Genomic DNA, 57,671 nt, shown 5'->3' on the forward strand with positions numbered 1-57,671 from the left:
CGGTCTGTTTCGCGATCTGCCGGGTCACCAGCATGAAAAGCGCAAAGCTGAGCGCGACGCTAAGCGGCAATAGCGCGGGCCAGCCGACCTCGGCAAAGCTGGGCTGGATGACCAGCAGCGTTCCCGCAAAGCCCACGGCGCAGGCGGCCAAGCGTCGCCAGCCGACCTCCTCATCCATGAACCACCAGCCAAGCAACAGCAGGATAAAGGGCATGACGAAGGCGATGGCGACGGTTTCCGCAAGCGGCAGGAACCTGAGCGACAGGAACATCGTCGCGACACCGACGATGTGCAGCACGGTTCTAAGGAAGACGAAAAAGGTGACCCGGCGGCTCATCCGGAAAGGCCGTGCCAACACCAGCGCAAGCGGGATCAGAAAAACGGCCTGCATCGCGAAACGCAAAACCACGACCTGAAACACCGATTGCGCCAGCGCCGCGTCGCCCAAGAGTTTGGCCGTCGCATCGCCTAGCGGCGCGACAAAGCAAAATCCCAGCATCAGGGTGATGCCCATTAGCGGGCGGTCTTGGGTCATAGGGCAGGCCTTCTTCGTCCTGCACATGATCATAGGCGTGGGGGATAGGTCCAGCGACGATCAGCCGGAATGGCTGCAAGACTGCCTGTGCGGCGCAGGTCGATGGCGCGCGGCGACGATACGGGCGTGACGTCGAAGTGACGGTGACGCGCTGCTCAACAGTTCGGCACGTTCACCGCAAGCCCGCCGAGCGACGTCTCTTTATACTTCTCGTGCATATCGCGCCCGGTCTGGCGCATCGTCTCAATCGCCGCGTCCAGCGGGACGAAGTGCTGACCATCGCCACGCAGCGCCAGGGACGCCGCGCTGACGGCTTTGATCGCGCCAAGGGAATTGCGTTCGATGCACGGCACCTGCACCAGACCCGCGACCGGATCGCAGGTCATGCCCAGATGATGCTCCAACGCGATTTCGGCGGCGTTCTCGATCTGCTCGGGCGTGCCGCCCTGCACGGCGCAGAACCCGGCGGCGGCCATAGCGGCGGCAGATCCGACCTCGGCCTGGCAGCCCGCTTCGGCACCGCTGATGCTGGCGTTGAATTTGACCAGACCGGCTATGGCCGCAGCGGTTAGCAAGAATTCCGGCACGCGCGTTTCTGACGCGCCGGGAACATGATCCAGATAATAGCGGATCACGGCTGGCATGACGCCAGCCGCCCCGTTCGTCGGGGCCGTCACAACCTGACCTCCGGCGGCGTTTTCTTCGTTCACGGCCATGGCGTAGGTGCCGATCCAATCGTTCACCACATGCGGCGCGGTCAGGTTCTGCCCGCGCTCTTCCATCAGCTTGGCATAGATCCCCGGCGCACGGCGGCGCACGTTCAGCCCGCCCGGCAGTACGCCTTCGCTGGCCAGCCCGCGGTCCATGCAATCCTTCATCACCTGCCAGATGCGGTAAGTGCCCTGCCGCAATGGTCCGGTTTTCCGGGCGGCTTCGTTCTTTTCCTTCATCTGCGCGATGGTCAGGCCGGAGGTCTTGGCCATCTCAAGCATCTCGGCGGCGGACTTGAACGGAAACGGCACCTCTGGCCCTTCGTCCTGCGCCTTGCCCGCGCTCAGTTCATCGGCGGTCAGAACAAAACCGCCACCGATGGAATAGTATGTTTCAGACAGGATGACGTCGCCTTGCACGTCCAGCGCGTCGATGACCATGCCGTTCGCGTGGCCGGGCAGGGCGGTGTCATAATCGAACCGCAGATCCTTCTGCGGATCGAACGTCAGTTGGGGCAGCGCGGGCGGAGAGATCTTTTTTGACCCGGCGATCGACAGCAGGGTCGCCTCGGCCGCATCCGCATCGAAAGTATCGGGCAGGAAACCCGCCAGCCCAAGGATCACCGCACGATCGGTTGCATGGCCTTTGCCGGTGAAGGCCAGCGATCCATGCAGTGTCGCGCGCACCCCACTGGCCGTGAACGGTGCCGCGCGCAGGCGATCAAGGAACCGGCCAGCCGCCACCATCGGCCCCATGGTGTGGGACGATGACGGGCCAACGCCGATCTTGAAGACATCGAAAACTGATAGAAACATTGGGGAAGTCCTGCGCCTGAGGTTATACCGATCCTGACGGATTCTAAAGCGATCACGCGGCTCAAAGCGACAGAACGGCGCTGATTTCCGCCGCGCGCCGTTCACATCCTTGGAATATCGGCGAAAATCCGGGCGCAATGGCGGGGCGCGGGCGCTGTGATCAATTCTGCCTCGCCCTATTCGACGGGTCCGCGTATAAGCGACGCAAAGTTTTCAGGGGATTTGGGATGAGTGGAGAGCTGTCACCCATCGACAAGGCGAAATTCGTCGCGGCCAAACGGTCGGTTGATTATGTCGAAGACGGGATGCGCGTTGGGTTGGGGACGGGATCGACCGCCGCCTGGATGGTCCGCTGTCTGGGAGAGCTGGTCCGCGAAGACGGGCTGAAGATCAAGGGCGTCCCGACCTCGACCCGCACGGCGCAACTGGCGCGCGAGGTGGGCATCGACGTGATTTCGCTGGACGAGGCGAAGTGGCTGGACCTGACCATCGACGGCGCGGATGAATTTGACGGCGGCCTGAACCTGATCAAGGGCGGCGGCGGTGCGCTGTTGCAGGAAAAGATCGTGGCGACGGCCAGTGACCAGATGATCGTGATCGCGGATATTGGCAAACAGGTCGATACGCTTGGCGCCTTCCCCCTGCCGATCGAGGTGATCCCCTTTGGCTGGCAGACGACGCAGGCGCTGGTCGAAGAAACGCTGATCTCGATGGACGTGCTGGGGCGCAATTCGACCCTGCGCATGAACGGCTCTACCCCGTTTGTGACGGATGAAGGCAACTACATCCTTGATCTGCACCTGAACCGTATCGGTGAATCCCGGCAACTGGCCATGGTGTTGAACCAGATGCCGGGCGTTGTGGAAAATGGCCTGTTCATCGACATCTGCGACAGCGTGATCGTAGGCTATGGCGATGGCCGGGTTGAGGTTCGCGACATCAATGCGGGCACGGTCGAAGAAAGCCGTCTGGATTTCCTGGAAGACGACAACCTGTTTTCCGACCTCAGCGACTAAGCCTTAGTCGCAGGCCTGAAACCCGATGTAGCCCGTCTGTGGCCCGTCCTGCATCTGAAACGTCAGGGCGGTTTCGCCGCGCCAGTCAGGGCCGGTGCTGTCCATCAACGCCATGCTGATCCCGTCACCGCTGTCAAAGCTCTGTCCATTGCCGGACACCGGCACCAGCACGTTGTTCAGCTTGATCACACCTGCACCGGTATCTGTCCAATAAAGGATCGGATCGGCCTCTTTCGTCCGAGAGAAGGTGCAGAACGATCCGTCCCCCAGCACCAGTCTTGCATCATCGGTACTGACGGGGGCAGGGTCCAACGCGGCCTTGGCGACACTGGCCAGAACCGCGTCCAGTCCACCCACCTCTGCCTGCGGGTCTTCATAGACGGACTGCACGGTATCGCCGGCCGCGACCTCTTGGATCAGCCAGCGCATCTCGGCGATTTCCTTCTGCTGCGCGCCGATGATTTCATCCGCCAGCTTTCGGACGCGGGCGTCTTGGATATTCGCCCGACCCGAGGTCATCACGGCAATCGAATGGTGCGGGATCATCGCCCGCATGTAGCTGGCCCCCGACACGGTGACCTGAGAGCGGACGAAATATAGGCAAAGCGCGAAGACAACCAAGGCGCCGCCCATGATGGCGAAATTCACCGACCGCTTGGGATACATGCCGAACATCAGCCCCATCATGACAAAGGCCATCGCCGCCCCCATCACGCCCGCCATCCAGGCCCGGGTTTCGCTGTAGAACACGTGTTCAAACGCGTAGGTGTTCAGATACATCAACCCGTACATGACAAGGGTCGACACGGCGATCATCAGGGCAAAGCGGGGATAGGTCATGGCTGTCCTTCGGATAAGTTTCTGCACACTCAACGAATTTGATGTGCTGTCTGGTTCCCCAAGGCGCTATACCTTCGGGTTGCGCTGGCCATCACGCGCCCCATGTGGGATAGGGAACACAGAACCGACGGAGACCCTGAGATGAGCGATTTTGACTATGATCTGTTTGTGATCGGGGGCGGGTCCGGTGGGGTCCGCGCGGCACGCGTCGCCGCCGGAGAAGCCGACGCCAAAGTCGCGCTTGCCGAAGAAAGCCGATATGGCGGCACCTGTGTGATCCGCGGCTGTGTGCCGAAAAAGCTGATGGTCTTTGCAAGCCTCTATGGCGAAATGGTCGACGACGCCCGCGCCTATGGCTGGGATCACGCCGACGCGTCGTTCAACTGGAAAACGTTCCAGACCAAACTGCAGGCAGAGTTGGAGCGTCTGGAAGGCGTCTATCAAAAGCTGCTGGATAATTCGGGCGTCGACCGGTTCGACCAACGGGCGACCATTGCCGATGCGCATACGGTCGAACTGGCCGATGGGACGCGCAAGACGGCCAAGCACATTCTGGTCGCCACTGGTGGCTGGCCCGTGCGCCCCGATCTAGAGAACGCCGATCTGGGTATCGTCAGCAACGATATCTTTGATCTGCCGGAACTGCCCAAGAACATCCTGATCATCGGGGGCGGTTACATCGCCTGTGAATTCGCCGGGGTTCTGAACGGCATGGGTGTCGAGGTGACACAATACTATCGCGGCGCGCAGATCCTGCGTGGCTTCGATGACGAGGCGCGTGGCCTAATCGCAGAAGAGATGAAGAACCGCGGGGTCGATCTGCATTGCGGCACCGATATTCTTGAACTGTCCAAGGATGGCGACGGCATCAAGATCAAGGCGACCAACGGCACCGAAAAGGTGTTCGATCAGGTGCTTTTTGCCACGGGTCGGTCCCCGAACACCGACGGCATGGGGCTGGAAGAGGTCGGCGTCGAACTGGGCCGTAAGGGAGAGATCGTCGTCGATGAATATTCCCAGACCGCAGTGCCTTCGATCTACGCTATCGGAGATGTGACCGACCGTGTGAACCTGACCCCCGTCGCCATTCGCGAAGGTATGGCCTTTGTCGAAACGGTGTTCAAAGGCAACCCGACCAAGCCTGATCACGATCTGATCCCAACTGCGATTTTCACCCAGCCGGAAATGGGCACCATCGGCATGACCGAAGAAGAAGCCCGCGATCAGGAACCGGTGCACGTCTACGTTTCGTCGTTCAAACCAATGCAGCAGAACTTTGCAGGCCGCAGTGACCGGGTGCTGATGAAGCTGATCGTCAGCCAAGAAACCGACCGCATTCTGGGCTGTCACATTGTCGCGCCGCAGGCGGGTGAAATGATCCAGATGGCGGGCATCGCAGTAAAGATGGGTGCGACGAAGAAGGATTTTGACAATACGGTTGCGGTTCACCCGACCATGTCGGAAGAGATTGTGACAATGCGGGAACCAACCCGTTCGACTTGAAATCCGCCTGCAAATGCACAGTTTGAAGCGGAACAACAATACGTAGGTAAGTGAGAAGGAAAGCTATGGCTGGTAATTCGGGCGGCCCTTGGGGCGGCGGCGGAAATTCCGGCGGCGGGGGGCAGCAGCCTCCGTCCGGCGGTAACAACGGTGGCGGTCGACGCCCCGAGGGGGACGGACCGCAGATCCCGGATATCGATGATCTGATGCGCAAAGGTCAGGACCAGTTGCGCGTGTTGATGGGCGGTCGCGGAAACGGCGGCGGCTCCAATGGCACGGGCGGCGGGTCTGGTGGACCCAAGCTGACGCGCGGATCGGTTATCATCGGCCTTGGTATTGCTGTGGCCCTGTGGCTGACGGCCAGTTTCTACACCGTCCGCCCGGAAGAACAGTCGGTTGAACTGTTCTTTGGTGACTATTCGTCGACCGGGACGCCCGGTCTGAACTTTGCCCCGTGGCCCTTCGTGACCTACGAAGTCATCCCGGTAACCCGCGAACAGACCGAAGATATCGGTGTGGGCGGCGGTCGTTCCGGCGATGCTGGTCTGATGCTGACGGGCGACGAAAACATCGTCGACATCGATTTCCAGGTGGTTTGGAACATCAACGACCCGGCGAAATTCCTGTTCAACCTGCGCGACCCGCGCATGACGATCCGTGCAGTATCGGAATCGGCCATGCGTGAAATTATCGCCCAGTCTGAACTGGCACCCATCCTTAACCGTGACCGTGGCGCGATTGCCGGCCGTCTACAGGACCTGATCCAGTCGACGCTCGACAGCTACGACTCGGGGATGAACGTGGTGCGTGTGAACTTTGACAAGGCCGACCCGCCGTCTCAGGTGATCGACGCCTTCCGCGAAGTGCAGGCCGCCGAACAGGAACGCGAACGTCTGACCAACCAGGCCGATGCCTATGCCAACCGCGTCCTTGCTGGCGCACGAGGTGAGGCCGCGCAGGTTCTGGAAGAATCCGAAGGCTACCGCGCCCGCGTGGTGAACGAAGCCGAAGGTGAAGCCAGCCGTTTCAGCGCCGTTCTTGAGGAATATCTCAAGGCACCCGAAGTGACCCGTAAGCGTCTTTATCTGGAAACGATGGAAGAAGTGCTGGGCCGCGTCGACAAGATCATTCTGGACGAGCAATCCGGTCAGGGCGTCGTGCCCTACCTCCCGCTGAACGAATTGCAGCGGAACCGTCAGTCCGGCCAGCAGGGAGGCAACTGAGATGAATAAGACAGGTTTCTCTCTGATCGCCCTCGCGATCGTCGTGATGATCGCCCTCAGCTCGATCTTTATCGTGGATGAACGGGAAAAGGCGCTGGTGCTGCAGTTTGGCCGTGTGGTCGATGTGAAGGAAGACCCCGGTCTGGCCTTTAAACTGCCGCTGATCCAAGAAGTGGTCCGCTACGACGACCGTATCCTTAGCCGCGACACGGAACCGTTGGAGGTCACGCCTCTGGATGATCGTCGTCTGGTCGTGGACGCCTTCGCGCGCTACCGCATCTTCGACGTGAACCAGTTCCGTCAGGCTGTTGGTGTCGGCGGTATCTCGGCTGCGGAAAGCCGGTTGGATTCGATCCTTCGTTCGCAAATCCGTGAAATCCTCGGGTCTGTGTCGTCGAACGATATTCTGTCGACCGACCGGGCTGCACTGATGCAGTTGATCCGGAACGGGGCGCGCGGCGAAGCGGCGAATCTCGGGATCGAAATCATCGACGTTCGCCTGAAGCGTACCGACCTGCCGCGCGAAAACCTTGACGCGACCTTTGCCCGGATGCGGGCAGAACGTGAACGGGAAGCGGCAGACGAAGTCGCCCGTGGTAACGAAGCCGCACAGCGCATCCGGGCGCAAGCCGACCGGACGCAGGTTGAGATCGTATCGGACGCCACGCGTCAGGCCGATATCATTCGTGGTCAGGCCGATGCCCGCCGGAACGCCATCTTTGCCGAAGCTTTCGGTGCGGACCCGGAGTTCTTTGACTTCTACCGGTCGCTGACCGCGTACCAGCGCGCGCTTCAGGACGGCAATTCGACCATGGTGATCAACCCGGATAGCGAGTTCTTCACCTACCTGAAGTCCACCGGTCAGGGTTCGGTTGCGAACGTCGCCCCGACAGCGACACCCGCAGCGGCAGAGCCCGCGTCGGAAGCTCCGGCCCAAGATGCCCCGGCACAGGACGCGCCCGCCGCGTCCGATGCGGACGCCGCAGCAGGGTCGGAAACGGCCCCGGCGACCGAATGATCGAAACGGCATTTCTGGCCCTTGGGCTGGTGCTAATAGTTGAGGGGCTGGCCTATGCGCTGGCCCCTTCGCTTTTGGAACGCATGTTAGAGGCGCTACGATCCCTGACCGAAGATCAGCGCCGCGTTATGGGGCTGGGGGCTATCGCCTTGGGATTGCTGCTGGTCTGGACCGCCAAGGGTTTGGGCGCATGAGACAGTCACAGCCAGTTCACGTCCGTTTGTGCATACGCGATTGGCTTTGAGTTGCGGACATGCGACCCTACATAGCAAATACAGCCATCAGGTGCGCGGATCGCCGCGCCGCAACAAGAACCCAATAAAGGAGATACGGGAGTGACGTTTCAGGTAACATCCCGCGCCCCGCAGGCCCAAGCGCTTCGTCGCCCGGCCCCGGGCAGAGATTTCAAAGCAAAGGCTCTGGTGACCTTGGTGCTGGCTTCGCTGCTGGTGCTGGCCCAGGCCATTCAGGCGATGGCCCGCCCCGAAAGTTTCGCGGACCTCGCTGACAAGTTCAGCCCCGCGGTGGTGAACATCACCACCTCGACCATGGTCGCAGGCCGCGAACAGGGCTCGCCCATCGTACCCGAAGGTTCGCCCTTCGAAGATTTCTTCCGCGAATTCCAAGATCGGAACCGCGGTGAAGGCACCCCGCGCCGGTCGTCGGCTCTGGGCTCTGGCTTCGTGATTTCCGAAGACGGTTTCATCGTCACCAACAACCACGTCATTCAGGGCGCGGATGAGGTTACGATCGAATTCTTCAACGGAGACGAACTGGAAGCAGAAGTCGTCGGCACCGACGAAAAGACCGACATTGCACTGCTGAAAGTCACCACGGACGAGGCGCTGCCCTACGTCAGCTTTGGTGACAGCGATCTGGCCCGCGTCGGTGACTGGGTCATCGCAATGGGCAACCCGCTGGGTCAGGGCTTTTCGGTTTCGGCCGGGATCGTGTCCGCCCGCAACCGTGCCCTGTCCGGCACCTACGACGACTATATCCAGACCGACGCCGCCATTAACCGCGGCAACTCTGGTGGTCCGCTGTTCAACCTTGATGGCGAAGTCATCGGCGTGAACACCGCGATCCTGTCGCCCAACGGTGGCTCGATCGGCATCGGCTTCTCCATGGCGTCCAACGTCGTTACCGGTGTGGTGGATCAGCTGAAGGAATTCGGCGAAACCCGTCGTGGTTGGCTAGGTGTGCGCATTCAGGACGTGACCGAAGACATGGCGGATGCAATGGGTCTGGAAACCGCCGCTGGTGCGCTGGTGTCTGACGTGCCCGAAGGCCCGGCTATGGACGCTGGCATGCAGGCTGGTGACGTCATCATGTCCTTCGACGGCGTCGAAGTCGAAGATACCCGTGCGCTGGTTCGTCAGGTTGGCGCCACGCAGGTTGGCAAAACCGTTCGTGTCACCGTGTGGCGTGACGGTGCCGAGGAAACGCTGCGCGTTACTCTTGGTCGCCGCGAAGAAGCCGAAGCACAGGCGGTTCCTGCCGCCCAGCCCGGCGCGGATGAACCCGTCGAAAAAGAGCTGATGGGCATGACCCTGTCGTCGATGACGCCGGAACTGGCCGAACAGCTGGGTCTGGACGCGGACACCGAAGGTCTGGTTGTCCGTGACGTGGATCAGGCGTCTGAGGCCTATGAGAAAGGTCTGCGCGCCGGTGATCTGATCACCGAAGCCGGTCAGCAAGCGGTCGAAGCGGTCTCGGACCTCGAAGAGCGTGTGGCCGAGGCGAAGGACGCAGGGCGCAAGTCGATCCTGCTGCTGATCCGCCGCGAAGGCGAGCCGCGCTTTGTCGCGCTGCCCATCGCGGACGAGTAATCCTCAGCCTCATAAAATGCGAAAAGGCCGTCCTTCGGGGCGGCCTTTTTCATGTCCGACACCCCGAGAATCGGGTCGGCCCAAGCGTTTCCAGTTCTGCAACGAAACTGGGATTTCCAGAGGAAAACTCAGGATAAGCGAAACTTTGCCACAGTTTTGTCCCATTTTGTTAATAATTGAATACCGGGCAGAAGTGTAAAGCAGGCAGAAAAAATGCTTACAGATTCAACGGGTAGCAATACAGGCGTCTGGGGCGGTCTCAGCGCATCAGTGAAAACCATGGCGATGGGCACAGCAGGTGTCGCACTATGGGGATCGCTGGCATTTTATTTCGTTTCCGGACCGGGTGACACCACCGACATCGACACCGTGCAGGCGTCTGAGCGGTTGTTCCTGCGGATGGAACTTCCGGAAACCGCCTTGCTGGACGGGTGTGCCGAAAACTCGGGCGCGACCTGTGGCGACAAGGCGTGGGTGATTATCTCGGAAAACCGCGAACGGGCGCGTCAAACCGTTCTTCCGGTGGCCTTGGTGGGCAAGGTGCCCCCGCCGCTGTGGACCGAAGTCGTGGCACGTCATTCCATGAACGAACCCAAGTGCCGGGACCTGCTGGAAGAGGAATTGCCGAAATGGCTGTCCTCCGGATCGCGCGCCAAGGATGGCCTTCACGCGACGCTGGTCCCGGATCGTTTCACCACCTGCAAAGGGCAGGCGGCGGACATCGACCCCAATCTGGCGGTTCAGGCCTACTGGATCATGGATGGCCCGCAGGTCGTGGCGGAAATGCGCTGCACCATGCCGGGTGGCAGCCGGGCGTCCGAATGTCAGCTGACGGCCTATCCTGAACATGGCGATTTCGTCGTGTCCTATTCCCGACTGCCCGCAAAGAACGCGGGACAGATCGTCGATCAATCCGCGCGGATGCTGGGTGTGTTGGAAGCCAACCTGCCGGAAAGCGCGCAGGGCAGCGTTGATCTGGCGTTCCTTGACGGTCAGATCGCGTTTGACGACGCATCGGCCCATGCGGTGGCATCGCTGCAGAATATGGCTCGCTAATATTAGGTGGGGCAGGGTGACCTGCCCCTATTTCGTCCCAAGCGTTTAGTTTTGGGCGACCGCTGCGACCTCTTCGGGGACGTCGCGCATATTCACCACCGATAGTCCCAGTTTGCGGGCCCCGGCCAACGACAGGATCCCGCTGTCCAGTCCCAGTGGCGCCTGATACCTGCGCACGGCCTGCCGTGTCGCGCGATCCATGAACCCGCTTTCCTGCCCGCGATACAGCCCGCGCGCTTTCAACGCCCGCTGCAACGAACTGACAAATTCGAACGTCAGTTGGTCAGGGCAGGGGGTGCGGAACCACAGTTCTTGCCGCTCCTTGACGATGCGCTGCTGCGTTTCCGTCTTGTAGACCGCAGGCACTTCGACTGTCCCGTCGGATCGCACCTGCGCCGGTTGGAGCAGGATCTGATCGGTGACCGTTTCGATCACGGCGGGGCTGGCCTCTTGCCCCCAGCAGGCGTCGGCGGGCGATCCCGGCGGCGGGTTCGAATGGATTTGGATGACGTCAGGTTCGCCGATCCCGGGAACAGGCAGCGGCATCGCGCAGGCCGACAGCAGGGCAATCAATGCCACGGCCCCAACCGGGGCGGACCATCTGCTTGCGATCATGGGATGACCTTTGCTGCTCGGGAGGGTCTTTGCCCTTTCGCGCTAGTCTACCCTGTTTTAGCCCCTCAAGGAAGAGCCGCAGGTCCGCTGCGCGGCATCCGGTCGCCCGGCCCGCCGGGGCGCAGCAATTCGTCCAGCATGTGAGAGATATCTTCAATCTGCTCGGCAATGATATGCGTCACTTCGTTTTCGCGCTGCAGCCGCCCGGTGACCCGCAACATTCGGCCCGAGATGACGGCCCGGCGAAACGCCTCGTATAGCTTGCGCCAGACGATGACGTTGACCACGCCTGTCTCATCCTCGAGCGTCAGAAAGATCACGCCCTTGGCTGTGCCGGGGCGCTGCCGCAGGATCACCAGCCCCGCCACGGCCACCCGCGCGCCCTGCGGTGGCACATCCAGCATGGAGGCGGGCAGGCAGGATGGCGGCCGCGGCCAGGGATAGGGGTCGGGCTGGCGCGGGTCCGGAAAGGCTGGGGGACGTGGGGCAGAGGCAGGGTGAGGCATGCGGAACAAATAAAGAACATTTGGGTTTTCCGCAAGGTCGCAGTGAAACTTGATCAACATGGGGCTGGAACGCAGCCTGACGCGCGGTTAGATACGACGGAACTTGCAAGATCGAGGACAGCGCAAATGGCGAAAATCACCTATATCGAGCACAACGGAACCGAACATGTCGTGGACGTGTCCAACGGCATGACCGTGATGGAAGGGGCCCGTGACAACGGCATTCCGGGCATCGAAGCCGATTGCGGCGGCGCCTGTGCCTGCTCTACCTGCCATGTCTATGTCGCGCCTGAATGGGTCGACAAACTGCCCGGCCGGGAAGACATGGAAGAGGACATGCTGGACTTTGCCTATGAACCCGATCTCACCCGGTCGCGCCTGACCTGCCAGATCAAGGTCACCGATGAACTGGACGGTCTGGTCGTCCAGATGCCCGAAAAGCAAATCTGATCCCGATGCCGCGCAGCCGACAGCCGGAGGCGCGGCGCAATCTGCGTCGCATGTGGCAAAGGCTCGCCCGCCGCGCGGGCCTGACGCTGTGCCTGTGGTTTGGCGCTCTGGCAGGGGCTGCCAACGCACAGGACGACACGCCCCTGATCACCGGGGCCAGCTATGACGGCCCGACAGATCGTTATGCCCACGGTGTGCTGGGCGATGCGATCGAACACACCACCCTAGTGCTAAGCCTTGATGGCGGGATCGAACGTCGGTTCACCCTGCCCGAAGACATGGTGTTTGAGGACACCGCCCCGCGTCTGGCCGATGTGACCGGCGATGGCCGCGCTGAAGTGATCGTTGTGGAAACCAGCCTGACCCAAGGCGCGCGGCTGACCGTCTACACCGCGGAGGGTCGGCTTGCCTCTACCCCCTATATCGGACAGCCCAACCGCTGGCTGGCCCCCTTGGGGGCTGCGGATATCGACGGCGACGGCGCGGTCGAAATTGCCTATGTCGACCGCCCCCATCTGATTAAAACCCTTCGTCTGGTGCGGCTGGACGGGCGGGACCTGATCGAAACGGCCTCGTTGAAGGGCGTCACGAACCACCGCATCGGCTGGGATTACATCGTCGGTGGTATCCGCACCTGCACGGGCCGGCCCGAGATCATCCTCTCTACTGGGGATTTCCTTGTGAACCTGTCGGTCTTTTGGGCCGCCGACGACCGTTTGGACACCCGCGCCGAAGGTCGTTTCACCGGGCGCGAAAGTGTTGAGCGTCTGCTGGCCTGCGAATGATCCAATAAGGGCCAGCGGTTCGACCGCAAGTCCTTAGCCCAGCACCCGCCAGCCGATATCCTTGCGGTAGAACCCTTCAGGCCAGTCGATCGCATCAGCCATCGCGTAGGCCCGATCCCGCGCCTCTGCCACCGTTTTGCCGCGTGCAGTCGCGTTCAGGACACGCCCGCCTGTCGCCACGACCTGACCGTCCTTGGTCGTTGTGCCTGCGTGGAAACACACTTCCCACGAATTTTCGGGCAGATCATTCAACCTACCGATCACAGTGCCCTTGTCGTAGCTGCCGGGATAACCCTTGGCAGCCAGAACGACCGTCATCGCGTGATCGTCGGCCCATGTCACCTTGGCACGGTCCAGCGTGCCTTCAGCCGCGGCGATCATCAGGTCCAGCGCCTGCGCGCCCAGACGCAGCATCAGCACCTGACATTCCGGATCGCCAAAGCGGCAATTGTATTCCACCAGACGCGCCTGACCGTCCTTGATCATCAGCCCGACATACAGAACCCCGGCATAAGGCGTGCCGCGCGCGGCCATTTCGCGCAAGGTAGGATAGACGATCTGATCCATCACTTGGGTTTGCATCGCTTCGTCTAGGATCGGCGCGGGAGAGTAGGCCCCCATCCCGCCGGTGTTGGGGCCTTCGTCGCCGTCATAGGCGCGCTTGTGGTCCTGTGCGGTGCCAACGGGCAGGGCGTTCTTTCCGTCGCACAGCACGAAGAACGACGCCTCTTCGCCTTCCATAAACTCTTCGATCACCACTTCGGCCCCAGCGGACCCGAATTCGCCGCCGAACATGTCGTCGATCGCGTCCAGCGCGGTCGCCTCGTCCATTGCGACGATCACACCCTTGCCCGCGGCCAGACCGTCGGCTTTGACGACAATCGGCGCACCTTCGGCGCGGATGTAATCCTTCGCGGCATCGGCCTGATCGAACCGGGCGTAGCCAGCGGTGGGGGCACCGGCAGCATCGCAAATCTCTTTGGTAAAGCCTTTTGAGGCCTCAAGCCTGGCCGCTTCTTTCGAGGGGCCAAATACCAGAAATCCAGCATTTCGCAGGTCATCCGCCACGCCCGCCGCCAGAGGAGCTTCGGGTCCGACGATAATGAAGTCGATGGAATTTTCTTCGCAGAACTGGGCCACGGCCCCACCGTTGAGGATATCCAAATCCGCACATTCGGCGATCTGCGCGATCCCGGCGTTTCCGGGGGCGACGATCAGCTTGTCGCACTTGGGATTTTGCAGAACGGCCCAGGCAAGGCTGTGTTCGCGACCGCCGCCGCCAAGGATCAGGATGTTCATCAAAGCCCCCAGTATGACCGTGTTTCCGCGGTTCTAGGCAGGGTCGGCCCCGATGGCAACGCGGTAAATCAGTGCAGTCGCTTGCGCACGGCCCGAAGCGCGGCCCATGTGCCCAACACGACCAGCGGTGTGATGCCCGCGGCCATCCATGCCTTGGTGATCCCCAGTTCCTTGCCGAAGGGTTCCGCCACATAAAGCGCCAGCGATGTGGCGTAGTAGGATATCGCCACGACCGACAGGCCTTCGACGGTGTGCTGTAGCCTGAGTGCCTCGTCCGACCGTTTGTCCATGCTGATCAGCAATTCGCGGTTCTGGCGGGACAATTCGACCTCGACCCGCGTGCGCAGCAACTCTGCCGCGCGGCGGGCGCGTTCGGTTAGGCGGTTCAGGCGATGTTCCGTCGCCTCGACCGTGCGCATGGCCGGATCGAAGCGACGCAGCATGAATTCGCCAAAGGTCTGACGGCCTTCGAACCGGGCTTCCTTCATCACATCGATGCGGCTAGTAACGATGCGTTCATAGGCGGCTGTGGCAGACATGCGGAAATTGGCCCGGGCATAAAGCCGTTCCAGCCGCGCGGACAGGTCCAGCAGTTCATGCAGGGCTGTGTCCGAGTCGCCCTTGGTTTCACCCAGTTTGGCGACCTCGTTCGACAGGCGCGTGGCCAGATCGGCCATCTCTGGCCCCATCTCGCGGGCGCGTGTCAGGCCCAGCATGGCCATGGCGCGATAGGTCTCCATCTCCAGCAGGCGCTGGATGATCCGACCCACGCGACCGGGGCCGACACCTTCGCGCACCAGAACAGAAAACCGCATGTCGCCGGACGGGTCGGGGCGAAAATCGCCTGCCACGACGACCTGATCTTCCATCACCCGCGACGCGGCAAGGCTGTCCGTCGCGTGATCGGCATCGATGATCCGAACCGCTTCGTCATCACTGGCAATGCGCTGAATGCGGAACCGGGCCGAGGCCATGCGCATCCCCGCCGCGCCTTCCAGCACCTTGCGCGACAGGGCGATAACGTCCGATTCCTCGCCGCCCCAGATCAGGAAGGTCACAAACTCCGTATGGCTTTCCCATTTCAGCATCAGGGGGCCAAGACGGCCTGACCAATGCGTTGCCTCTGGCGCGGGCGGCACAAGGCAGGCCCCCGCGATCAGGGCGTCCAATTGCGCCCGTTCCGCAGCGCGATCCCGAGAGGTCCGGTGTTCAGGACGCAACGCCACGAACCACGCGGTCCCCGGCACCTGCACCGACGGAAAGGGGCGGGCGTGCAATTCGTCCACCGTGGCGGCACGGTTGGGATGGTCCACGATTGGTCTGTCTTGGGTCATCTTGGGTCTGATCTGTCGCGCGGTAGCGCCCAGTATAGCCGATCTTTCACCCTGAAAGCCGCCCGAGGTGCCGCAGGGACAGGATGCCGCATCGGGCAAAGGATGGCCCAGTCAAATAAGGGGAAATCTGGTAAGTGCTTAAGATCGTGCACAAAAGTATGCGGTTTGAGGGTGGTCAGACCCCTGTCGGATTGGAAGCGCGGTTACCCTTTTGGCAGGGCAACCTGACAGCTGTCTTGCAGCGGCCAGTCCGCGCGATTGCGCGTCCCGCCTGACCGGCGGATTGCCTGAAGCGCGTCCAGATCCAGATCTCCGATCGTCCAGCCCGGCGCGTCTAGCGTGCCACAGGCCACGATGCCGTCTTGCGGCAGGCCCACATCCGGGGGGCAGAAGATCCCGCCCGCACCATGGCTGACATCGACCGCTTCGATCGGATAGGTGCCGATAATCGACGACATGACAGTATAGCACTGCCCTTCTAGCGCGCGGGCCATTGCCCCAATGCGGACGCGGCTGTAACCGCCGACAGTTTCGGTTGCTGACGGGATCAGGATCACGTCGACCCCTTCCATCACCAGCTGCCGCGCCAAGATCGGGAATTCGCAATCATAACAGATCAGGATGCCCAGACGGCCCAGTTCCGTGTCGAAAACCTGCAAGGGGCCGTGACCTTGGACGCCCCATGGGGACACCTCCCAAGGGGTCATGATCTGTTTGTCCTGATAGCCGATCCGCCCGTCTGGCCAAAGGAAATGGGCGCGGTTGATCAGGGCGTTGTCCACACGAACGGGGCCTGAGGGCGCGACGATGTGGACGCCGTGCGCCTGCGCCAGTTCTGACAGGATGCCGATGGCGCGGTCCATGTGGGACGCGACAGCCTCGGTCGTGGCATTCAGATCGGCGGCATCCACATCTGCCAGCGACGCCAGCTCCATCGCGCCGTATTCGGGAAAGACCAGCACATGCCCGCCCTGATCCGCCGCGTCCGTGACCCATTGCGACAGCTTCTTCTGATAATCATCCCACCCGTTAAACCAATCCAGCGGATAGGCGGCGGCGGCGACGCGCATCATGCGTTGTCGTCCTTGGCATTTTCGTCCTTGGCGTCGTCATCCGGCAGGGCGTGATCGCGGAACAGACGCCCCTGCAGCATGAAGAAAGCGAACAGCGCAATCGTCAGGCCGAAGGTCTTGAAATAGACCCAGGTTTCGGTGGATTGCGTGCGCCAGATCACCTCGTTCGCGATGGCGAGGCCGAAGAAGAACAGGCACAGCCGTCGCGTCAGCTTCATCCAGCCGTCGTGATCCAGCGGCATCAGTTCTTCCATGACCATGCGCAGCCAGCTTTGTCCGCGCAGCAGGCCGATGCCCAGAAGCCCACCAAAGATCAGATAGATCAGCGTCGGCTTCATCTTGAAGAACCGATCATCATTCAGCCAGACCGACAGGCCGCCAAAGACGGTGACCAGAACGGCGGTCATGATCTGCATCTTGGACAGGTGGCCGGTCAGTTTCCACAGGATCGCGGTCGACAGCAGGATCACGGGGATGAAGGCCGCGGTGACAAGGATGAAGCCCTCGTAGTCTGTGCCGCCTATCGTGAAAATCTGATCCTTCAGCCGCAGGTAGGCGATGAAGAACAGGACGATGGGTCCCAGTTCCAGCCCGGTTTTCAAGATCGGATTGATTGTACGTTTCTCGTCCATCTGCGTCCTCTGGGTTTAGCCGCCAAGTTCCACGATCACGGCGCCGACCGCAATAAGCGACATCAGCGCAATCCGTCGCGGCCCGACGGTTTCACGTAGCACAAGCCAGCCGATCAGCGCGGCGAAAACGGTCGAGGTTTCGCGCAGCACCGCGGCCTCGCCGACCTTGTCCAGACGGGTGGCCAGCATGACCGACCCGAAAGACCCGAAGGCGATGATCGCCCCCGTCACGCCCAGCCGGACCAGCCTGGCCAAAGGCGGTCGGTCGGTCATCCGGCGCCAGCGCAGCGCAGCGACAATGGGCATGTCGACCGACGCGACCACGAAGAACCACGCCAGAAAGGTGAAAGGGTTCGGCGTGCCGCGGATCGCAAAGGCGTCGTAGGTTGTGTAGACCGCAACCAGCCCACCCGTGCCCGCCGCCAGCCAAAGCGCAGGCACCAGCGTGTCGCGGTCGACCTTGATCGTTTTCAGGTTATAGACGGCGAGCCCGAAGATGCCGGTCATCAGCGCCAGAACCCCCAGCCATTGGGTCAGCGAAAAGGTCTCTCCGAACACGAGGTAGGCGCCAATGACGGTGAACACCGGCCCCATGCCGCGCACGATGGGATAGACGACCGTGAAGGCCCCGCGGGAATAGGCCAGCGCCATGCCGACTTTGTAGCAAAAGTGGATGGGCAGAGCGCCCAGCACCAACAGCCATTCGTGCCCCTCCGGCCACGGCACCAGAAACAGCGCCAGCGGCAGGGCGAGCAATACCTGAGCACTGTCTATGGCCCCGCGCGACAGCCATGGATCGATCCGACCCTTTTGCAAAGAGCCGAAGATCGCGTGCAATAGCGCCGCGGTAAGGGCAAGGATCATCGCTGCGGTATGACCGGCAGGCGTCCCTTCGATGGAGAGGATCCAGTCGCTCATCTGGCCAGCCTATGAGGCGGTTGGCGGAACAGGTGGGGGCTCTGCCCCCTTGGCCTGCGGCCAATTCCCCCGAGGGTATTTTTCAACCAGAAGAAGGGGACAAAGCGAAGCGGCAGGCCGCGACGACGGACGAAGGTCAGCTGTCTGCTCCGGTCAGGGCACGGGCGAAGTCTTCGGGGTCGAAGGGCGCCAGATCATCGATCTGTTCCCCGACGCCGATGGCATGGATCGGCAGGCCGAATTTATCCGCCAGTGCAACCAGCACGCCGCCTTTGGCCGTGCCATCGAGCTTGGTCATCACCAAGCCTGTAACATCGGCCATTTTGCGGAAGGTTTCCACTTGGCTCAGCGCGTTCTGGCCGGTCGTGGCATCCAGCACCAGCAGGGTGTTATGCGGGGCGGAGGGATCTTTTTTGCGCAGGACGCGGATGATCTTGGCCAGTTCTTCCATCAGGTCGGCGCGGTTTTGCAGCCGCCCTGCGGTGTCGATCATCAACAGATCGGCCTCGTCTGCTTCGGCCTTTTGCAATGCGTCAAACGCCAATGCCGCAGGGTCAGAGCCTTCGGCCGCTTTCAGTACCGGCACGCCAGCGCGCTGTCCCCAGACCTCTAGCTGTTCGACGGCCGCAGCGCGGAAGGTGTCGCCTGCAGCGATCACCACGGATTTGCCGGCCTCTTTGAACTGTGACGCCAGTTTGCCGATGGTGGTTGTCTTGCCAGACCCATTGACGCCGACCACCAGAACGACCTGCGGCTTTTTCGGGAACAGTGGCAGAGGTTTCGCCACCGGCTCCATGATCCGGGTGATTTCTGCCGCCAGCAGCGCCTTGATCTCGGCCGTGGACACGCGACGGCCCATCCGCCCTTCGGCCATGTTCGACGCGACGCGCAGCGCGGTATCGACGCCCATGTCCGAGGCGATCAGCAGCTCTTCCAATTGCTCCAGCATGTCGTCGTCCAGCACACGGCGTACGACGGGGGCAGAACTGCCGCCACGGTTGAACAACCGGCCCAGCAACCCGCTGTCGCGATCCGGTGCGGCCTCACGCGCCGCGGCGGCGATGTCCGGAGAGGCGGCGGGTACGGCTTCGCCCCCCGGAGAGGGCAGGCGGGAGGCGGGCATGTCGCCTTCGGACGCAGGGGCGTGGGATGCGGAGGAATGAGACGCGGGGATTTCGTCAGGCGTGTCGGGGATCGGCGCTTCGTCCGGTGCGGGCGGCGGGGTTTCATCGACGCGTTCGGCGACGCGTTCACTGGGCGGTGCGGGAACCTCTTCGGGGGTGGCGTCCGGGATCGACGCACCCTCATCCGCGGCACCGCCGTCTTCGACAATCGCGTCCAGCCCGTCTTCCAGTTTGGAGGAGGACTTGAACAACCGATCCTTTAGCTTGGTAAAAAACGCCATCCGCGCCCCGTGAACCTGTTTCGCATATCACCTAATGCTTTGGCTGGCCGAGGGAAAGGGGCGGCGGCGCAACGCTGATCTGGCACAAAAACGCATCGCATGATTTTCCGCTATGCGATCAAGGCGCAGATTTGCTAGATAACCGTCAATAAAGCGGTCCTAAGGACCTGGGCATCAAGATGTAGAGGTAGAGCTGACATGTTCGGATTTCTGATCGCCACGCTGGTGCCCATCCCGCTGCTGATCCTTGCCACGGCACAGGGTGGCGCGGTTGCCTGGGGCGTTCTGGCCTATCTGACCATCTTCACGGCCCTTCTGGATCACATCATTCCGCGCAACTGGCGCAACCTTGATGCGGCGCGCGAATTCCGCACCGGGCACGGGTTGTCGATCGCACTGGGCGTGGCGCATCTGTTCCTGCTGGTCATTGCCGTGCGTTACTTGGGTGGTCCCGGCGGGGCCGAAGGCTGGGACGTGCTGCCCGCCATTCTGGCCTTTGGCATCTATTTTGGCCAAGTCAGCCATCCCAACGCGCACGAGCTGATCCACCGGTCTGGCAAAGAGGCGGTGCAATTGGGCAAGATCGTCTACACCTCGATGCTGTTTGGCCATCACGCGTCGTCTCATCCCAAGGTGCACCACGTTTATGTGGCAACGCCTTATGATCCCAATTCGGCGCTGCTGGACGAAAGCTTTTACCGGTTCTTCCTGCGGGCCTGGGTTGGATCGTTCCGCGAAGGGATGCGCATCGAAACCCACGATCTGCGTCGTGCCGGGCGTCCGATCACCAGCCATCCCTACATCACCTATGTCCTTGGTGCGATTGCCTTTCTGCTGCTCGCTTGGCTGCTGGCCGGTCCTGAAGGCGTGGGTGTATTGCTGGCCGTGTCGGGGTTTGCGCAGCTGCAGATCCTTTTGTCCGATTATGTCCAACACTACGGGTTGGAGCGTGGCGAACGCCCTGATGGCAAGCTGGAGCCGGTGCGCGCCGTTCACAGCTGGAACAGCCCGCACAGCGTGACCTCGGCGATGATGCTGAACGCCTCGCGCCATTCCGACCACCATATGCATCCGGGCCGGATTTACCCGGGCCTGCAGATCGATGCGGACACCATGCCGATGCTGCCCCGGTCGCTGCCCGTGATGGCGGTGATCGCGCTGGTGCCGCCGTGGTGGCGCAAGAAGATGAACCCGCGCATCCTGAAATGGCAAAGCCAGCTCTAACGGCGGATTATCCCCCCTCACAAGGTTGTCGGTGGCGCAGGTGTCGCGGCTTTGGCAAGGTGCGCCCATGACACGATTGATCCTGATCCTATTGGCTTTTGCCGTGCCCGCATCGGCCCAGACCCCGATGACAGGGGCAGAGTTTGACGCCTATTCCAAGGGCAAGACTTTCTATTACGGCTCTGCCGGACAGGCCTACGGGGTCGAGCAATATTTCGATGATCGCCGCGTCCGCTGGTCCTTTCTGGATGGCCAGTGCGCGGACGGCTACTGGTACGAACAGAACCAGATGATCTGCTTCGAATACGAAGGCGAATATGACATCGGCCCCCAGTGTTGGACCTTCTTCGACGGGCCCGGCGGGTTGATTGCACAGTTCAACGGTGACCCCGCCCAGACCACGCTGTACCAGGTGCAGGATGCGTCCGAACCGATGGTCTGCCTTGGCCCCGAGGTCGGGGTTTAGAACAGGCTGCCCTGTTCCGGCGGCGGCTTGGCAGATTTCGTTTTGGTGGGTTTGCTGGGTTTGGCGTGTGTCGAAGACGCGGCCCCGCTGCCGACCTCCAAGGTGCCATCAGCGAATTCGATGGCCAGCGCGTCTGATGCCTCGGCCTGCGCCTTGCGTGTCATCACCGCGCCGGTCCCATCGCGCACAACCGCGTAACCGCGCGCCAGCGTTTCGCGATAGCCAAGCGTTTCGCGCAGTCGGTCCAAAGCCTCCAGCCGGTCGCGACGCTGATCGACGCCACGCTGCGCGACTTCGGCGAACCGGGCGCTAAGCTGTTCCAGATCGCGCCGTTTGCGGGCCACATCACGGTGCAGCGTGTCAGGGCGCATACGGGCCGCCCATTGCGCAAGGCTCCGGCGGCGATCCGCGACGCCGCGCGTCAGACCTTTGGGCAATTGCGCGGCACGGTCGTTCAAGCGCGATCGTTCCTGCGCAATCCTTGCCCGCAGCGCGGCTGGGCGCAGCGACCCGCTCGCTTCCGACAGCGCGATGCGCCGCCGCGACACACCATTGCGCAAAGCATTTGGCAGGCGTTCGCCCCAGGTGTCCAACCGTTGACGCGCACTTTCCGTCAGGCGTTCCGGTCGCGGCAGGGCGCGGGCCAGGTCGGCCAGCCGTTGCCGTCGTGACAGAATCGCCTGCCCCTGCGCGCGCACCAGCCGCGCCTGCATATCCGCGCCCCATGCCAGCAATTCCGCGCGGACCGGCACGGCCATCTCTGCCGCCGCCGTCGGTGTAGGTGCCCGCCTGTCCGAGACGAAATCAATCAGCGTCGTATCCGTTTCGTGACCCACGGCCGAGATCAGCGGGATCTCCGACGCTGCCGCGGCCCGCGCCACGACCTCTTCGTTGAACCCCCACAGGTCTTCGATGGACCCGCCCCCGCGCGCGACGATTAAGACGTCGGGGCGCGGCACCGGCCCGCCGGGCGTCAGACGATTGAACCCCGCGATCGCTGCGGCCACCTGTGGCGCACAGGCCTGCCCCTGAACCGCGACCGGCCAGATCAGCACATGTACCGGAAAGCGATCCCGCAATCGGTGCAGGATATCGCGGATCACTGCCCCCGAGGGCGAGGTCACGACCCCGATGACTTTCGGCAGATAGGGCAGGGGGCGCTTGCGCTCGGCTGCGAAAAGCCCCTCGGCCTGCAGCATCGCCTTGCGCTTTTCCAGCAGCGCCATCAACGCGCCGGCCCCGGCGGGTTCGACGTTATCGACGATCAGCTGATATTTGGACTGCCCCGGAAAGGTCGTCATCCGACCCGTCGCAATGACCTCCATCCCTTCTTCGGGCTGAACCTGCATCCGCGCGACCTGACCCTTCCAACTGACCGCTGCCAGAACAGATCGGTCGTCCTTCAGGTCGAAATACATATGTCCCGACCGGGGCCGCGACACGCGCCCCACTTCGGCCCGGACCCTGACATAGCCGAACTCCGACTCGATCGTCTTCTTGACCGCGCCCGACAGCTCACTGACGGTGAATTCATGCGCATTGCCACCGGGGCCGGGGGTATCGTCTTCGAACATATCCATGGCCCATATCTACTGTGACGCCCGATCTGCCTCCACCCCTATCCTTCTTCTGGTTGAAAAATACCCTCGGGGATGAATTGGCCATAGGCCAAGACGGGGCAGCGCCCCTTTCGGCGACACGGGGTCGGTGGCAGGGGTTCGGTGACAGGGGGCCTGACGCATATAGCACTTGATAATTGCCCCGTTTGCCCCCATTTAACGCGCACTCGCGCGAAATTGCGAGAAACGCAGATTAGGAGATTACATGGCCAAGGAAGACATTCTCGAATTCCCCGGCGTCGTGAAGGAACTCCTGCCCAATGCGACTTTCCGTGTCGAACTTGAGAACGGCCATGAAATCATCGCACATACGGCAGGCAAGATGCGCAAAAACCGCATCCGTGTTCTGGCCGGTGACAAGGTGCAGGTCGAAATGACCCCGTACGATCTGACCAAGGGTCGGATCAACTACCGCTTTAAATAATTGCGCCGCCCCGGCGTCAGCCGGGGCCCGCTGACAGGAGGCATGCCGTGAAACTGATCTTGGGATCCGGCTCTCCCCGCCGATCAGAGCTTTTGGCAACGCTCGGCATCACCCCCGACGACATCCGTCCCCCCGACATCGACGAAACGCCAGCCAAAGGCGAACTGCCGCGTCCTTATTGCGCCCGCATGTCGCGGGAAAAGGCGCGGGCCGTTCAGGCCGATACGAGCGATATCGTGCTGTGCGCGGACACGACGGTGGCCCTTGGCCGTCGTATCATGGGCAAACCTCGTGACGCGGGTGAGGCGGCAGAATTCCTGCTGGCCATGTCCGGCCGCCGTCACCGCGTCATCACGGCTGTCGCTGTGCGTGTCGGGGATCGCCTGTGGGAACGTGACGTCGTGACATCCGTCAAGATGAAGCGCCTCAGCGATGATGAACTGAACGCCTACCTCGCCACCAATGATTGGCAGGGCAAAGCGGGCGGATATGGTATCCAAGGCCCCGCTGGTGCCTTTATTCCATGGATTCAAGGTAGCTATTCCGCTGTAATGGGCCTGCCCGTTGCCGAAACCGCCGCGCTGCTGTCCGCCGCCGGCTACCCCGTCTGGAGCACCGCATGAAAGGTCACCTGATCCTTCTCGATCACCTGAATGGCCCCGAGGGCGCGGTCGAGGCCGCAGCGCTGTTGCGCGATGGCAAGCTAGAGGACCTGCAGATCGACAGCACCGCGCCCCGGCCCGGAACGGTCTATCGGGCCAAGGCAGACCGCCCCGTAAAAGGGCAGGGCGGCATGTTCCTGAACACGCCCGACGGCTCGGCTTTTCTGCGTCAGATCAAAGGGCTTGCCCCCGGTGATCCGCTGCTGGTGCAGGTGACCGGCTTTGCCGAACCGGGCAAGGCCATCCCCGTGACGACGCGCCTGCTGTTCAAAAGCCGTTACGCCATTGTCACGCCGGATGCGCCGGGCACGAATATTTCCCGTCAAATCAAGGACGACGACACCCGTGACGACCTTTTGCAAATCGCGCATGACGTCTTTGCAAACCATCCGGTTGCGGAAAAAGGCGCGGGCCTGATCCTGCGGTCGTCATGTGACGGTGCCGACGAAGACGCCATTGCCGAAGACATCGCCGCCATGGCCGATCTGGCCGAGGCCGTTCTGAACGACGCTGTCGGAGAGCCCGAGAAGCTGACCGAAGGCGACGGTCCCCATGCGCTGGCGTGGCGGGATTGGGCGATGGAAGCACAGATCGAAACCGAAGCCGGATCGTTTGAAAACCACGGCGTGCTGGAAAAGATCGAAGCCCTTTTCCGGCCCGAAGTCGCAATCGGCGGTGCCACGATGTTTGTCGAACCCACCCGCGCCTTTACCGCCGTCGATGTGAACACCGGGGCCGACACAAGCCTGTCGGCAGGGCTGAAGGCAAACCTTGCTATGGCCCGCGACCTGCCGCGCCAACTGCGCTTGCGTGGTTTGGGCGGTGTCGTGATCCTTGACGTGGCCCCGATGCCCAAAAAAGACCGCCCCGCCTTCGAGGGCGCGTTGCGCGCCGCATTGCGGACAGACGATACCGATACGGTCATGGCCGGATGGACGCCGCTTGGAAATTACGAGCTTCAGCGCAAGCGCGCCCGTCTGCCCCTGTCGGAACTGGTCACGCCGGAGATGCTGGAATGAGCTGCCCGATCTGCCAAAAACCCGGCGACGAAAAGTACCGCCCCTTTTGTTCGAAACACTGCGCCGACGTTGACCTAGCCCGGTGGTTCAAGGGCGGTTACTCCATCCCCTCGACCGATCCCGAGGATATGGAAAAAGCCATCGACGCGATCGAGCGTGGAGAGACCGGCGGCGAAGATGAGCCGACGCGCCACTAGCGGCTGACTGATCGCCGCCGGGAAGCTTGGTGACCTCCGTCTGATTAAGGAGACATCAGTGCCGACTGACCTGACACAAGCGTAACGTGACAAGGCGTGGAATGCTCTTGTCATGGACCCGGACCCAAAGGCCTATGCGGTCGATGATCTTAAACGCGATGCAGCCATCGCGGCATTGTATCTGGCGCTGGCCAGCAATGGGGCATTTCGCACTATCTTGGCGCGACGCCATATATCGCAGGGCAGGAAACGGTCGCCGCGCTGCAGGCGATCGGGGCAGAGGCTACGGCGGCGCAGGTGTCGGTTGTGCTGGACAGGCTGGGGCAGCCCCTGCCACCCGCGACCGATGAGGCACGGGAAAGTCTTGTCGATACGTTGTGGACCGAGGATATGGACGCCGACGACATGCTGACACAAGCGGCCGAAGATGACCTGATGGCCGCGCTCGGCCGTCATGCAGAGCAATATGCCGACCACTATCTGGCTCAGCCCGACTAGCACCTTCAGGCGCCTGATGGACCCTAGGTTGCAACCTCTGGCTTGTCGCCCCTGCCGCTGCCCGCTAACAAGCGGCCAAGACCGGAGAGTGCCATGCCCCACATCCTGAACATTACCGACGCCGATTTCGACCAGCGCTTTGCCGAGCTGCTGAACATGAAGCGTGAAGATAGCCCCGATGTGGACGACACGGTCGCCCAGATTATCGCCGACGTGCGTGCACGGGGCGATCAAGCGGTTATTGACCTCACCTCGAAATTCGACCGGCTGGACCTGACGCCCGAGACCTTGGCCTTTACGAAGGCAGAGGTCGACCGCGCCTGCGCTCTTGTCTCCGCCGAAGAAAAGACCGCGCTGGAATTGGCCGCTGACCGCATCCGGGCCTATCACGAACGCCAGATGCCTGAAGATGCGGAATGGACAGACGCCGCTGGCGCAACGCTTGGCTGGCGCTGGACGCCGGTGGCGGCTGCGGGCCTATATGTGCCGGGGGGGATCGCGTCCTACCCGTCCTCGGTCCTGATGAACGCGATCCCGGCCAAGGTCGCGGGCGTGCCGCGTCTGGCGATCACCGTGCCGACGCCCGACAATCAGGTCAACCCGCTGGTCCTAATGGCCGCGCGTATCGCCGGGGTCGACGAAATCTATCGCATTGGCGGCGCGCAAGCCGTGGCCGCCTTGGCCTATGGGACCGACACGATCGCCCCGGTCGACAAGATCACAGGCCCCGGCAACGCCTTTGTCGCCGCGGCCAAGCGTCGGGTATTTGGCAAGGTCGGCATCGACATGATCGCGGGCCCGTCCGAAATCCTTGTCATTGCGGATGGTGACAACGACCCCGACTGGATCGCGCTGGACCTGATGAGTCAGGCAGAACACGACGCCAGCGCGCAGTCGATCCTGATCACCACCGATGCCGCCTTTGGCCAAGCGGTCGCGGATGCCGTCGACAAGCGTCTGGAAACCTTGGAACGTCGCGATGTGGCGGGCCAGTCGTGGAAGGATAACGGCGCGATCGTTACCGTCGCCGATCTGGATCAGGCAGCCGAACTGTCGAACCGTATCGCGCCCGAACACCTTGAACTCTGCGTCGCCGATCCCGAAGCGCTGGCCGCCAAATGCATCCATGCGGGTGCCATTTTCCTTGGGCAATATACGCCCGAAGCGATTGGCGATTATGTCGGCGGCCCAAACCACGTTCTGCCCACGGCGCGGTCTGCGCGGTTCTCCTCTGGCCTGTCGGTGCTGGACTTCATGAAGCGCACCACCATGGCCCGCATGACGCCCGAGGCCCTGCGCGCCATCGGTCCGGCGGCGGAAACACTGGCGCAATCTGAAAGCCTAGAGGCGCACGGCCTGTCGGTTGCGGCACGTCGGCAACGGTTGAACGCTGACCGATAGAAACGGGATGACAGCCTGCGACAATTAACACAAACTTCACAAAGAAGTGGAAATTGCTGCAGCGCAGCATAGATTGGACGCTGGGGAGACCCGAATCCAATCAGAGGGAACCGGACCAATGTCCTACATAGCCCATATCGAGTTGGACGACCGCAATCTGCCGCCGCCCACACCGGAAATCGAACAGGAACGTCGCGTGGCGATGTTTGACCTGTTGGAAGAAAACTCTTTCACCCTGCCAAAGCGGGATGATCGCATCGTGCCCGACGGCCCCTACAAGGTAGACCTGTCCATTCAGGACAAGCGTCTGGTCTTTGACGTGAAAACCGAAAACGGCGATCCGGCCGCGCAGTTCATCATGTCGCTTGGGCCGTTCCGTCAGGTGGTTAAAGACTACTTTGCCATCTGCAAAAGCTATTTCGACGCGGTCAAGAACCTGCCGCCCGCCCAGATCGAAACCATCGACATGGCCCGCCGTGGGATCCACGACGAAGGCGCGCGCGTTCTCGTCGAGCGTCTGGAAGGCAAGGCCGAGGTCGACCACGACACCGCCCGCCGCCTGTTCACGCTGATCTGCGTGCTGCATTTCGGGGGCTAAGCGTGGCAGCAGACCTACCACAATCCGTGCTGTTCTGCTGCGACCACAACGCCGTTCGGTCGCCTATGGCCGAAGGCATCATGAAAAAGCTCTACGGCACGGGCACTTATGTCCAGTCCGCAGGTTGCTACAATGATCTTGAAATCGACGGCTTCGCCATCGCCGTCTGCGAAGAGATCGGCGTCGAATTATCGCGCCACCGCTCTCGGTCTTTCGATGAGATGGAGCGGTTTGGCGATGACCTCTCCAGCTTTGATTTGATTGTCGCGCTGTCCTCTGCCAGCCAGAAACGCGCGCTGGACCTGACCAAATTTTACCACCTCTCGGTTGATTTCTGGCCCATCATGGACCCCACGGGGATCGGTGAGACGCGGGAACAGAAACTCAACGCCTACCGCCAGTGCCGCGACCAGATCACCGAAAATCTGGCACAACGCTTTGGCCCGCCGAAAGTACGCCTATGAATATCGTGGAAACCTATTTCGATGCCTTCAACGCGGGCGACACGCAGGCAATGCTGGCCTGTCTGACCGATGACGTGGCCCACCACGTCAACGAAGGACAGGTACGGATTGGCAAAGACCTGTTCGCCGAGTTTTGCGCGCATATGGACCACTGCTATCAGGAAACGCTGACCGAACTGGTGGTTTTCGTGTCCGAGGATGAAACCCGTGCCGCGGCGGAATTCATGGTCAACGGCACTTACCTGAAGACGGATGAAGGCCTGCCAGAAGCATCCGGCCAGACTTATCGCCTGCCAGCCGGGTCCTTCTTCACTCTGCGGGACGGCAAAATCGCGCGGGTGACCACATACTACAACCTCGCCGATTGGATCTCTCAGGTCTCGTGACCCAGCTACGCGTTCTGACCGGCCCCGATTTGGAAGACGCGCTGGACGATCTGGCCCGGCTGCGTATTCGTGTGTTCCGCGACTGGCCGTACCTCTATGACGGCGATCTGGAGTATGAACGGAACTACCTGAAAGACTACCTTCACCCGACCGCCATCGTGGTCGCAGCCTTTGACGGCGCGCAGATCATCGGTGCGGCCACTGGTATGGGGCTGGAATGTCACGCCGACGATTTCGCAGCCCCCTTCGCCGACCGCCCCGAACCCTTGGATCAGGTTTTCTACTGCGCGGAGTCGGTCCTGTTACCGGACTATCGCGGCCAAGGCCTGGGCCACGCTTTCTTCGACGAACGCGAGGCCCATGCCCGCAAACTGGGCCGCGGCTACAGTGCCTTCTGTTCGGTCCTGCGCCCATCGGACCATCCGCTGCGCCCCGAAAACGCACGCACCCATGACGCCTTCTGGCGCAGCCGGGGCTACGCACCGCTTCCCGGTGTCGTCGCGCATTTCCAATGGCGCGACATCGATCAGCAGGCGGAAACGGATCACCCCCTGCAATTCTGGATGCGCCGTCTCTGATCCTTCATCTTTCCCAAAATACTCCGGGAGGTGCGGAGGGCAGCGCCCTCTGCCGCGTCTCATGGCGCAACCTCAGGCTACCCCGCCAATCCCGCGCGCCATATCGGCCTTCATCTGCTTGGTATACAGCTTGTAATCCACTTCCAGCGTGTAGCGCGGCGCATCCAGATAGGTGCGCTTCTGATAATCGCGGTGCGCCCTGATCTCATCTTCCATCGCGGATTTGTCGGGCAAGCTCATCGCGCCCGAAGCCAGCGCCGCAATCCACTTGCCCTGCGTTTCCACCAGCGGGATCGTGGGGCCTACGGGCTGTACCAGACCCGCGTGGATCAGGCCGGGGTGGGCGGGCACGACCATGCGGCGATAGAGCTCGCCCAGCTGCCTGTCCGGGTCAAAGACGCCAGTGTCCAGAAACGGAAACCGAACGTCGTATCCGGTGGCGTAAATGATCGCGTCATAGGGCGCCTCGGTCCCGTCGACAAAGGCGACACGGTCACCTTTCAACGCGTCCACGTTGGGTTTCACGTCGATATAGCCATGGCCGATGTTGGGCAGCAGGTCCTGACTCAGCGTCGCGTGTTCGCGGTACATCGGATGTTCGGGCCGGGGCAGGCCAAAGCGTCGCTGATCCCCGACGCCCAGTTTGATCAACTGGGCCATGATGCGGCGCACGGCAGGCGTGGGCAGCTTCAGCTTGCGGCCAAGAAAGCCGGACCATTGGTCGATCGGCACGCCCATCAGATATTTGGGCATCACCCACGCGGACCGGCGGGTCGACAAGGTTACATGCTTTGCCCGTCGGCACAGGTCCACGGCGATATCCACGGCGGAATTGCCGATGCCCACCACCAGCACGCGTTTGCCGATGTAGGGATCGGAGGTGCGGTAATGGTGCGAGTGGATGGTTGAGCCGCCAAAATGTCCCTGAAAATTTGGGACCCGCGTGTCGGTCAGATGGCCTGTCGCGATGACGACGTGGTCGTAGGTATGCGACGCCCCGCTATCCAAGGTCACGGCGTAACCGTCGGATTGCGGCACGACCGACTGCACCGAGGTGTTAAACTGGACCCGGTCGGGGATGCCGAAAGCCGTCGCATAAGCCTCCAGATGACCAAGGAATTGCTCGTGGCTCAGGAAATCGGGCAGCTTAGGGTCGATGGGGAAATCGGTATAGCCAAGGTTCGGGCGGCTGGTGTCGATATGCAGCGACGCGTAGCAGGAGGACCGACCGTTGTCGTTTTCGTACCGCCACATCCCCCCGATCTGGCTGCCTTTTTCATAGATGTCAAAATTCTGGCCTGCGTCTTTCAGCGCCTTGGCCACGGTGATGCCCGACGATCCTGCGCCGATGATGCAAGTCTTGCTCATGTCACAGGTCCCTATGGGCTAGGTAATCGGCGATCACAGCGTCGAAGTTGGCGTCGCTGGCGATCCCCAGCCCTGCGGCATAGCGAGAGGTAAAGTGGCTGGGCCACCCATCCACCACCGCCTGCATGTCTGCGTCGGGCTGGATCGTCACACGGCCCGTCGCCCCGGCGCGGGCGGCGGATGACGCCATTTCCGCCACCGTGATTGTCAAAGCGGGCAGGTTCAGTGCGCGTTTCGGCGGCAGGCGGGAAGGGTCTGCATCGTGCAGGGCGATCAACCCTGCCACCACCGACCCGGCTGAGGTTACCGGCACCTCGGTCTGTGCTGACAGCGGCGCGGCGAAATCGCGGCCCTCCAGCGGTTCCCGGGCGATTGCGGCGACCTTGTCCGACACCACGGGCTGCGCGACCCCGGGGCGGATCAGAACGATAGGCAAGCGCAGGCTGCGCCCGTCGATCCGTCCGTGGCGGGACGCGTCCGCCAAAATCAATTCGTTCACCGCCTTATGCGTGCCGTAGGTCGTCATGGGCAGCGGCGCGAGGTCGTCGGCCACTTCGGTCGGCAAGGTCCCCCCAAAGACCGCGATGGAGGAGGCAAAGACGATCCGCGGGCAGCCCTTCGCTGCTGCGATCAAAGCTTGCAATGGGGCGACGTTCACCGCCCAAGCGGCATCGGGGTCAGCCTCTGCGTGGAAGGTGAGTTGGGAGGCGAGGTGGAACACACTGTCGAAGGGATGCTCTGTCACCTTGGCTAGGATCGCTGGGTCGGACAGGTCCCCTTGGATTGCCGACACTGTGCACCCCTCAGGCACCGTAGGCGGCGACACCGGGCCAATGTCTGTCAGGACAAGTTCCGTAATCGGCTCTGCGCGACCTGACGGACCGACGATAGCCCCTTTTTCGACCAGCGCGTGCACCAACCGCCGCCCTAAGAAGCCCGCAGCCCCCGTGATAATAACCCGCATGTTTCCTCCGATCCTGTCGAAAACATACTGATCGGTATGATTTTGACTGTCAATCCGGCGCGGTCAAGCCGTGGATCAGTGGGGCGACCATCTTGTCGGCCAAATCCGCCCGGTCCGCAGCCGTTTCCCGCGGCTTCGGGCGGTACCAGAACAGCGACCACTGCAAACCGCCCAGCAGCACCTTTACCGTGACCGAGGTATCGCAGGGCGCCACCTGACCCGCATCAACGGCCTGTTGCAGCGCGGTTTTGAAAATCGATTCGAAATCGTCCCGGGTCGAGATCAGGTCGCGCATCGTCTGGCGCTGGTCTTCGGTCGTCTGATCGAACCGATGCACCTGGACACCCTGCGCCACGACGGTTTCGAACGTGTGGTGATCCATCATGGCACGGGCATGGGCCTGCAGAAGTCCGATCAACCTGTTGCGGGGGCCAAGAGACGTGTCCTCCAAGACGGGGGCGATGGCCGCGAACAGACGCGCCATGCCTTCGCGGTGCACGTCAAAGAACAGGTCGGTCTTGGTGGCGTAATGGTGATAGATGCGCCCCTTGGTGGCGTTCATCCGATTGGCCACATCGTCGACGCTGGTCGCGTGATAGCCGCGCTCCATGAAACACTGGGCGGCGGCGTCTATGATCTCGGCCTTGCGCCAGCCTTTGGGGCGGGTGCTTTTGGTGGGTTTGGGCATGTCGCCTCCCTTGGTTATCTGGTGATAGATCCCGGACAGAGGCTTGGGAATACCCAGATGCCGATAAGGGCCTGCGACGTTTGGGCTTTGCCCGAACCGATCACGGTCCGCCTCATTTCCGCCTTATTCCTGCCCAATATTGGCCCAGAGCACGTGACACGCGCGACCGGTCACGGATGACGGGCCCCGGCACAGAACCGGGCGCAGGCAGAGGCAGAATGGCTGACGGCAAATACGACGGTACATCCGGCGGCAACACGATCGTTCCCCTATCTGTCGATGCAGATGGGGATCAGGTTGACGGCGGCGACGGCCTGAACGACCTGATCTATGGCTACGGCGGCAATGACACCATTGCGGCGGGTCAGGGCAATGACACGATTTACGGCGGCTCTGGCGCGGACTCTATCGAAGGCCGCAGCGGCGATGACGTGCTTTACGGCGGCACGGGCCAAGACACCCTAGAGGGCGATTTTGGCAACGATACAATCTACATAGGCTCGGGCGACGACGACATCTACGGCGGGCGCGGCAACGACTTGATCTATGTCGTTCAGGGCACCAGCGCCTATGTCGAAGGTCAATCCGGCGACGATACGCTGGATTTCTCGACGCTGACCGGGACGACGATCGTCCAGATCAACCCAAGCGGCGGTTCCGGCAACGGCCAGATCGTTTTCGCCAATGGCGAGGTCATGGAATACCGCGGGATTGAAAACATCGTCGGGACGCAGGACGGAACGGTCGGCGGGAACCCGTGGTCAGACTACATGAGCGATGGTTTCACCGATGGCCAGTGGGACGAGATCGGCAACGGTGACGGCAGTCATAACGATCAGATCATGGCCTATGGCGGCAACGACACCGTTCTGGCCGGTCAGGGCAATGATACGATTTACGGGGGGGCCGGGAACGATAGCCTGAACGGCAACAGCGGCGACGACGCCATTCACGGCGATTCCGGCGATGATGCGCTTTACGGCGGCGACGGATCGGACACGCTGTTTTCCGGTGCGGGGAACGACAGCTACTACGGCGGCACGGGGATCGACTACATCGATTTCAGTGGCGAAAGCGGCGCAATAAGCGTCAATTTCAGCACTGGAAGCATCGGCGGCGCGGCGGCTGGCGACTTTATGGGCTCGGGCATGGACGGGGCCTACGGGACGGCGTTCGATGATACGATTATCGGCTTCGATACATATTCCGCCACGGGTGACGCATACACCAACGTCTTCTTTGGCGGTGCTGGCAACGACTGGATGGATGGCCGTGGGTCGCCCGACTACATGGTCGGCGGATCGGGTGATGACACCTTCAACATGTCGGGCACGCCGGGCAGCGACACCGTTATCGGCGGTGAAGGCGGCTCCGACAACGACCTTCTGGATTTCTCCTCTCTCGCCGGGCCTCTGAACGTCACCTACTCAGGCGCTGAGGCCGGGACGATCGTTCTGGGCGCCGACACCATCACGTTCAGCGAGATTGAGACGATCTATGCCACATCCGGCGCCGACACCGTGACAGGTGGTGCGGGTGGCGACACGATCTACGGTCGGGAAGGCGGCGACCAGATCTCGACCAACGGCGGCGCTGACGAGGTCTTTGGCGGTCAGGGCAGCGACACGATTTACGGCGGGGCGGGAGTGGACACCCTGACCGGCGATACCGGCGATGACTTTCTGTATGGCGGCGCGGGGGGCGACACGCTGTCCGGCGGTCTGGGCAACGACTCGATGTTCGGCGGCTCTGGTGACGATACGATGCTGGGCGGGCAGGGGGCTGACACGCTGAATGGCGATGCAGGCGGGGACTCTCTGCTGGCAGGTTCTGGCGATGACCGGGTCTTTGGCGGCGCTGGCAGCGATACGGTCGCGGCGGGCGCTGGGGCGGATTCGGTCGAAGGCGGGTCTGGCGACGACGTTCTGAACGGCGGCGCAGGAGCCGATACGATCTACGGCGGCCAAGGTAATGACAGCATCACCACGACCAGCGGCGACGACACGATTTATGGCCAGTCGGGCGACGATTTCGTCACGCTGCTGGGGTCCAACAACTATGCCCTTTACGGCGGCGAAGACCCCGGCGACACGGATTGGGATATTCTTGACGTCTCCACGCTGGCGGATGGTGGGCAAATCACGGTCATCAACTATGACCCGGGCACCGATCAAAGCGGCACGATCCATTTCACGAACGGCGACGTGGCGACCTTCAGCGGCTTTGAACGGGTCATCTGTCTGGCGCGCGGCACGCGCGTGGCGACCGATCAGGGATATCGCCGGGTCGAGAACCTTCGCCAGGGCAATCTGCTGGTGACTAAGGATCATGGGCCCCAGCCGCTGCGATGGATTGGCCATCGCGATGTCGATGCCGTCGGCCCTGCCGCCCCCGTGGTGTTTGCCCCCGGTACGGTCGGCAATGACCGGGAATTGCGCGTGTCGCCCCAACACCGCATGCTGGTCACGGGGTGGAAGCCCGAAATGCTGTTTGGCGAACCCGAGGTCTTGGTCGCCGCGAAACATATGATCGACGGGGGCGACATCACGCAGGACCACGGCGGAGAGGTCGAGTATTTCCATCTGTGCCTCGACCGGCACGAAATCATCTATGCCGAAGGGGCAGAGACCGAAAGCTTCTTGGCCGGAGAGGTCGGGTTAAGCACTTTGACCACCCTTCAGCGCGAAGACTTGGCCGAAGCCTTGGCGCATCTGCCGCAGCCTTTCAGTGCGAAACCCGCGCGCCCCATGCTTCGCGCGTTCGAAGCGCAACTGCTGATGGACCCCGCGGCCGTCCCATTCCGGCCCGTGCAACCGGGTGCGCATCCGTCGCTATAGGCTGGGCTTGATCAGGGATTGCGCGGCGATATCGGCATCAAAGGTTAGCCCGGTGGCCGCCAGCACGGGCGCGATCTGCGAAAAATCCCCCGATGCCAAGGCGTCGCTGTCCACGTCGAAGACCGTCGCGTCGCTGTTTCGCAACATGTTCAACCTGTGTTCATAGGCGTTGCAGAAGGGCTTCCAATACTCCGGGCTGGTCGAATGTCGTGCCATGAAAGACGTGCGGCACAGGCTGTCGATCACCTTGTCCCGGTCCCGCGTCACGATCACCCAGATCGCCTGCGGGTACGACCGGTCGAACAACTGCCACAGCAACGTCAGCTTGGGATCCTTGTACCCCCAAGGCACCGTTTCGTCATAGCCTTCGCGCCGCAACGCCCGCGCGATCTGACGCGACAAGGGCGGGCAGGGTGGCAGGACGTCCCAAGCAGGATAGGACCGAACCCCGACCGGATCGGCCCCAAGGTTCGACAATAGGGGTTTGACGATCCCGTCGCGGATCGCCCGGTTTTCGAAATAGCCCTGCGGGTTTTCGCTGTTGCCCTGCACGGTATCACCCAGCCAAAGCCCGTGATCATGCAGAACCCGCATCGTCATCGACGTCGCGGATCGCGGCAGACCCGCCACCAGAACCGGGCGACGCCGCAGTTCGGTGGTCTGCACACGCGCCGCGACCGGGCGATCTGCCCAAGCCTGTCGGGTGTCGCCGACCCAGTCGCCAACGATGTCGGCGCGCAACTCTTCTTTCGGGACGGTGGTTGCGCAGGGATAGGCGCTTTCGGCGGTTTTGTCGGGCCCCCAGAACCAATGCACGGTTTTGTTCATGATGGCGAGGATCGGCACGTTGCACAGCCCCGCCATATGCCAATTCGCACTATCCACGGAAATGACGCCAGCCAAGGGCCGGATGATCGCCATCGTCTCAACCGGATTGGCGGTGATGTCGGATATCGGCACCATGCAGCGGCTGTCGGCCAGCAGGATCTGCCGTTCTTCTTCAGACATGTCGAATTGCAGTGCCATGTAGCGACCATCGTGCGGCAAGAGGTCCAGAAACATCTGCAAGGGAATGTGACGCTCTTCCCGCCGGTTCTGGCCCGATCCGCCGCGCCAGCAGATGCCCCAGACAGGCGGCTCTCCGGCGCGGCGATAGGCGCGATCAAAGGTGACGGGCGCGGCGACCTTGCCGGTTCGAGCGTAGCCCCGTCCGACGAAATCCGCGGCCAGATGGGCCTTCAGGCCCTGATCGCCCACAGCGTCATAAGGCAGAAATGTCGCCTTGGGGAAATACCGCCGGATGATCGATCCGTATTTGCGCAGGCCAACGAAGGTCGATGTCTCATGAGCGCCTTCGTGTTTGACGTGCGCCAGGTGGAACAGCACGTCACCCAAGCCCTGTTCCAAGATGATCATGTCCACATCATCCTTGGGATCGTCGGGCAAAGGTACATGCGTCATCGTCTTTGGTACGACGCGCGGGAACAGGATCGCGTTGTGGCGGCGGGCGTAGAGCGGAAAGCCCATGCGATATCGTTGCTTCCACAGCAGGTAGAGCCCCGCCGTCGTGCGGAAATCATCGCGTTCGCGGTCCGTCACGCCCGGGTCCAGACGCAGCCGCTTGGCCGTGTAGGGATCGCGCAGTCGCAACGACAGACGGTAGCGCAGAGGGCGCCACAGATGGCTGGGCAGTTCGGCGTTCAGCTTGGCCGCGGCCTCCAGATCACCGGTGTAATACAGCGCACAGGCCAACTGCAGATAGGCCAGCTGCATCCTGTCCTTCGCATCGAAAGGCTGCTTGGCCAGCAGTGGCTTGATCATCGCATAGCCGTCAGACACGCGCCCCGCGTCGATGGCCTTGCGCGCATCGGCCAGAATTTGCGCCGGTGTCTGATCGGTCACGACTTGCGGGCCGTCAGCAGGGTGTCGGGGCGCACACGCTCTGCCGCCTCGAACAGCGAAAAGGTCTGGTTGACGTAGTTCACGGCACCCGAAATGTGATCGAGGTAAGTCTTTAGCTCGGGCGTCATCTCGGCTTCGACCAGTTGGACGGTCCGTTCGGGATTGTCGAATTCAAACTGGCAGTAAAACAGCGGATCGCCCCGGCGCAGCACGATGGGTTTTTCGGTGTCATGCCATTCAAACGCCCACATCAGCGGACGCGGCCAGACGTTGATCGGGAACCGCCCCCCAAAGATCGTGCCGGGCAATGGGTCGCGGCGGTAATGCAGATAGGCGTCCAGCTGTGTCAGATAGACCGGCTCATCGGCGATGAACAGATAGGGCAGCTTAAGCTGAATCATTGGCCGATCCGGAAAGCGCCATTCCTTTTCGTTCGTGATGACGATCTTCTTACCAAGGGTCGAGCCACGGATCGAACTACTGCCGCCTGCCAGATTGCGCAGGGTGGGGCGGCCTTCGTTGTCGCGGGCAAAGCCGATGTTCATGTCGAAGGGGCAGGGCACCTCGAAATAACGGCTTTCAAGGTTCAGAACGGCGGGACATCGGGCGGCGCTTTTGGCGTGTTCCTTGCGCGCGTCGCGTGAATGCACCCGGCGCGGCGGATCGTAGATCACCGGGCTGTCGGTATCGGCCAAGCACCAGCCAACGCGCACGGGGCCACTTTTTGCATCGTCGTGATGCCGCAGGTAATTTACCGAAAAATGCATGGCCCGTTCTCCAAAACCGATGCGGCATGCCGCCTTGGTGTCCTGATTGGTAAGGACAAAGCCCCGGGCTGACAAGCATGCCGGGCCGAACATGCGTCCGGGTCAGGTGGCCGGTGGAAGGGGCGTGAAATCGTTGCGTTTCTGCGCCTTGATCTGCGTCCAGTCGGGCAAAAGCGCCCGCGCCAGCGCATCGGCGATCTTCTTGGCGACACCTTCGCCCGGTGCCAGCACGTCGAATGAGGCGTAGTTCTGATCCGCCCAGCTGTGCACCGCAACGATCCCTTCGGACAAGATCACCGCCCCGGTCACGCCATCGCGGCCCGGGGCTTTGGTGATCGTCGCCGCAACGATGTCGAGGTCTTGGGCCAAGACCGCATCGCGGATCGCAGCCTCTAGCAGCGCAGGGTCGTTCATGCCCTTGCCGCCGCGATGATCGATCAGAAGTTGGGTGCCGGGGGAAAAATCACTCATAACCGTGTTTTAGCCCCGGCGATGGTCAAGGGGAATAGCCAAGACGGGCTCAGGTCCCTGTGAACTGCGGTTTGCGCTTTTCGACAAAGGCTGCCGCCGCTTCGCGGTGGTCGTCCGTGTCTGTCGAACACTGGTGGTTGTCCGCTTCCAGATCCATGACCTGCACCAGCGACCCGCCGCCAGCGGCAAGGTTCAGGTTGGCCTTCATCCGGCCAAGCGCCAGCGGTGCGCCTTGGGCAAGCGGTGCGATGTAGCTCAGCGCCTCTTCCAATGCGGTGCCCGGCTCGACCGCGCGGTTGACCAGACCGATCCGCTCGGCCTCTTTGCCGGAGATGACCGGGGAAAAGAGGTAAAGTTCTTTGGCCTTCGCGGTGCCGAGGATCTGCGTCAGGAAATAGGTGCCGCCGAAATCGCCAGACAAGCCAACCTTAGCAAAGGCCGTGGTCATCTTGGCCGTATCCGCTGCGATCCGGAAATCACAGGCCAGAGCCAGCGAGAGACCCGCACCCGCTGCCGCACCTTCGATCGCGGCGACAGTGGGTTTCGGCATCTCGTGCAGCAGGCGGCTGCAGTCCATGCGCTCCCGAAGGTTGCGGCGCTGTTCATAGAACGATGCATCGCGGAAGGCCCCTTCGTTCATCGCCTTGACGTCGCCACCGGCACAGAAAGCCCCGCCTGCGCCAGTCAGCACGACGGCACGGACATCGGTGTCCTTAGCGGCTTCTTCCAGCGTTTCGTGCAGGGCATAGATCATCGGGCGGCTCATCGCGTTGCGACGGTCGGGCCGGTTCATGGTGATGGTCAGGACGCCGTCCTTGCGGTCGGTCAATAGGTCTTCGGTCATTTTCGCTCCTCCGTATTTGCGGAACACCTTTCCGCTTATCGGAAGGCATGTCCAGTGCATCGCGGCGTCATGGCAGGATCGTCAGCCAGAACCAGACCGAGAACAGTGATCCGGCCGTGGTGATCAGCACAGCCGAGGCCGCGATGCGTTTCGCGCGATCGTAGATGCTGGCAAAGACATAGGTGTTGATCCCCGGCGCCACGGCGGCCGTGATCAGCGCGGACCGGAATTGACCGGTGTCGAGGTTCGAGGCGCCGTTGAACAGCCAGACCAGCGACGGATGCACCACCAGCGTGATCAGACAAACGACCAGCACGACGCGCAGATCGCCTTCGATCTTGTATTGCACCATCACCCCGCCCACGGCGAACAAGGCCGCCGGAACCGAGGCCGCGACCATCATCTTGATCGTATCCATCAGCGGACCGGGCACCTGAAAATCGGTCAGGTTCACGATAAAGCCAAGGAACAGCGCAATGACCAAGGGATTGCGCGCCATCTGGCGGCCAATCTTCGCGGCAATGCCAAAGATGTTCAGGCCAGACCCGCTGGCCCGCGCCGCCTCCATCGAGGCGATGCCGACGGTGTAACAAAACGGCGCATGGATCGCGATGATCGCATAGTTGGGCGCCAGCGCGTCGACCCCGAAGGCGCGTTCCGTGATCGGCAGTCCCAGCATCAGCGTGTTCGAAAACAGGCAACAAAAGCCGATGACGATACTGTCCTGCACATCCCGTCGAAAGATGAACCGCCCCGCCGCAAAGCCCAGCACATAGCAGGAAAAGGCTGCGGCGTAATACGTGGCCAGCAGCGGCAGGTGGAATTCCTCGCCCAGATCAATAGTGGCGACGGCGCGGAACAGCAGGCAGGGAAAGGCAAAGTTCTGTGTGAACTTCATCAAGCCGTCGACAGCCGATTGCGAGAAATTGGCAAATCGCGTCGCCACATAGCCAGCGCCGATCAGCAGGAACACCGGCAGGATGACCGTGACAAGCGATCCCATCAGATCGTGTACGTGATCTGCATCCCGTCGTAGGCGGGGGTGACGTGATCGGCGGTTTCAGCCTCGACCGTGGCATAGTCCAGATCGATGTGCATGTTGGTCAGCACTGCGCGTTTGGGGGCCGCCCGGTCAATCCAGGCCAGCGATTGTTCCAGATGCGAATGGGTCGGGTGGGGATCACGGCGCAGCGAATCCAGTACCCAGCAATCCAGACCTTCGACTGCTTCCCACGCTTCCTCTGACATCTGCGCCACATCCGGAAGATAAGCGAAATCGCGAACCCGGAAGCCAAGCGCATCAATCGATCCGTGATTGACGCTGAATGGGGTGAAGGTAATCGATCCGCCCTGACCATCGATGACAAACGGCCCGTCGATGGTCTTCATCTTGAGAATCGGCGGGTAAGGAGAGCCTTCTGGCTGCACGAAGGCATAGGCAAACCGGTCCAGCAGCGCCGCCTGCGTATCGCCATCCGCCCAGACGGTCAGTCGTTCGCGCATGTTGAAGACGATCATGCGCAGATCGTCCAGCCCGTGAACATGGTCCGCATGGCTATGCGTATAGACGACCGCATCCAGCCGACCGACGCCCGCGTCCAGCAGTTGCGACCGCATGTCGGGTCCGGTGTCGATCAACACGCGTGTGGTGCCGCCGTCCTGTTCCTGTTCCACCAGCAGGGCGCAGCGACGACGCGCGTTTCGCGGGTTTTCGGGGTCGCAATCGCCCCAATGGCCGCCCAGTCGCGGCACGCCGCCGGATGATCCGCAGCCAAGGATGGTGAACCGCAACTCTCCCATCAGGCGGCCTGCGCTTTCTGCCATTCGGCGGCCTTCCAGAACAGCCGGTCGAAATTGTCCTGCGTCGCTTTCGCGAAATCAGCGAGGTCGAGGCCAAAGACCTCGGCCCCGACCTTCGCGGTGTGCATGGTGAAGGCAGGTTCGTTCCGTTTGCCACGGTGCGGCGGCGGGGCAAGATAGGGGCTATCGGTCTCCACGAGGATCCGGTCAAGCGGGGCGGTGGCAAAGATATCCCGCAGGTCTTGCGACTTTGGGAAGGCCGCAATGCCCGACATGGACAGGTAGAACCCCAGATCCAGCGCCGCCCGGCCCAGTTCCGCCGAGGATGAGAAGCAGTGCATAACGCAGCTGAAGGGGGCGTTGGCGTGTTCTTCGGCCAGAATGCGCGCCATGTCGTCATCCGCCGCACGGGCGTGGATGATCAGCGGCAATCCGGTTTCCGCCGCCGCAGCGCAGTGCACGCGAAGCGAGGCTTGCTGCGCCTCTGCCGTGTCGGCGGTGTAGTGATAATCCAGACCCGTTTCGCCAATGCCGACGAACTTGGGGTGTTTGGACAATTCGACCAAATGCTGAACGGTGACGGGGTGATGATCGGCAACCGACATCGGATGGACGCCAAAGGCATGGAACACTTCTGCCCGACCCTCGGAAATCTCTTGCACCTTGGCCAGTGACACCAGTTTTGTGCAAATCGTGACCATACGCGTCACGCCAGCCTCGATCGCACGGTCGATGACCGCATCGCGTTCCTCGTCAAAATCCGGGAAATCGAGGTGACAATGGCTGTCGGTAATCTGGATGGTGTCGGTCATGGGCCTTGGCGTTCCGGCACGCGATCAGGCTGCTTGACCCTCTGCAATGCCTTGAAGTTTGAAGACGGTATCAAGGATCAGCGCGGCAGGGTCAAGGTTGACCGCCTCGCCATGACGCAGGCGTGCGCCGATGGCCTCGGCCCCCTGAGCCCAGGCACGGCCCATCGCCGGTGTTGGCGAAAGTCTGGTCAGCATTTCGGCCTCTCCGGGGGCGGCCTCGACAGCTGGGGGCTTGCCCGTAGCTCCGGTGCGGGCCAGTCGGGCAAGGGCGAAATCCAACAGGTGGAAAATCAGCGCGCGCAGGTCTTCGCCGCCGCGCCCTGCGGCCAGATCGGCCAGTGCTTGGGCCTTGGACGCGTCGAACCGCGGCATCGTGGCCAACAGACCGACGATCCCAGCGTAAAGCTTCGGTCCGTCCATGGTGACCATGCGCACCGCTTCGCCCACTGATCCGCCCGAAAGTTCGGCAAGTGCAGTGGGATCGCCTTGCGGATCAATGTCGGCCTGACGCAGGGCGTCGGCGATCACGTCGGGTTCCATCGGCATCAACCGCAGTTCCCGGCACCGCGACCGGATCGTCGGCAGCAACCGCGATGGCTGATGCGCGATCAGCAGCAGGACGGTGCGTGCGGGCGGTTCTTCCAGCAGTTTCAGGATCGAGTTCGCGGCGCTGACGTTCAAATCGTCTGCGGCGTCCACAATCACAATACGTCGCCCGCCTTCGGTGGCAGACAGGCTGAAGAACCCCTTCATCGCGCGGGTTTCATCGACCCGGATCACCTTGGAGAACTTACCCTCGCGCAGGTTCTTGTCGCGATCCTTTTCGGTCGATCCCATCCCACCCCGGCGCAGCAGAAACAGCCCGGGCTCGGCCCCCGCGCGCATTCGGCGCGCTACGGGATGATCTTCGGCAATGTCCAGTGAGGTCGGCGGCGGTGGCGCACCGAACATGTCATCGCCAGCCACCTCGGGCGTGGCGATCAGGAATCGCGCGATCCGCCAAGCCAGCGTCGCCTTGCCAACCCCGCGGGGCCCGGTGACCAGCCAGCCGTGATGCAACCGGCCAGAGTTGTAGGCCGTCAGGAACGCTTGCTCAGCGGCATCCTGACCAAGCAGGCGCAGCGTTTCGCGCGGATGCGGCGCGCCTTCGATACGGTCTGGTTCTGGGATGTCGCTGTCGGTCATAGCCTTGGTTATGCCGGGGTTTGCAGACGGGGAAAAGGCGGATCAGCGTTCTTCACGGTCATCAAAGCGGATCAGCCTAGTCCAGCGCCGGGGCTACAGCCTCCCGGACGCGGACGGCAACGTCCTCTGGCACGGCATCCCCGTCGATCACGCGGAAGCGGTCGGCAAATTCCTTCGCCAGCCCTAAGAACCCGGCCCGCATCTGCCGTTGCAGATCGGCGCCGAAATCTTCGAACCGTTCTTCGATACCCTGACGCCCCTTGGCGCGGGCCAATCCGACCTCTGGGTCCATGTCGATCAGCACGGTCAAATCAGGCTCCACGCCGATCATAAGCTGGTGCAACTGATCCACCGTGTCCCGCAGATCGCCGCGAGATAGGCCTTGATACATGCGGGTGCTGTCAGCAAAGCGATCGCAGATCACCACCGCGCCACGCGCCAATGCGGGGCGGATGGTCCGTTCCAGATGGTCCCGTCGGGCGGCGGTGAACAACAGGATCTCGGTCTCGGCAGACCAGCGGTCAGGATCGCCCTGCAGGACAAGCGCGCGGATTTCCTCGGCACCCGGAGAGCCGCCGGGTTCGCGGGTCAGAACCACTTCGTGACCCTCGGCGCGCAGGCTGTCGGCAAGCATCCGTGCCTGAGTCGATTTGCCCGACCCGTCGATACCCTCAAAGCTTAGAAACAGGCCGCGCGCCCCAGCCCTGGTCAAGAGCTTGCCTCTTCCACCGCCTCGGCTTCGGGCGTTTCCTCCGCCGCATCAGCCGGACCGCCACCGATTTCGGTCAGCAGATGATCCAGCGCCGTCGCCACGGTAGTCATGAACCCACCCTTCGCCACAGCTTCGCCCGCAACTAACGGCACGCTGGTTGAAGGGAGACCTTCGGGCGACAGGATCAATTCGGCCACCTGATCGCCCTTGGCAATCGGGGCGGTCAGCGGGCCGGTATAGACGACCTCGGCCGGGACCTGATCGCCACCAAGCGATGGAACCAGCGTGGTCAGGTCTTCTTGGGTGGTCAATGTCACGCTTGGCATCGCGCCCATGAAAACCTCGGCCTTGGTGACGGTCTCACCAGCCTTCAGGAGGGTTTTCTGGGTGAACTGCCGGAACGCCCAGTTCACGATAGCCTCGGACTCTTGTGCCCGCGCGGCGGTTGATCCCAGACCAGACAAAACAAACACGACACGGCGATCGCCCTGTTTCGCAGACCCGACAAGGCCATAGCCGGCCTCTTCGGTGTGGCCGGTTTTCAGGCCGTCGGCACCGATCCCCAGACCCAGCAGCGGGTTGCGGTTGGTGTTGTTCTGCGGTGCGCGTCCGTCAAAGGCGAAGGTGCGCTGTGAAAACAGCGGGTAGAAGTTCGGAAAATCCTCGATCAGCCGCGTGGCCAAAAGGCCAAGATCGCGCATGGACATGCGGTGTCCCGCTGCGGGCCAGCCGTTTGAGTTCGCGAAGGTCGAATTGGTCATGCCCAAGGCCTGCGCGCGCTGCGTCATGTAGACGGCAAAGCCCGCTTCGGTCCCATCGGGCGATAGCGCTTCGGCAATCACGGCGCAGGCGTCATTGCCCGACAGCACGATGATGCCCTTGATCAGGTCTTCCACAGCGACCCGGTCGGTCGTGTCGAGGAACATGGTCGAACCGCCATAGCTCATCGCGTGCTGAGAGACGGGCAGTTTTTCATCCAGCCGCAAGCGACCGTCGCGCAGCGCCTCGAACGCGATATAAAGCGTCATCAGCTTGGACATGGACGCGGGCGGCAAGGGTGTGTCGGCGTTTTTGGCCAGCAGCACCGTTTTCGTCGTCAGGTCCATCACATAGGCCGCACGGGCCTGCGTGTCGAAAGCCTGCGCAGTCCCGGCAGCTAAAAGGCCAAGGCCCAGCACAACCGATTGGCACAGGATAAAAAATCGCCGCAGCGATAAGGCGGGGGGCGGGGTGTGGCGCGTCATCCTTCCTCCATCAGGCGGGCCGCGCCGCCGGGGTCAGACCCCGGTCAGTTCGTCACCGCATACGCATCTGTAAAGCCAGCCGCCTTGATCTTTTTCAGCAGGGCGGCGCGTTCGTCCGTAGTTGTGGCAGGTCCGACAACAACCCGCCAGAAGGTTTTCCCTCTGGAAGATTGTTTCAGCACCTCGGGGATCATCCCCGATTGGCGCATCGCAACTGCCGTGTTTCTCGCGTTCTGTTCGACGCTGAAAATGCCAATCTGGATGTAGGGCTTGTCAAGCGTGGACGCCGGGGCAGGGGCGGGCGTCGGCAAAGGCGCGCTGACCGGCGCGGTGGCGGCGGGGGCCGCTTGCACCTCGGTGTCATCGGCCAAGGCTTGTGCTGTCGGCTCTGCGACGTCGTCTTTTTTCTGCCAGAACCAGCGACGCTTTTTCGGCGCATCCGTGGGCGTTGCGGCTTCTGCGACAGGGGTTTCCGCTGCAATTTCGACCGCCGCAGAGGCGCCGTCCACGGGATCCAGCGTGGCGGTTTCAACAGCCTCGGGCGCGGGCATTGCGGCAGCCGTCGTCGCGGCGGCGGGCGCTGGCGCAGGGGTGGCGGGTGCTGTGGGCACCTCTTCGCGGCGCAGCGCGGTGACGTTCAAATTCACGGGCTGACCGGCCAGCATTCCCAAGGCTTCAGCCGCGTCGGACGACACTTGGAAGCGTGGGCCAGAGCGTTCGACCGACGGTTTGAACAACGCGCCGATCACGAACTTGTTGTTCGCCGTGTTGCGGATCAGGGCGCGTTCAGGCTCGGTCACATCGGGGTGCGCGACCCAGACACCGCCCAAAGACGGGCGACCATCCCAAAGACCGGATTCGGAGGCTTGAAAGACCTCGGGCGCTTCGACGTCCCGTTCGACCAGACGGGTCGAGCCGCCGGTGGAAGCCCCATCGGTGTTGGATTGGAACAGGGTGCCGCCACCCGTGCCGTTTTCCGCACAGGCCGCGATCAGGACCAGCGCGCTGACCCCTGCCAAAAGCCGCAGCTTTGGCACCGCGGATGAATATACCCCGAAAGCCATGTTTCGCCCCTTTCATGCGTGGCACAGCCACGCGGCCGGATTTCCGGCCCTGCCCTTTATTTTGGCGTAGTCTATCCAAACACGTGGCATCTGAAAAGTCTGCCGTCTGCCATCGGCGAAAAATCCCGCGGAAATGTGATCAGGCATGCAAGGCCCGGCAAGGCGCGTTTCCCGGCTTCCAGAATCAATACTTGCCCGCTAGACCGTCGCGACGCGGAGGCTTGGCAGAGTGGTCGAATGCACCGGTCTTGAAAACCGGCGGGCGTGAAAGCGTCCCCAGGGTTCGAATCCCTGAGCCTCCGCCAATCGGACCCTGTTTTGCGATTTCGATTCTAATTGCGTTCAGAACAAAGCCGATGTTCTGTTTGCCTTCGATGAACCGTAAACTTCCCGGACATTCTCTGGCGATCCTGCGCTCTGGCATCCGCGGTGCGGAACGTCCGCCGCAAAGGTCTGACCGCTCAGCGTCACCGCAAAAACTGGCTATCTGTGTTCCTTAAATCATTTACTATGTGAAGGACTAAAAAGCGCGGCACTCTTTGACGGTTCGATCTATGGAAGACATGGCGGGGAATTCTTCAGGCAAGCCGCGGAACACAAACGATGGCCTGTCGGACACATCCGAAGCTCCAGTCGCCTACCTTGGTCGGGACGCAATGGTCGCGCACCCCGGGTTCCTCGCCGCAGAACAAAAGATCGCCAGCGTCCTTCTGGATGTCCAAGCTGACAGTCCGCGGACCGCCCGTCTGATGGCGTCCTACAAGAAGTGGTTGTTTACGCACACTATTTTCGCACTCACCCTGCCGGGCCAGCGGGAGGATGACACCACCAGCCTGACCCCAAGCCAGCTTGAAAAAGCGTTGAAGGACAGGGTGTCCGTCAACCGCAACACGCTGAGCCGCTATCTGGCCGAGCTTGAGGTGTATGGGTTTCTCACGCAAACTCAGAACTCCGACGACGGCAGGATGCGCGTCATCGATGCGACGCCCTTGGCGCGCGAAGGGATGCGAAGCTGGTACAATGGCCATCTCGCCTGTCTCGATCAGCTTGACGGCGGCGATCGCCTGACGACCTCGGTTCAGCGTCCTGACCTGATTTTTCACGCTCAACCCCGAATGATCGCGCGGATCCTCGAAGATGCCGAATGGCGCAACCCGACCCCGTCGATGAGCTGCTTTCTGGAAACCGACGCTGGTGGAATGCTGGTCCACTACATGATTTCGCAGATTGGCACGGACGACCCCGTCGATGGGCGGTACATGCTTGATGAAATCGGCACCCCGGCTTTGGCGGAACGCTTCGTAATCTCGCTGTCGAACGTGAAACGGATGGTGCGCCGCGCCGAAGAGGAAGGCTGGCTGGGGTGGGAGGCGCCCCGACGGCGCGGTCGTCTTTGGGTGTCGGAACGCTTTGTCACCGACCATTTCAGGCGCCAAGCGGTGAAGTTCGAATATGTGGATCGCGCCTTCCAAGAGGCCCTGTCCGCGCATCGCTAACGAATTTTCGGCGGGGCGGGCGGGCCAAGATGTGCTCGATTTTGGACGCTGTATCGCATCGGCGTATTGGTGTATATTATATTAACTTTGCAGAGTGAGTGCGTGGTTTCGCTGTATTATCAGCGCGTTGTTTGAATTTGAGCCGAGTTGATTGTTGGTGTGGAATGATCCGCGAGTTCTTTGACACAGCAGATAACGTGAACCTGCGTAGCGCAGCGTTCCTATGGGTGCGGCAGGACGATACGCGCGACTGCGCCGCCACAGCGGTCGTGAGGGCGCACCGATGAACCATTTCTTCCGTCTGATCTGGAGCAATACCCAAGAGGCCCTTGTGCCTGTGCCCGAGGGGCTGACCGCACGGCCCCGCGGTCGTCGCCAGATGCGCCGTGCTCGGCGGATTATTCGGAAAGCACTCAGTCCGGGCGCGGCGGCGATGTTGATCGCTCTGCTGGGCCTTGTTCCGACCGCACAGGCGCAGCCCACGGGCGGCACGGTTGTTGCCGGGCAGGCGCAGATCAATCACGGCGTCGGCGCGACGACGATCGTTCAGCAAAGCGCCCGCACTGTTCTGGACTGGCAAAGCTTCTCCATCGCGGCAGGGCAGACGGTTACCTTCCAGCAGCCCTCGACCAGTGCAGTGGCGTTGAACAGGGTGACCGGCAGCGACCCCAGTTCTATTTACGGCAATCTGAACGCCAATGGCCAGGTGTTTCTAGTCAACCCGAACGGTGTCTACTTTGCGCCCGGTGCGCGGATCGATGTGGGCGGTATCGTCGCCTCGACGCTGGATGTGGGCAACGAAGAGTTCATGTCGGGCGGGCCCGTGCGGTTCAGCGGCGAAAGCGACGCCAGCGTCGTCAACGAAGGTCAGGTTACAGCAGCAGAGGGCGGATACGTCGCCTTTGTCGGGCGCAATGTCACGAACAACGGCACCATCATCGCACCCGGCGGCACGGTCGCTATGGGGGCAGGCGGCGCGGTCGAACTGACCTTCGCGAACAACAGCTTGCTAAGCTTTCAGGTCAGCGCGGACGCCTTCGACGCCGAGGTGAACAATGGCGGCACCATTCGGGCGGATGACGGGCGTGTCATCATGTCGGCGCGGTCGCGCGATGCATTGCTGAAGACGGTCGTGAACAATACCGGCGTGATCGAGGCGCGCGGCGTGCGCAGGACCAAGGGCGGCGCGATCCAACTGCTGGGCGGAGGTTCGGGCCGCGTGGCTGTGAGTGGCCGTGTTAACGTCAGCTCGGCCAAGGGCAAGGGCGGGACGGTCACCGTCAAAGGCGCCCATGTTGAGGCCAGCAACATCGCGCAAATCCTTGCACGGGGTGCTTTGGGCGGGGGCGAGATTGCCTTCGGCGGCGGCTGGAAAGGCGTCGGCGGGGACGGGACGGTCACCGCCAAGCTCGGGCATGGATCACTTCTGGACGCCAGCGCGACCGAACGTGGGGACGGTGGCACCGTCACGGTCTGGTCTAACATATACCGACCCGACGGTGAGACGCTGAGCTATGGTACCATTCTGGCAAAGGGCGGCCCCGAAGGCGGCAACGGCGGACGGATTGAAACCTCGGGTCACAAGCTGGACGTCGCCGGGATCAGGGTTGATACGTCGCCAGTGCAGGGCGAATCGGGGCTGTGGCTGCTTGATCCTTACAATGTAATTATCTCGAACGGCGCGGACGCCAACCAGTCGGGCCAGACCGCCACGGGGGACGACAGCGTCATCAACGTCGGCACGATCGAAGCGGCGCTGGCCACGACCAACGTGACCGTGTCGACAGGCGCGGGCGGCACTCAGGCGGGCGACATCACAATCGTCGATCCGCTGACGTGGTCCAGTGCCAATACCCTGACGCTAGATGCTTGGCGTTCGGTCATCATCGACGCGACCGTCGATGTCACGGGCGATGGCGGGGTGTTCCTGCACTATAATAACGGCGGCACGGATGGAAACATCACCATCAACGCGCCGTTGAACCTGACCCAGACCAGTTCCTACACGACCCAGAACGGCAGCAATGCCGCGATCCCGTATCAGATCATCACCACCTTGGGCGCCCCCGGCAGTACGACCACCACGGACCTTCAGGGGATCAATGGTAATACTTTAATGTATTATGTACTTGGCGCCGATATCGACGCCAGCGCGACGGCGACATGGAACCCTGACGGCAACGGCGGGTATCTTGGCTTCCTGCCGATTGGAGCTTTTGATCGTACGTTCGAAGGGGCTGGGCACACGATTTCGGGGCTGATGATAAATCGGCCCGACATAGAATATGTCGGCTTTTTTGACAGCGTGTGGCGGCCTCATGGCCAGGATCCTGATGGGCGCGGCGTTGTTCGCAACCTGAGGCTGACGGATGTCGACATAACTGGCGGCGGTATAGCGAAACCAACTCTGAATGTGGGCTACACGGGCGGGCTGGTCGCAAACTTTAATAGCGGCGAGATTTACAATGTCGACGTGTCGGGGACGGTCACCGGGAAACGGTGGGATTACAACCGTGGCCGTGTCTCTGCACTTCTTATCGGCCAGAATGATCTTATGGGCGTCGGCGGTGTTGTCGGCTGGGCCGGTGGTGGTGACATCAACGATGTCCACTCTTCGGTTGATGTGACCGGGGTCTATAACGTCGGCGGCCTCGTTGGCCTTTCCCTGGTGCCAGGGATCAAAAACTCGTCGTCCTCGGGCAATGTTTCTGGCGTGATGTTGACCGCCGCAGAGATTGCGGACGTGCAAAATTCCCTTGGCATTTTCACAGGACCGGTTCAGGGCGGCAGCAATATCGGTGGTATCGTGGGGCGGATCGATCACGGTGACCCCACGGTGCCGGCGCTCGATAACGCGTATTTCTCGGGTAACGTGTCCGGGCTCGACAACATTGGCGGCCTAGTTGGATATACCACCCGCAACACATTGATAAAGGATTCCTACACGACCGCGGCAGCCACCGTCACGGGCTTTACCATGTCCAGCCCGACCTTTTCGCAGGTCAACTCTTTTGCAAACAGCAAAAACGTCGGGGGATTGGTCGGGTGGAACTATAATTCGTTCATCACGGGATCGCATTCTGCGGCGACTGTTTCGGGCGCCCACTTTGTCGGTGGCTTGGTCGGATATAACGTCGGCGTCTTCGCCAGCACGAACGTCTCCGCAAACGCGCTGGACGGATCTGTTATCACGGATTCCTACGCTACGGGCGACGTCACCGGATACGGCCGCGTCGGCGGGTTGGTCGGCGCCGTGTCGCATACCGCGAGCGTCGACGCCGATGTTGATATCGTAAATTCTTATGCCACGGGTAACGTAACCGGTTTGGGGTACGTCGGCGGTGTGGTGGGTCTTAACCCTAAATGGGCCGGGATGACCAACACCTACGCGACCGGAGACGTCTCGGGCCGCACCGTGGACGGTACGTTTTACGGTTTCACCGTCGGAGGGCTTGTCGGGTACAACTTGGGTCCCGTGGCCGGGTCATATGCGACGGGCAACGTCACTGGTGCGGAAAACGGTACAGGCGGACTGGTGGGGAGTAACGGGGCGCTCGGCGAGATAACCGATTCCTATGCAACGGGCAATGTATCCGGGAATGGTCTTGTGGGCGGTCTTTCAGGGCGCAACTGGGGCCAGATCTCGGGGTCTTTCGCGTCCGGATCGTCGGTCACGGGCAACAGTAACGTGGGTGGGCTTGTCGGTCAGAACTATTCCGACCCGAGTTATCAGGGCACGATCACCAATTCTTATGCCGATGTCACGGTGACCGGTATCCAAAATATTGGCGGTCTGGTCGGGGCGAACACCGGCGGGCAGATGTCAGAGGTTTATGCGGCGGGCGCGGTCACGGGCACCACCAACGTGGGTGGTCTGGTGGGGTACAACGTCTCTAACACCTTTGTCGGCACAATCACCGATGCCTATGCGATGGGCAGCGTGACGGGCACAACGGGGCAAATTACGACTGCCATTGGCGGGCTTCTCGGCGCGAACGCCATCGGGGCCGTTGTGTCGAATGTCTATTCTACAGGCGCAGCTTCTGGCAGCACCAACGACGGCGCATTGATCGGTATAAACCACGGGTCCCTCACCAACGGTTATTGGAACACGACCACAGCGGGTTTGAATGGATTTGGAACGGACGGAGGCGCTACGGTTAACGCGTCAGGCCTCACGACCGGTATGTTGGCTGGAGGCTTACCCACGGGTTTTGATCCGGCCAAATGGTCGACGTCAGACGGTCAGACGACGCCTTGGCTTCTGTCCAACGCCAGTTTTGAGACGGTCAGCGGTGCGGTTATTCAGGCGAACGACCTAAGCGCCACGCCTGTTTCAAACCGTATCATCAGTACCGCGGCACAGTTGCAGAACATCACCATCACCGGGCTGGATGGAGACTATGTTCTGGGTGGGGCGATCGACCTGTCGGGGAACGCCAATTTCACACCGATCGGGAACAATCTCACGGCCTTCACCGGCAGCTTTAACGGAGTTGGCAACACGATCTCTGGCCTGACGATCAACCGGCCCTCGACGCAGGCCGTCGGCCTGTTCGGCAATACGCAGAACGCGACCATCCGCAACGTTGGCCTTACCGATGTGTCGATCACTGGCGATAGCCTCGTCGGCGGTCTTGTCGGGACAAGCACAGGCGGCAACATTTCGGCCAGCTACGTGACGGGGAGTGTGTCTGGCAACGCATTCGTCGGGGGGCTGGCCGGGTCTGCCAATGGCGTCCAGTTTTCGGACAGCTTTGCAACGGCTCAGGTCACGGCCAATATCAATGCCGGGGGGCTGGTCGGCGCGGCGGTCACCAGCACGTTCAGCCGCTCCTACGCCAGCGGGGCCGTGGCAAGCGCTCAACAAGGCGGCGGCCTTGTCGGCAACCTGTCCACGGGCAGCGCGATTACAGATTCCTATGCGACGGGCCCGGTTGCAGGAGGATCTGCCTTGGCCGGCCTGGTCGGACGCAGTTCCGACAGCGCAATCACCAACGCCTACGCCTCGGGCGCGGTCATTGGCAGTGGCAGTCAGGGCGGGCTTGTTGGCGTATCGGCGAATGGTGCCTCGGTCACCAATGGCTATTGGGACATATCGAGCTCGGGTCAGGCCACCAGCGCCGGGGGCACGGGTCTTACGAGCGCGCAGATGCAACAGCAGGCCAGTTTCTCTGGCTTCGATTTTGCAACCACGCCGAACTGGGTGATCTATGAGGGGCGTACCGCGCCGCTATTGGCATCCTTTCTCACGCCTTTGACGGTTACTCCGGCGTTCGGCAGCCTTGCCTATGACGGGCAAACCCTGTCGGGAAGCAGCATCACCACCTCTGTCACGGGCACGGCAACCGCGGGGGCCCAGTTCGGCCAGTCCGGTTTCTTGGGGGGCGAAGCGACCCCCTTCGGGACGAACGCCAGTGATGTTGGCACCTATGCTCTGGACCTCTGGTCTGACCAGCAGGGGTATCATATCCAACCTGTCTCAAGCACGATCCAGATCACACCGCGCGTGCTGGACGGGACGCTCACCAATGGCCAATCGGTTTACGGCGACAGCTTGCAGGCGAGTAACGTCACCTATTCCAATCTGGTGTCCGGCGATAACGTTACGGTCGATATCGCCCTGAACCTGGCCGGGCCTTTCAGCGGCAGCGGCTATCTTCAGGCCGGCACCTACTCCAACGCGGTCACAGCCACTGGTCTGAGCGGGACCGACGCGGGCAACTACACGCTCGGCACGTTCACCGGCGGCAGCTACACTGTCACTCGGCGCACCCTGACGACGACCGTCGCGGCTGGCAGTTCGATCTATGCTCTACCGCTAACGCCCGGGGCGGCCAGCTTTGATGCCTTGATTGCAGGCGATGTCGTCACCGCAGGGGTGTCGGTGAATACCGCAGGCAACCTTAGCGGCAGCGGAAATCCAAACGTGGGAAGCTACGCCCATAGCGTTACCCTCGGCGGTGCGGACGCGGCCAACTACACGTTGTCAGTGGTGGATGGCGGCTACACCATCACGCCGCGAAGTCTTACTGCCGACATCGCTGCAGGGACGTCGATATATGGCAACGCCCTGACACCGGGTATAGCGACTCTCGACTATGTCCGCACCGGTGACACTGTTGGTACGTTGGTTTCTATTACCGCGACGGGCAATGAAAGCGGCGCCGGATTTTTGAACGCTGGCAGCTACGCTCAGACAGCCACGCTAACAGGCGCCGACGCGGGCAACTACGATCTCCGCGGCGCGTCGGACGGTGGCTACACAGTCACGGCGCGCGCTCTGAACGGTTCGATTGCGGCCGGGTCTTCGGTCTACGGCGATACGCTGGCACCGGGAGTGGTGAGCTTCTCCAGCCTGCTGTCAGGCGACACGGTTAGCGCGGCGATTGACGTGGACACGGCTGGCAACCTGAGCGGTGCGGGCCATCTGAACGCCGGAAGCTACGCGAGCATTCAGAGCGTCTCTGGCCTGAACGGCGTTGACGCCGCGAACTACAGCATCGGCAGCTTCACAGATGGCGGTTACACCGTCACCGCACGCGCTCTGAGTGGGGCGATTGCGGCGGGTAACTCCATCTACGGCGACGCATTGGCTCCGGGGATGGCGAGCTTTGATGACCTCCTGTCAGGCGACATCGTCAGCGCCGCGGTGTCGGTAGACACCACAGGCAATCTCAGCGGTGCAGGTCATCTGAGAGCAGGCAACTACGCCAGCATCCAGAGCATCTCTGGCCTAAACGGCGCAGACGCCGGCAACTATACCATCGGTAGCTTCACCGACGGCGGCTACTCCGTCACAACGCGCAGCCTTGCGGCGACCATCACAGCGGGCACGTCGGTATATGGCGACGCCCTGACACCGGGTACCGTGAGCCTCGCCAGTATCCTTCCCGGCGACCTTGTTGGGTCGTTCGTATCTATGAACGTGACCGGCAATGAAAGTGGCGCCGGGTATCTCAACGTCGGCAGCTATGATCAGACAGCTTCTCTGACGGGCACCGACGCCGCCAATTACGCCATCGGCAGCGTAGCGGACGGTGGCTTCACCGTCACGGCGCGCGCTCTGAACGGTTCGATTGCGGCCGGTTCTTCGATCTACGGCGATACGCTGGCACCAGGAGTTGTGAGCTTCTCCAGTCTGCTGTCAGGCGACACGGTCAGCGCGAAGATCAACGTGGACACGACAGGTGCCCTGAGCGGCGCGGGCCATCTGAACGCCGGAAGCTACGCGAGCATTCAGAGCATCTCGGGCTTGAGCGGCACTGACGCCGCGAACTACAGCATCGGCAGCTTTACGGACGGTGGCTATACCGTCACCGCGCGCGCTCTGAGTGGGGCGATTGCGGCGGGTAGCTCGATCTATGGCGACGCGCTTGCGCCGGGAACGGCGAGCTTTGATGACCTGCTGTCCGGCGACATCGTCAGCGCGGTGGTGTCGGTAGACACTACAGGCAACCTGAGCGGCGCGGGTTATCTGAGGGCAGGGATTTACGCCAGCGTCCAGAGCATCTCTGGCCTGAGCGGCGTGGACGCAGGCAACTATACCATCGGCGGCTTCACGGACGGCGGCTACACCGTCAGCCAACGCGTTCTGAGCGGATCCATTGCGGCCGGATCGTCGGTCTATGGTGACGCCCTCACGCCCGCGGCGCTGACCCTGAGCGGTGTGTTGGCCGGGGATAGTACATCGGGGACTTCGGCGGTGTCTTTCAGCGCGGGACAGGTAAGCGGCGCTGGTCACCTGAACGCTGGCAGCTATGCTCAAATAGCCTCGTTGACTGGCGCCGACGCCGCCAACTACGCCATCGGCAGCGTGACGGACGGTGGCTACACCGTCACGACGCGCGCCCTGAACGGTGCGATTGCGGCCGGTTCTTCAGTCTACGGCGATACGCTGGCACCGGGAGTGGTGAGCTTCTCCAGCCTGCTGTCCGGCGACACGGTTAGCGCCACGACTGACGTGGACACGGCAGGTAACCTGAGCAACGCAGGCCATCTGAACGCCGGAAGCTACGCGAGCATTCAGAGCATCTCGGGCTTGAGTGGCACTGACGCCGCCAACTACAGCATCGGCAGCTTCACGGATGGCGGCTATACCGTCACCGCGCGCGCTCTGAGCGGGGCTATTGCGGCGGGTAGCTCGATCTATGGCGACGCATTGGTGCTGGGGACGGCGAGCTTTGATGACCTTCTGTCAGGCGACATCGTCAGCGCGGCGGTTTCTGTGGATACCACAGGCAATCTCAGCGGGGCGGGTCATCTGAACGCAGGGACCTACGCCAGCGTCCAGAGCATCTCTGGCCTGAACGGCGCCGACGCAGGCAACTATACCATCGGCGGCTTCACGGACGGCGGCTACACCGTCAGCCAACGCGCTCTGAGCGGATCCATTGCGGCCGGATCGTCGGTCTATGGTGACGCCCTCACGCCCGGAGCGCTGACCCTGAGCGGTGTGCTGGCCGGGGATAGTACATCGGGGACTTCGGCGGTGTCTTACAGCGCGGGACAGGTGAGCGGTGCAGGTCATCTGAGCGTGGGTAGCTATGCTCAGACGGCCTCGTTGGCTGGCGCCGACGCTGCCAACTACGCAATCGGCAGCGTAGCGGACGGTGGCTACACCGTCACGGCGCGCGCCTTGAACGGTGCGATTGCGGCGGGATCCTCGGTCTATGGCGACACGCTGACACCGGGGGTTGTGAGCTTCAGCAGCCTGCTGTCGGGTGACACGGTCAACGCCGCGATCGACGTGGACACGGCAGGCAACCTGAGCGGTGCGGGCAAATTGAACGCGGGCAGCTATGCCAGCATTAAGAGTGTCTCGGGCCTAACCGGCGTCGACGCCGCGAACTACAGCATCGGCAGCTTCACGGATGGCGGCTACACCGTGACCGCGCGCGCCCTGAGCGCGACGATCAGCGGTCATCCGACGAAACTCTATGACCAAACCACACAGGCCGCTCTGACACCGAATGACTTCACGCTAAACGGCCTAGCCGTGGGCGAGGCGTTCATCGTGACCCAGACGTCTGGAACCTACGCCTCGGAACTCGTTGGAACCGGAATTACCGTATCCGCGGTCTTGACGGCCAGCGACTTTATCGGCGTGAACGGGACTGACGCGGCCAACTATACTCTGCCGACGTCTGCGCAGGGCACCGGTACGATCCTGTCCCTTGGGCTGAATTCGCAGGCCGGAGCGACGACGGGTGGGATCATCAATTGGTCGCCCACCATCTTTTCCACCGGGGCCTTCTTTTGGGACGTTATCGCCCAGCTTCCCAATCTGAATATTGAGAATGATGGCGTAAACCGCGATGGTGTGGGGCAATAAGCGGCGTGAGCAGACGAGCAGAACGGAAGGGCGACGCAGAATGAACCTTAGACAGGCGGCGATTGCCACTGCGGTCGCAGGAATGCTGGCCGGGAGCGCCGTGGCACAAACCGCACCGACGCCGGGCGCGGTGTTGCAGCAGACAACCTCTGCGCCCGAGGCCCCCGTGGCGCCTTCGTCGCAGATCGTGCTTCCGGGGCCGAGCGAGACGGAAAAGACCGGATCCACCTTTCCTATTCCCGTGCGAAAGCTGGAAATCTCGGGCAACAGCCTGATTGACACGGACGCTCTGCATGCTCTGGTCGCAGCGGACGAAGGCCGGACGCTGACCCTTGACCAATTGTTCGAAGTGGTCGCCCGCATCACCGCCGCATACCGCGCTGCGGGCTATCCGGTGGCCTATGCCTATCTGCCCGCGCAAATCGTCGAAAACGGTGTCATCCGGATCGAGGTGATCGAGCCGGTCTATGACCAGATCCAAGTGACGGGCACATCACGTTTCAAAGCAGAGCAGGCCCGCGCAACCGTGGGCGTCGCCTCAGGCGAACCTGTGGCCGAAGAGCCGCTGCACCGTGGGCTTTTGCTGTTGCAGGAAACACCCGGCGTTATCGTCAACGGTGTGCTGTTGCCCGGGGCCACGCCCGGCACCACCAGCCTAAGGTTGGAGCGGAGCGACCAGCCCCTGCTGTCTGGCCAAGCGACGCTGGACAATTATGGCAACACCTATACCGGACAGGTGATGGCCAATACGGCTGTCACATTGGCCAATCCTTTTGGCTGGGGCAGCGCATTTTCGTTGAATACAACGCTGTCGCAGGGCGGTGGGCTGAAGGCGCTGGCATTTAACGCAAGCTCACCTGATTTGGGCAATGGGTTGCGCTTGGGGGCCTATGCCTCGACCACGCGCTATAAACTGGGTGGCGCGTTCGCGGCCCTTGATCAGGTGGGATGGGCACGACAACTGGGCGCGCAGCTAAGTTACCCGGTGGTGCTGTCCCCCGGCAAACGGCTTACCCTGCGTCTTGATCTGGTCGATACCAAGATGGGCCAGAACACCCGCAGTACCGGCGCCGAGGAACGGCAG

51 protein-coding genes and 1 tRNA gene (2 of these 52 only partly in view) are annotated in these 57,671 nt (G+C 62.0%); 26 read left to right on the plus strand and 26 right to left on the minus strand.

Annotation, left to right across the window (positions count from 1 at the left end; genetic code table 11):
* Together ACI3GR_RS02635 and ACI3GR_RS02640 are read right to left on the minus strand one after the other, a co-directional pair.
* On the minus strand, window positions 1–535 hold the 5' portion of the coding sequence (locus tag ACI3GR_RS02635) for a DMT family transporter (protein WP_407492385.1). The gene continues 416 nt to the left of window position 1, outside the view; the window shows 535 of its 951 coding nt (coding positions 1–535); it begins with the start codon at window positions 533–535; its stop codon lies off the left edge, out of view.
* A gap of 155 nt (window positions 536–690) precedes the next feature.
* A complete protein-coding gene (locus ACI3GR_RS02640) occupies window positions 691–2,061 on the minus strand; it encodes an L-serine ammonia-lyase (protein ID WP_407492387.1) in 1,371 nt (456 codons plus the stop codon).
* A gap of 227 nt (window positions 2,062–2,288) precedes the next feature.
* Here ACI3GR_RS02640 and rpiA point away from each other — a divergent pair, with 227 nt between their 5' ends.
* Window positions 2,289–3,077, plus strand: a complete 789-nt coding sequence (gene rpiA / locus ACI3GR_RS02645; RefSeq protein WP_407492388.1) for a ribose-5-phosphate isomerase RpiA — start codon at window positions 2,289–2,291, stop codon at window positions 3,075–3,077.
* A gap of 3 nt (window positions 3,078–3,080) precedes the next feature.
* Here the strand turns inward: rpiA and ACI3GR_RS02650 are convergent, their stop codons facing one another.
* A complete protein-coding gene (locus tag ACI3GR_RS02650; RefSeq protein WP_407492389.1) occupies window positions 3,081–3,917 on the minus strand; it encodes a DUF6692 family protein in 837 nt (278 codons plus the stop codon).
* 141 nt (window positions 3,918–4,058) lie between these two features.
* Between ACI3GR_RS02650 and gor the strand changes: the two genes are divergently transcribed.
* The 6 genes from gor to ACI3GR_RS02680 all read left to right on the plus strand — a co-directional run bounded on the left by gor (window position 4,059) and on the right by ACI3GR_RS02680 (window position 10,546).
* Complete coding sequence (gene gor, locus ACI3GR_RS02655) at window positions 4,059–5,420, plus strand: glutathione-disulfide reductase (protein ID WP_407492390.1); 1,362 nt, start codon at window positions 4,059–4,061, stop codon at window positions 5,418–5,420.
* A 65-nt stretch (window positions 5,421–5,485) separates the two neighbouring features.
* Window positions 5,486–6,643: an FtsH protease activity modulator HflK gene (hflK, locus tag ACI3GR_RS02660; RefSeq protein WP_407492391.1), complete on the plus strand. Its 1,158-nt coding sequence runs from the start codon at window positions 5,486–5,488 to the stop codon at window positions 6,641–6,643.
* Between the two features lies 1 nt (window position 6,644).
* Window positions 6,645–7,661, plus strand: coding sequence for a protease modulator HflC (gene hflC, locus ACI3GR_RS02665; RefSeq protein WP_407492392.1), 1,017 nt, complete (start codon window positions 6,645–6,647; stop codon window positions 7,659–7,661).
* Window positions 7,658–7,855 (plus strand): DUF2065 domain-containing protein, encoded by a 198-nt coding sequence (locus ACI3GR_RS02670; RefSeq protein WP_407492393.1) that lies wholly within the window; start codon window positions 7,658–7,660, stop codon window positions 7,853–7,855. Before hflC ends, ACI3GR_RS02670 begins: the two co-directional genes overlap by 4 nt.
* 279 nt (window positions 7,856–8,134) lie before the next feature.
* Entirely contained in the window at window positions 8,135–9,490 is a 1,356-nt protein-coding gene (locus ACI3GR_RS02675) for a Do family serine endopeptidase (RefSeq protein WP_407493587.1), read from the plus strand.
* A 213-nt stretch (window positions 9,491–9,703) separates the two neighbouring features.
* Window positions 9,704–10,546, plus strand: coding sequence for a hypothetical protein (locus tag ACI3GR_RS02680; RefSeq protein WP_407492394.1), 843 nt, complete (start codon window positions 9,704–9,706; stop codon window positions 10,544–10,546).
* A 45-nt stretch (window positions 10,547–10,591) separates the two neighbouring features.
* Here ACI3GR_RS02680 and ACI3GR_RS02685 read toward each other — a convergent pair whose 3' ends face one another.
* The gene (locus tag ACI3GR_RS02685; protein WP_407492395.1) at window positions 10,592–11,161 is read right to left on the minus strand and encodes a peptidoglycan-binding domain-containing protein; all 570 of its coding nucleotides are present in this window, start codon (window positions 11,159–11,161) and stop codon (window positions 10,592–10,594) included.
* A 65-nt stretch (window positions 11,162–11,226) separates the two neighbouring features.
* A complete protein-coding gene (locus tag ACI3GR_RS02690) occupies window positions 11,227–11,667 on the minus strand; it encodes an OB-fold nucleic acid binding domain-containing protein (RefSeq protein WP_407492397.1) in 441 nt (146 codons plus the stop codon).
* 126 nt (window positions 11,668–11,793) lie between these two features.
* On the opposite strand from ACI3GR_RS02690, the gene ACI3GR_RS02695 reads away from it, so the two are divergent.
* Window positions 11,794–12,117 carry a 2Fe-2S iron-sulfur cluster-binding protein gene (locus tag ACI3GR_RS02695; RefSeq protein ID WP_407492398.1) on the plus strand — a complete coding sequence of 108 codons (324 nt, stop codon included), beginning with the start codon at window positions 11,794–11,796 and terminating at the stop codon, window positions 12,115–12,117.
* Window positions 12,118–12,122: 5 nt separating this feature from the next.
* Entirely contained in the window at window positions 12,123–12,902 is a 780-nt protein-coding gene (locus ACI3GR_RS02700; RefSeq protein WP_407492400.1) for an FG-GAP repeat domain-containing protein, read from the plus strand.
* Between the two features lie 33 nt (window positions 12,903–12,935).
* Here the strand turns inward: ACI3GR_RS02700 and purD are convergent, their stop codons facing one another.
* From purD to ftsY, 6 genes are all read right to left on the minus strand, one after another.
* Window positions 12,936–14,201 carry a phosphoribosylamine--glycine ligase gene (gene purD / locus ACI3GR_RS02705; protein ID WP_407492402.1) on the minus strand — a complete coding sequence of 422 codons (1,266 nt, stop codon included), beginning with the start codon at window positions 14,199–14,201 and terminating at the stop codon, window positions 12,936–12,938.
* Between the two features lie 68 nt (window positions 14,202–14,269).
* Window positions 14,270–15,535, minus strand: coding sequence for a DUF3422 family protein (locus tag ACI3GR_RS02710; protein WP_407492404.1), 1,266 nt, complete (start codon window positions 15,533–15,535; stop codon window positions 14,270–14,272).
* Window positions 15,536–15,738: 203 nt separating this feature from the next.
* Window positions 15,739–16,608, minus strand: coding sequence for a carbon-nitrogen hydrolase family protein (locus ACI3GR_RS02715; RefSeq protein WP_407492405.1), 870 nt, complete (start codon window positions 16,606–16,608; stop codon window positions 15,739–15,741).
* Window positions 16,605–17,240, minus strand: coding sequence for an inner membrane-spanning protein YciB (locus ACI3GR_RS02720; RefSeq protein ID WP_407492407.1), 636 nt, complete (start codon window positions 17,238–17,240; stop codon window positions 16,605–16,607). The genes ACI3GR_RS02715 and ACI3GR_RS02720 overlap by 4 nt, the downstream gene beginning before the upstream one ends.
* A 15-nt stretch (window positions 17,241–17,255) precedes the next feature.
* On the minus strand, window positions 17,256–18,158 hold the full coding sequence (locus ACI3GR_RS02725; RefSeq protein ID WP_407492408.1) for an EamA family transporter: 903 nt from the start codon (window positions 18,156–18,158) through the stop codon (window positions 17,256–17,258).
* A 136-nt stretch (window positions 18,159–18,294) separates the two neighbouring features.
* Window positions 18,295–19,563, minus strand: coding sequence for a signal recognition particle-docking protein FtsY (gene ftsY / locus ACI3GR_RS02730; RefSeq protein ID WP_407492409.1), 1,269 nt, complete (start codon window positions 19,561–19,563; stop codon window positions 18,295–18,297).
* A 198-nt stretch (window positions 19,564–19,761) separates the two neighbouring features.
* Between ftsY and ACI3GR_RS02735 the strand changes: the two genes are divergently transcribed.
* The gene (locus tag ACI3GR_RS02735; protein WP_407492412.1) at window positions 19,762–20,787 is read left to right on the plus strand and encodes an alkane 1-monooxygenase; all 1,026 of its coding nucleotides are present in this window, start codon (window positions 19,762–19,764) and stop codon (window positions 20,785–20,787) included.
* Window positions 20,788–20,854: 67 nt separating this feature from the next.
* The gene (locus tag ACI3GR_RS02740) at window positions 20,855–21,253 is read left to right on the plus strand and encodes a hypothetical protein (RefSeq protein ID WP_407492414.1); all 399 of its coding nucleotides are present in this window, start codon (window positions 20,855–20,857) and stop codon (window positions 21,251–21,253) included.
* On the opposite strand, the gene xseA is transcribed toward ACI3GR_RS02740, so the two are convergent.
* A complete protein-coding gene (xseA, locus tag ACI3GR_RS02745) occupies window positions 21,250–22,833 on the minus strand; it encodes an exodeoxyribonuclease VII large subunit (RefSeq protein ID WP_407492415.1) in 1,584 nt (527 codons plus the stop codon). The genes ACI3GR_RS02740 and xseA overlap by 4 nt on opposite strands.
* A 244-nt stretch (window positions 22,834–23,077) precedes the next feature.
* On the opposite strand from xseA, the gene infA reads away from it, so the two are divergent.
* The 10 genes from infA (at window position 23,078) to ACI3GR_RS02795 (ending at window position 29,099) form a co-directional block, all read left to right on the plus strand.
* Window positions 23,078–23,296 carry a translation initiation factor IF-1 gene (gene infA, locus ACI3GR_RS02750; RefSeq protein ID WP_010137880.1) on the plus strand — a complete coding sequence of 73 codons (219 nt, stop codon included), beginning with the start codon at window positions 23,078–23,080 and terminating at the stop codon, window positions 23,294–23,296.
* Between the two features lie 47 nt (window positions 23,297–23,343).
* Window positions 23,344–23,919: a Maf family protein gene (locus tag ACI3GR_RS02755; protein ID WP_407492418.1), complete on the plus strand. Its 576-nt coding sequence runs from the start codon at window positions 23,344–23,346 to the stop codon at window positions 23,917–23,919.
* Complete coding sequence (locus tag ACI3GR_RS02760; protein WP_407492419.1) at window positions 23,916–24,977, plus strand: ribonuclease E/G; 1,062 nt, start codon at window positions 23,916–23,918, stop codon at window positions 24,975–24,977. Before ACI3GR_RS02755 ends, ACI3GR_RS02760 begins: the two co-directional genes overlap by 4 nt.
* Entirely contained in the window at window positions 24,974–25,174 is a 201-nt protein-coding gene (locus tag ACI3GR_RS02765) for a DNA gyrase inhibitor YacG (protein WP_407492421.1), read from the plus strand. Before ACI3GR_RS02760 ends, ACI3GR_RS02765 begins: the two co-directional genes overlap by 4 nt.
* A 297-nt stretch (window positions 25,175–25,471) precedes the next feature.
* Window positions 25,472–25,672 carry a hypothetical protein gene (locus ACI3GR_RS02770; protein WP_407492422.1) on the plus strand — a complete coding sequence of 67 codons (201 nt, stop codon included), beginning with the start codon at window positions 25,472–25,474 and terminating at the stop codon, window positions 25,670–25,672.
* 93 nt (window positions 25,673–25,765) lie between these two features.
* A complete protein-coding gene (gene hisD, locus ACI3GR_RS02775; protein ID WP_407492423.1) occupies window positions 25,766–27,073 on the plus strand; it encodes a histidinol dehydrogenase in 1,308 nt (435 codons plus the stop codon).
* 118 nt (window positions 27,074–27,191) lie between these two features.
* Window positions 27,192–27,671: a UPF0262 family protein gene (locus ACI3GR_RS02780; RefSeq protein WP_407492425.1), complete on the plus strand. Its 480-nt coding sequence runs from the start codon at window positions 27,192–27,194 to the stop codon at window positions 27,669–27,671.
* 65 nt (window positions 27,672–27,736) lie between these two features.
* The gene (locus ACI3GR_RS02785) at window positions 27,737–28,135 is read left to right on the plus strand and encodes an arsenate-mycothiol transferase ArsC (protein ID WP_407493588.1); all 399 of its coding nucleotides are present in this window, start codon (window positions 27,737–27,739) and stop codon (window positions 28,133–28,135) included.
* Window positions 28,132–28,521 carry a ketosteroid isomerase-related protein gene (locus tag ACI3GR_RS02790; RefSeq protein WP_407492427.1) on the plus strand — a complete coding sequence of 130 codons (390 nt, stop codon included), beginning with the start codon at window positions 28,132–28,134 and terminating at the stop codon, window positions 28,519–28,521. The genes ACI3GR_RS02785 and ACI3GR_RS02790 overlap by 4 nt, the downstream gene beginning before the upstream one ends.
* On the plus strand, window positions 28,518–29,099 hold the full coding sequence (locus ACI3GR_RS02795; RefSeq protein ID WP_407492428.1) for a GNAT family N-acetyltransferase: 582 nt from the start codon (window positions 28,518–28,520) through the stop codon (window positions 29,097–29,099). Before ACI3GR_RS02790 ends, ACI3GR_RS02795 begins: the two co-directional genes overlap by 4 nt.
* Before the next feature lie 72 nt (window positions 29,100–29,171).
* Here the strand turns inward: ACI3GR_RS02795 and ACI3GR_RS02800 are convergent, their stop codons facing one another.
* The 3 genes from ACI3GR_RS02800 to ACI3GR_RS02810 are packed head-to-tail and all read right to left on the minus strand — an operon-like array spanning window position 29,172 to window position 32,119.
* On the minus strand, window positions 29,172–30,467 hold the full coding sequence (locus ACI3GR_RS02800; RefSeq protein WP_407492430.1) for a flavin-containing monooxygenase: 1,296 nt from the start codon (window positions 30,465–30,467) through the stop codon (window positions 29,172–29,174).
* Between the two features lies 1 nt (window position 30,468).
* A complete protein-coding gene (locus ACI3GR_RS02805) occupies window positions 30,469–31,431 on the minus strand; it encodes an NAD-dependent epimerase/dehydratase family protein (RefSeq protein WP_407492432.1) in 963 nt (320 codons plus the stop codon).
* Window positions 31,432–31,480: 49 nt separating this feature from the next.
* A complete protein-coding gene (locus ACI3GR_RS02810) occupies window positions 31,481–32,119 on the minus strand; it encodes a TetR/AcrR family transcriptional regulator (RefSeq protein WP_407492433.1) in 639 nt (212 codons plus the stop codon).
* Between the two features lie 218 nt (window positions 32,120–32,337).
* Here ACI3GR_RS02810 and ACI3GR_RS02815 point away from each other — a divergent pair, with 218 nt between their 5' ends.
* Window positions 32,338–34,956 (plus strand): Hint domain-containing protein, encoded by a 2,619-nt coding sequence (locus ACI3GR_RS02815; protein ID WP_407492434.1) that lies wholly within the window; start codon window positions 32,338–32,340, stop codon window positions 34,954–34,956.
* Here the strand turns inward: ACI3GR_RS02815 and ACI3GR_RS02820 are convergent.
* The 11 genes from ACI3GR_RS02820 to ACI3GR_RS02870 all read right to left on the minus strand — a co-directional run bounded on the left by ACI3GR_RS02820 (window position 34,951) and on the right by ACI3GR_RS02870 (window position 45,757).
* Complete coding sequence (locus ACI3GR_RS02820) at window positions 34,951–36,858, minus strand: sulfotransferase (RefSeq protein WP_407492436.1); 1,908 nt, start codon at window positions 36,856–36,858, stop codon at window positions 34,951–34,953. The genes ACI3GR_RS02815 and ACI3GR_RS02820 overlap by 6 nt on opposite strands.
* Window positions 36,855–37,625: a hypothetical protein gene (locus ACI3GR_RS02825; protein WP_407492437.1), complete on the minus strand. Its 771-nt coding sequence runs from the start codon at window positions 37,623–37,625 to the stop codon at window positions 36,855–36,857. Before ACI3GR_RS02825 ends, ACI3GR_RS02820 begins: the two co-directional genes overlap by 4 nt.
* Window positions 37,626–37,727: 102 nt before the next feature.
* On the minus strand, window positions 37,728–38,096 hold the full coding sequence (locus ACI3GR_RS02830; RefSeq protein ID WP_407492438.1) for an S-adenosylmethionine decarboxylase family protein: 369 nt from the start codon (window positions 38,094–38,096) through the stop codon (window positions 37,728–37,730).
* 49 nt (window positions 38,097–38,145) lie between these two features.
* Window positions 38,146–38,940 carry an enoyl-CoA hydratase-related protein gene (locus ACI3GR_RS02835; RefSeq protein WP_407492440.1) on the minus strand — a complete coding sequence of 265 codons (795 nt, stop codon included), beginning with the start codon at window positions 38,938–38,940 and terminating at the stop codon, window positions 38,146–38,148.
* 67 nt (window positions 38,941–39,007) lie between these two features.
* A complete protein-coding gene (locus ACI3GR_RS02840) occupies window positions 39,008–39,943 on the minus strand; it encodes an AEC family transporter (RefSeq protein ID WP_407492442.1) in 936 nt (311 codons plus the stop codon).
* Window positions 39,943–40,740, minus strand: coding sequence for an MBL fold metallo-hydrolase (locus ACI3GR_RS02845; RefSeq protein ID WP_407493589.1), 798 nt, complete (start codon window positions 40,738–40,740; stop codon window positions 39,943–39,945). The genes ACI3GR_RS02840 and ACI3GR_RS02845 overlap by 1 nt, the downstream gene beginning before the upstream one ends.
* The gene (locus tag ACI3GR_RS02850) at window positions 40,740–41,552 is read right to left on the minus strand and encodes a TatD family hydrolase (RefSeq protein WP_407492443.1); all 813 of its coding nucleotides are present in this window, start codon (window positions 41,550–41,552) and stop codon (window positions 40,740–40,742) included. Before ACI3GR_RS02850 ends, ACI3GR_RS02845 begins: the two co-directional genes overlap by 1 nt.
* A gap of 24 nt (window positions 41,553–41,576) precedes the next feature.
* On the minus strand, window positions 41,577–42,737 hold the full coding sequence (locus ACI3GR_RS02855) for a DNA polymerase III subunit delta' (protein WP_407492444.1): 1,161 nt from the start codon (window positions 42,735–42,737) through the stop codon (window positions 41,577–41,579).
* 76 nt (window positions 42,738–42,813) lie between these two features.
* A complete protein-coding gene (gene tmk / locus ACI3GR_RS02860; protein ID WP_407492445.1) occupies window positions 42,814–43,449 on the minus strand; it encodes a dTMP kinase in 636 nt (211 codons plus the stop codon).
* Complete coding sequence (locus ACI3GR_RS02865) at window positions 43,446–44,693, minus strand: D-alanyl-D-alanine carboxypeptidase family protein (RefSeq protein ID WP_407492447.1); 1,248 nt, start codon at window positions 44,691–44,693, stop codon at window positions 43,446–43,448. Before ACI3GR_RS02865 ends, tmk begins: the two co-directional genes overlap by 4 nt.
* A 44-nt stretch (window positions 44,694–44,737) precedes the next feature.
* Window positions 44,738–45,757: an SPOR domain-containing protein gene (locus tag ACI3GR_RS02870; protein WP_407492449.1), complete on the minus strand. Its 1,020-nt coding sequence runs from the start codon at window positions 45,755–45,757 to the stop codon at window positions 44,738–44,740.
* A 215-nt stretch (window positions 45,758–45,972) separates the two neighbouring features.
* Here ACI3GR_RS02870 and ACI3GR_RS02875 point away from each other — a divergent pair.
* From ACI3GR_RS02875 to ACI3GR_RS02890, 4 genes are all read left to right on the plus strand, one after another.
* Window positions 45,973–46,062 (plus strand) — tRNA-Ser (locus ACI3GR_RS02875).
* 234 nt (window positions 46,063–46,296) lie between these two features.
* On the plus strand, window positions 46,297–47,253 hold the full coding sequence (locus ACI3GR_RS02880; RefSeq protein ID WP_407492450.1) for a hypothetical protein: 957 nt from the start codon (window positions 46,297–46,299) through the stop codon (window positions 47,251–47,253).
* 283 nt (window positions 47,254–47,536) lie between these two features.
* Window positions 47,537–56,587, plus strand: coding sequence for a two-partner secretion domain-containing protein (locus tag ACI3GR_RS02885; RefSeq protein ID WP_407492452.1), 9,051 nt, complete (start codon window positions 47,537–47,539; stop codon window positions 56,585–56,587).
* Between the two features lie 40 nt (window positions 56,588–56,627).
* Window positions 56,628–57,671 carry the 5' portion of a ShlB/FhaC/HecB family hemolysin secretion/activation protein gene (locus tag ACI3GR_RS02890; protein ID WP_407492454.1) on the plus strand. Its footprint extends 612 nt past the window's final position, so only the first 1,044 of its 1,656 coding nucleotides appear in the window; it begins with the start codon at window positions 56,628–56,630; its stop codon lies off the right edge, out of view.

The sequence above is a fragment of the Pseudooceanicola aestuariicola genome (assembly GCF_045763785.1).
Classification (GTDB): domain Bacteria; phylum Pseudomonadota; class Alphaproteobacteria; order Rhodobacterales; family Rhodobacteraceae; genus Pseudooceanicola.

Bases quoted from the DNA above. Each gene is read 5' to 3' on its own strand.
- ACI3GR_RS02720 (WP_407492407.1), bottom strand. From the start codon at position 17,240: ATGGACGAGAAACGTACAATCAATCCGATCTTGAAAACCGGGCTGGAA.
- ACI3GR_RS02695 (WP_407492398.1), top strand. From the start codon at position 11,794: ATGGCGAAAATCACCTATATCGAGCACAACGGAACCGAACATGTCGTG.
- ACI3GR_RS02790 (WP_407492427.1), top strand. From the start codon at position 28,132: ATGAATATCGTGGAAACCTATTTCGATGCCTTCAACGCGGGCGACACG.
- ftsY (WP_407492409.1), bottom strand. From the start codon at position 19,563: ATGGCGTTTTTTACCAAGCTAAAGGATCGGTTGTTCAAGTCCTCCTCC.
- ACI3GR_RS02675 (WP_407493587.1), top strand. From the start codon at position 8,135: ATGGCCCGCCCCGAAAGTTTCGCGGACCTCGCTGACAAGTTCAGCCCC.
- ACI3GR_RS02850 (WP_407492443.1), bottom strand. From the start codon at position 41,552: ATGACCGACACCATCCAGATTACCGACAGCCATTGTCACCTCGATTTC.
- ACI3GR_RS02785 (WP_407493588.1), top strand. From the start codon at position 27,737: ATGGCCGAAGGCATCATGAAAAAGCTCTACGGCACGGGCACTTATGTC.
- gor (WP_407492390.1), top strand. From the start codon at position 4,059: ATGAGCGATTTTGACTATGATCTGTTTGTGATCGGGGGCGGGTCCGGT.
- ACI3GR_RS02810 (WP_407492433.1), bottom strand. From the start codon at position 32,119: ATGCCCAAACCCACCAAAAGCACCCGCCCCAAAGGCTGGCGCAAGGCC.
- ACI3GR_RS02685 (WP_407492395.1), bottom strand. From the start codon at position 11,161: ATGATCGCAAGCAGATGGTCCGCCCCGGTTGGGGCCGTGGCATTGATT.
- ACI3GR_RS02640 (WP_407492387.1), bottom strand. From the start codon at position 2,061: ATGTTTCTATCAGTTTTCGATGTCTTCAAGATCGGCGTTGGCCCGTCA.
- ACI3GR_RS02760 (WP_407492419.1), top strand. From the start codon at position 23,916: ATGAAAGGTCACCTGATCCTTCTCGATCACCTGAATGGCCCCGAGGGC.
- ACI3GR_RS02670 (WP_407492393.1), top strand. From the start codon at position 7,658: ATGATCGAAACGGCATTTCTGGCCCTTGGGCTGGTGCTAATAGTTGAG.
- ACI3GR_RS02650 (WP_407492389.1), bottom strand. From the start codon at position 3,917: ATGACCTATCCCCGCTTTGCCCTGATGATCGCCGTGTCGACCCTTGTC.
- rpiA (WP_407492388.1), top strand. From the start codon at position 2,289: ATGAGTGGAGAGCTGTCACCCATCGACAAGGCGAAATTCGTCGCGGCC.
- ACI3GR_RS02815 (WP_407492434.1), top strand. From the start codon at position 32,338: ATGGCTGACGGCAAATACGACGGTACATCCGGCGGCAACACGATCGTT.
- ACI3GR_RS02800 (WP_407492430.1), bottom strand. From the start codon at position 30,467: ATGAGCAAGACTTGCATCATCGGCGCAGGATCGTCGGGCATCACCGTG.
- ACI3GR_RS02780 (WP_407492425.1), top strand. From the start codon at position 27,192: ATGTCCTACATAGCCCATATCGAGTTGGACGACCGCAATCTGCCGCCG.
- ACI3GR_RS02740 (WP_407492414.1), top strand. From the start codon at position 20,855: ATGACACGATTGATCCTGATCCTATTGGCTTTTGCCGTGCCCGCATCG.
- ACI3GR_RS02845 (WP_407493589.1), bottom strand. From the start codon at position 40,740: ATGGGAGAGTTGCGGTTCACCATCCTTGGCTGCGGATCATCCGGCGGC.
- purD (WP_407492402.1), bottom strand. From the start codon at position 14,201: ATGAACATCCTGATCCTTGGCGGCGGCGGTCGCGAACACAGCCTTGCC.
- ACI3GR_RS02700 (WP_407492400.1), top strand. From the start codon at position 12,123: ATGCCGCGCAGCCGACAGCCGGAGGCGCGGCGCAATCTGCGTCGCATG.
- ACI3GR_RS02680 (WP_407492394.1), top strand. From the start codon at position 9,704: ATGCTTACAGATTCAACGGGTAGCAATACAGGCGTCTGGGGCGGTCTC.
- ACI3GR_RS02885 (WP_407492452.1), top strand. From the start codon at position 47,537: ATGAACCATTTCTTCCGTCTGATCTGGAGCAATACCCAAGAGGCCCTT.
- ACI3GR_RS02840 (WP_407492442.1), bottom strand. From the start codon at position 39,943: ATGGGATCGCTTGTCACGGTCATCCTGCCGGTGTTCCTGCTGATCGGC.
- ACI3GR_RS02830 (WP_407492438.1), bottom strand. From the start codon at position 38,096: ATGAGTGATTTTTCCCCCGGCACCCAACTTCTGATCGATCATCGCGGC.
- ACI3GR_RS02735 (WP_407492412.1), top strand. From the start codon at position 19,762: ATGTTCGGATTTCTGATCGCCACGCTGGTGCCCATCCCGCTGCTGATC.
- ACI3GR_RS02725 (WP_407492408.1), bottom strand. From the start codon at position 18,158: ATGAGCGACTGGATCCTCTCCATCGAAGGGACGCCTGCCGGTCATACC.
- infA (WP_010137880.1), top strand. From the start codon at position 23,078: ATGGCCAAGGAAGACATTCTCGAATTCCCCGGCGTCGTGAAGGAACTC.
- ACI3GR_RS02855 (WP_407492444.1), bottom strand. From the start codon at position 42,737: ATGACCGACAGCGACATCCCAGAACCAGACCGTATCGAAGGCGCGCCG.
- hflK (WP_407492391.1), top strand. From the start codon at position 5,486: ATGGCTGGTAATTCGGGCGGCCCTTGGGGCGGCGGCGGAAATTCCGGC.
- ACI3GR_RS02765 (WP_407492421.1), top strand. From the start codon at position 24,974: ATGAGCTGCCCGATCTGCCAAAAACCCGGCGACGAAAAGTACCGCCCC.
- ACI3GR_RS02865 (WP_407492447.1), bottom strand. From the start codon at position 44,693: ATGACGCGCCACACCCCGCCCCCCGCCTTATCGCTGCGGCGATTTTTT.
- ACI3GR_RS02710 (WP_407492404.1), bottom strand. From the start codon at position 15,535: ATGACCCAAGACAGACCAATCGTGGACCATCCCAACCGTGCCGCCACG.
- hisD (WP_407492423.1), top strand. From the start codon at position 25,766: ATGCCCCACATCCTGAACATTACCGACGCCGATTTCGACCAGCGCTTT.
- ACI3GR_RS02825 (WP_407492437.1), bottom strand. From the start codon at position 37,625: ATGCATTTTTCGGTAAATTACCTGCGGCATCACGACGATGCAAAAAGT.
- xseA (WP_407492415.1), bottom strand. From the start codon at position 22,833: ATGGATATGTTCGAAGACGATACCCCCGGCCCCGGTGGCAATGCGCAT.
- ACI3GR_RS02715 (WP_407492405.1), bottom strand. From the start codon at position 16,608: ATGATGCGCGTCGCCGCCGCCGCCTATCCGCTGGATTGGTTTAACGGG.
- ACI3GR_RS02870 (WP_407492449.1), bottom strand. From the start codon at position 45,757: ATGGCTTTCGGGGTATATTCATCCGCGGTGCCAAAGCTGCGGCTTTTG.
- ACI3GR_RS02835 (WP_407492440.1), bottom strand. From the start codon at position 38,940: ATGACCGAAGACCTATTGACCGACCGCAAGGACGGCGTCCTGACCATC.
- ACI3GR_RS02690 (WP_407492397.1), bottom strand. From the start codon at position 11,667: ATGCCTCACCCTGCCTCTGCCCCACGTCCCCCAGCCTTTCCGGACCCG.
- hflC (WP_407492392.1), top strand. From the start codon at position 6,645: ATGAATAAGACAGGTTTCTCTCTGATCGCCCTCGCGATCGTCGTGATG.
- ACI3GR_RS02805 (WP_407492432.1), bottom strand. From the start codon at position 31,431: ATGCGGGTTATTATCACGGGGGCTGCGGGCTTCTTAGGGCGGCGGTTG.